The 56575-nt window shown below is 36.3% G+C and carries 70 protein-coding genes, 1 pseudogene and 1 other annotated feature (2 of these 72 cut by a window edge); of the genes and pseudogenes, 57 read left to right on the top strand and 14 right to left on the bottom strand.

Annotated elements, in window-relative coordinates:
- The 10 genes from AC4BC4_RS08700 to AC4BC4_RS08655 form a co-directional block, all read left to right on the top strand.
- Positions 1-7, top strand: partial view of a PD-(D/E)XK nuclease-like domain-containing protein gene (locus tag AC4BC4_RS08700; RefSeq protein ID WP_490475417.1) — the end only. The gene continues 779 nt to the left of window position 1, outside the view; 7 of the gene's 786 nt are visible here — the last part of the coding sequence; the start codon falls outside the window, past its left edge; it ends in the stop codon at positions 5-7.
- Positions 8-20: 13 nt separating this feature from the next.
- Positions 21-1049, top strand: a complete 1029-nt coding sequence (locus tag AC4BC4_RS08695) for an AAA family ATPase (RefSeq protein ID WP_490475416.1) — start codon at positions 21-23, stop codon at positions 1047-1049.
- 5 nt (positions 1050-1054) lie between these two features.
- Complete coding sequence (locus tag AC4BC4_RS08690) at positions 1055-1741, top strand: putative HNHc nuclease (RefSeq protein WP_490475415.1); 687 nt, start codon at positions 1055-1057, stop codon at positions 1739-1741.
- Positions 1742-1743: 2 nt separating this feature from the next.
- Complete coding sequence (locus AC4BC4_RS08685) at positions 1744-2604, top strand: helix-turn-helix domain-containing protein (protein ID WP_490475414.1); 861 nt, start codon at positions 1744-1746, stop codon at positions 2602-2604.
- Positions 2605-3021, top strand: a complete 417-nt coding sequence (locus AC4BC4_RS08680) for a DUF1064 domain-containing protein (RefSeq protein WP_490475413.1) — start codon at positions 2605-2607, stop codon at positions 3019-3021.
- Positions 3022-3033: 12 nt separating this feature from the next.
- Positions 3034-3378, top strand: coding sequence for a DUF7694 domain-containing protein (locus AC4BC4_RS08675; protein WP_490475412.1), 345 nt, complete (start codon positions 3034-3036; stop codon positions 3376-3378).
- A 15-nt stretch (positions 3379-3393) separates the two neighbouring features.
- Complete coding sequence (locus tag AC4BC4_RS08670) at positions 3394-3573, top strand: hypothetical protein (RefSeq protein WP_490475411.1); 180 nt, start codon at positions 3394-3396, stop codon at positions 3571-3573.
- On the top strand, positions 3570-4103 hold the full coding sequence (gene ssb / locus AC4BC4_RS08665) for a single-stranded DNA-binding protein (RefSeq protein ID WP_490475410.1): 534 nt from the start codon (positions 3570-3572) through the stop codon (positions 4101-4103). The genes AC4BC4_RS08670 and ssb overlap by 4 nt, the downstream gene beginning before the upstream one ends.
- 10 nt (positions 4104-4113) lie before the next feature.
- On the top strand, positions 4114-4443 hold the full coding sequence (locus tag AC4BC4_RS08660; protein ID WP_490475409.1) for a hypothetical protein: 330 nt from the start codon (positions 4114-4116) through the stop codon (positions 4441-4443).
- A 73-nt stretch (positions 4444-4516) separates the two neighbouring features.
- Positions 4517-4648 (top strand): hypothetical protein, encoded by a 132-nt coding sequence (locus AC4BC4_RS08655; protein ID WP_490475408.1) that lies wholly within the window; start codon positions 4517-4519, stop codon positions 4646-4648.
- On the opposite strand, the gene AC4BC4_RS08650 is transcribed toward AC4BC4_RS08655, so the two are convergent.
- On the bottom strand, positions 4628-5170 hold the full coding sequence (locus AC4BC4_RS08650; protein WP_490475407.1) for a hypothetical protein: 543 nt from the start codon (positions 5168-5170) through the stop codon (positions 4628-4630). The genes AC4BC4_RS08655 and AC4BC4_RS08650 overlap by 21 nt on opposite strands.
- A gap of 80 nt (positions 5171-5250) precedes the next feature.
- On the opposite strand from AC4BC4_RS08650, the gene AC4BC4_RS08645 reads away from it, so the two are divergent.
- From AC4BC4_RS08645 to AC4BC4_RS08595, 11 genes are all read left to right on the top strand, one after another.
- Positions 5251-5817, top strand: a complete 567-nt coding sequence (locus tag AC4BC4_RS08645; RefSeq protein ID WP_490475406.1) for a DUF1642 domain-containing protein — start codon at positions 5251-5253, stop codon at positions 5815-5817.
- A complete protein-coding gene (locus AC4BC4_RS08640) occupies positions 5818-6069 on the top strand; it encodes a DUF3850 domain-containing protein (RefSeq protein ID WP_490475405.1) in 252 nt (83 codons plus the stop codon).
- Positions 6066-6251, top strand: coding sequence for a hypothetical protein (locus AC4BC4_RS08635; protein ID WP_490475404.1), 186 nt, complete (start codon positions 6066-6068; stop codon positions 6249-6251). Before AC4BC4_RS08640 ends, AC4BC4_RS08635 begins: the two co-directional genes overlap by 4 nt.
- A complete protein-coding gene (locus AC4BC4_RS08630; RefSeq protein WP_490475403.1) occupies positions 6248-6859 on the top strand; it encodes a hypothetical protein in 612 nt (203 codons plus the stop codon). The genes AC4BC4_RS08635 and AC4BC4_RS08630 overlap by 4 nt, the downstream gene beginning before the upstream one ends.
- Before the next feature lie 140 nt (positions 6860-6999).
- On the top strand, positions 7000-8235 hold the full coding sequence (dcm, locus tag AC4BC4_RS08625; RefSeq protein WP_490475402.1) for a DNA (cytosine-5-)-methyltransferase: 1236 nt from the start codon (positions 7000-7002) through the stop codon (positions 8233-8235).
- Positions 8235-8975, top strand: coding sequence for a DNA-methyltransferase (locus tag AC4BC4_RS08620; RefSeq protein ID WP_490475401.1), 741 nt, complete (start codon positions 8235-8237; stop codon positions 8973-8975). Before dcm ends, AC4BC4_RS08620 begins: the two co-directional genes overlap by 1 nt.
- A complete protein-coding gene (locus AC4BC4_RS08615) occupies positions 8975-9178 on the top strand; it encodes a hypothetical protein (protein ID WP_490475400.1) in 204 nt (67 codons plus the stop codon). The genes AC4BC4_RS08620 and AC4BC4_RS08615 overlap by 1 nt, the downstream gene beginning before the upstream one ends.
- Positions 9171-9653: a hypothetical protein gene (locus tag AC4BC4_RS08610; RefSeq protein ID WP_490475399.1), complete on the top strand. Its 483-nt coding sequence runs from the start codon at positions 9171-9173 to the stop codon at positions 9651-9653. The genes AC4BC4_RS08615 and AC4BC4_RS08610 overlap by 8 nt, the downstream gene beginning before the upstream one ends.
- A 49-nt stretch (positions 9654-9702) precedes the next feature.
- Complete coding sequence (locus tag AC4BC4_RS08605; protein ID WP_490475398.1) at positions 9703-9969, top strand: hypothetical protein; 267 nt, start codon at positions 9703-9705, stop codon at positions 9967-9969.
- The gene (locus AC4BC4_RS08600; protein ID WP_490475397.1) at positions 9966-10388 is read left to right on the top strand and encodes a DUF722 domain-containing protein; all 423 of its coding nucleotides are present in this window, start codon (positions 9966-9968) and stop codon (positions 10386-10388) included. Before AC4BC4_RS08605 ends, AC4BC4_RS08600 begins: the two co-directional genes overlap by 4 nt.
- 335 nt (positions 10389-10723) lie before the next feature.
- A complete protein-coding gene (locus AC4BC4_RS08595; protein WP_490475396.1) occupies positions 10724-11308 on the top strand; it encodes a sce7726 family protein in 585 nt (194 codons plus the stop codon).
- A 37-nt stretch (positions 11309-11345) separates the two neighbouring features.
- Here the strand turns inward: AC4BC4_RS08595 and AC4BC4_RS08590 are convergent, their stop codons facing one another.
- Complete coding sequence (locus tag AC4BC4_RS08590; RefSeq protein ID WP_490475395.1) at positions 11346-12263, bottom strand: beta family protein; 918 nt, start codon at positions 12261-12263, stop codon at positions 11346-11348.
- 231 nt (positions 12264-12494) lie between these two features.
- Here AC4BC4_RS08590 and AC4BC4_RS08585 point away from each other — a divergent pair, with 231 nt between their 5' ends.
- The 26 genes from AC4BC4_RS08585 (at position 12495) to AC4BC4_RS08460 (ending at position 32037) form a co-directional block, all read left to right on the top strand.
- Positions 12495-12758 carry a hypothetical protein gene (locus AC4BC4_RS08585; RefSeq protein WP_490475394.1) on the top strand — a complete coding sequence of 88 codons (264 nt, stop codon included), beginning with the start codon at positions 12495-12497 and terminating at the stop codon, positions 12756-12758.
- Positions 12759-12789: 31 nt separating this feature from the next.
- On the top strand, positions 12790-13590 hold the full coding sequence (locus AC4BC4_RS08580) for a terminase small subunit (RefSeq protein ID WP_490475393.1): 801 nt from the start codon (positions 12790-12792) through the stop codon (positions 13588-13590).
- A complete protein-coding gene (locus AC4BC4_RS08575; protein WP_490475392.1) occupies positions 13577-14830 on the top strand; it encodes a PBSX family phage terminase large subunit in 1254 nt (417 codons plus the stop codon). The genes AC4BC4_RS08580 and AC4BC4_RS08575 overlap by 14 nt, the downstream gene beginning before the upstream one ends.
- Before the next feature lie 4 nt (positions 14831-14834).
- A complete protein-coding gene (locus tag AC4BC4_RS08570; protein ID WP_490475391.1) occupies positions 14835-16514 on the top strand; it encodes a phage portal protein in 1680 nt (559 codons plus the stop codon).
- Positions 16495-17307 (top strand): minor capsid protein, encoded by an 813-nt coding sequence (locus AC4BC4_RS08565; RefSeq protein ID WP_490475390.1) that lies wholly within the window; start codon positions 16495-16497, stop codon positions 17305-17307. The genes AC4BC4_RS08570 and AC4BC4_RS08565 overlap by 20 nt, the downstream gene beginning before the upstream one ends.
- A 2-nt stretch (positions 17308-17309) precedes the next feature.
- Complete coding sequence (locus AC4BC4_RS08560) at positions 17310-17582, top strand: hypothetical protein (protein WP_490475389.1); 273 nt, start codon at positions 17310-17312, stop codon at positions 17580-17582.
- Between the two features lie 17 nt (positions 17583-17599).
- Entirely contained in the window at positions 17600-17860 is a 261-nt protein-coding gene (locus AC4BC4_RS08555; protein WP_490475388.1) for a hypothetical protein, read from the top strand.
- Between the two features lie 35 nt (positions 17861-17895).
- Positions 17896-18594 carry a DUF4355 domain-containing protein gene (locus AC4BC4_RS08550; RefSeq protein WP_490475387.1) on the top strand — a complete coding sequence of 233 codons (699 nt, stop codon included), beginning with the start codon at positions 17896-17898 and terminating at the stop codon, positions 18592-18594.
- 11 nt (positions 18595-18605) lie between these two features.
- Positions 18606-18962: a hypothetical protein gene (locus AC4BC4_RS08545; RefSeq protein WP_490475386.1), complete on the top strand. Its 357-nt coding sequence runs from the start codon at positions 18606-18608 to the stop codon at positions 18960-18962.
- A 24-nt stretch (positions 18963-18986) separates the two neighbouring features.
- The gene (locus tag AC4BC4_RS08540) at positions 18987-19997 is read left to right on the top strand and encodes a major capsid protein (RefSeq protein WP_490475385.1); all 1011 of its coding nucleotides are present in this window, start codon (positions 18987-18989) and stop codon (positions 19995-19997) included.
- A 51-nt stretch (positions 19998-20048) separates the two neighbouring features.
- Complete coding sequence (locus AC4BC4_RS08535) at positions 20049-20399, top strand: phage head-tail connector protein (RefSeq protein WP_438756488.1); 351 nt, start codon at positions 20049-20051, stop codon at positions 20397-20399.
- Positions 20396-20665, top strand: a complete 270-nt coding sequence (locus AC4BC4_RS08530; protein WP_490475384.1) for a hypothetical protein — start codon at positions 20396-20398, stop codon at positions 20663-20665. The genes AC4BC4_RS08535 and AC4BC4_RS08530 overlap by 4 nt, the downstream gene beginning before the upstream one ends.
- Complete coding sequence (locus tag AC4BC4_RS08525; RefSeq protein WP_490475383.1) at positions 20652-20993, top strand: HK97-gp10 family putative phage morphogenesis protein; 342 nt, start codon at positions 20652-20654, stop codon at positions 20991-20993. The genes AC4BC4_RS08530 and AC4BC4_RS08525 overlap by 14 nt, the downstream gene beginning before the upstream one ends.
- The gene (locus tag AC4BC4_RS08520) at positions 20990-21376 is read left to right on the top strand and encodes a tail completion protein gp17 (protein ID WP_490475382.1); all 387 of its coding nucleotides are present in this window, start codon (positions 20990-20992) and stop codon (positions 21374-21376) included. The genes AC4BC4_RS08525 and AC4BC4_RS08520 overlap by 4 nt, the downstream gene beginning before the upstream one ends.
- A 17-nt stretch (positions 21377-21393) precedes the next feature.
- Positions 21394-21939 (top strand): phage major tail protein, TP901-1 family, encoded by a 546-nt coding sequence (locus AC4BC4_RS08515; RefSeq protein WP_438756484.1) that lies wholly within the window; start codon positions 21394-21396, stop codon positions 21937-21939.
- Positions 21940-21959: 20 nt separating this feature from the next.
- The gene (locus AC4BC4_RS08510) at positions 21960-22193 is read left to right on the top strand and encodes an Ig-like domain-containing protein (RefSeq protein ID WP_490475381.1); all 234 of its coding nucleotides are present in this window, start codon (positions 21960-21962) and stop codon (positions 22191-22193) included.
- 47 nt (positions 22194-22240) lie between these two features.
- Positions 22241-22648: a tail assembly chaperone gene (locus AC4BC4_RS08505; protein ID WP_490475380.1), complete on the top strand. Its 408-nt coding sequence runs from the start codon at positions 22241-22243 to the stop codon at positions 22646-22648.
- An 80-nt stretch (positions 22649-22728) separates the two neighbouring features.
- Positions 22729-23001 (top strand): hypothetical protein, encoded by a 273-nt coding sequence (locus tag AC4BC4_RS08500; protein WP_490475379.1) that lies wholly within the window; start codon positions 22729-22731, stop codon positions 22999-23001.
- The gene (locus AC4BC4_RS08495; RefSeq protein ID WP_490475378.1) at positions 23002-27087 is read left to right on the top strand and encodes a tape measure protein; all 4086 of its coding nucleotides are present in this window, start codon (positions 23002-23004) and stop codon (positions 27085-27087) included. It begins immediately after the preceding gene.
- Complete coding sequence (locus AC4BC4_RS08490) at positions 27084-27800, top strand: hypothetical protein (RefSeq protein ID WP_490475377.1); 717 nt, start codon at positions 27084-27086, stop codon at positions 27798-27800. The genes AC4BC4_RS08495 and AC4BC4_RS08490 overlap by 4 nt, the downstream gene beginning before the upstream one ends.
- Positions 27800-29236 carry a phage tail spike protein gene (locus tag AC4BC4_RS08485; RefSeq protein ID WP_490475376.1) on the top strand — a complete coding sequence of 479 codons (1437 nt, stop codon included), beginning with the start codon at positions 27800-27802 and terminating at the stop codon, positions 29234-29236. The genes AC4BC4_RS08490 and AC4BC4_RS08485 overlap by 1 nt, the downstream gene beginning before the upstream one ends.
- Positions 29237-29245: 9 nt before the next feature.
- The gene (locus tag AC4BC4_RS08480) at positions 29246-29977 is read left to right on the top strand and encodes a hypothetical protein (protein WP_490475375.1); all 732 of its coding nucleotides are present in this window, start codon (positions 29246-29248) and stop codon (positions 29975-29977) included.
- Between the two features lie 14 nt (positions 29978-29991).
- Entirely contained in the window at positions 29992-30477 is a 486-nt protein-coding gene (locus AC4BC4_RS08475; protein ID WP_490475374.1) for a phage baseplate protein, read from the top strand.
- 29 nt (positions 30478-30506) lie between these two features.
- Entirely contained in the window at positions 30507-30800 is a 294-nt protein-coding gene (locus AC4BC4_RS08470; RefSeq protein ID WP_438756475.1) for a hypothetical protein, read from the top strand.
- A complete protein-coding gene (locus AC4BC4_RS08465; RefSeq protein ID WP_490475373.1) occupies positions 30800-31066 on the top strand; it encodes a phage holin family protein in 267 nt (88 codons plus the stop codon). Before AC4BC4_RS08470 ends, AC4BC4_RS08465 begins: the two co-directional genes overlap by 1 nt.
- A complete protein-coding gene (locus tag AC4BC4_RS08460; RefSeq protein ID WP_490475372.1) occupies positions 31066-32037 on the top strand; it encodes an N-acetylmuramoyl-L-alanine amidase in 972 nt (323 codons plus the stop codon). Before AC4BC4_RS08465 ends, AC4BC4_RS08460 begins: the two co-directional genes overlap by 1 nt.
- A gap of 272 nt (positions 32038-32309) precedes the next feature.
- Here AC4BC4_RS08460 and AC4BC4_RS08455 read toward each other — a convergent pair whose 3' ends face one another.
- From AC4BC4_RS08455 to AC4BC4_RS08425, 7 genes are all read right to left on the bottom strand, one after another.
- Entirely contained in the window at positions 32310-33794 is a 1485-nt protein-coding gene (locus AC4BC4_RS08455; protein WP_490475371.1) for a P-loop ATPase, Sll1717 family, read from the bottom strand.
- A 140-nt stretch (positions 33795-33934) separates the two neighbouring features.
- Positions 33935-34969: a hypothetical protein gene (locus tag AC4BC4_RS08450; protein ID WP_490475370.1), complete on the bottom strand. Its 1035-nt coding sequence runs from the start codon at positions 34967-34969 to the stop codon at positions 33935-33937.
- Between the two features lie 418 nt (positions 34970-35387).
- A complete protein-coding gene (locus tag AC4BC4_RS08445; RefSeq protein ID WP_490475369.1) occupies positions 35388-35639 on the bottom strand; it encodes a helix-turn-helix transcriptional regulator in 252 nt (83 codons plus the stop codon).
- 30 nt (positions 35640-35669) lie between these two features.
- Positions 35670-36017, bottom strand: a complete 348-nt coding sequence (locus AC4BC4_RS08440) for a helix-turn-helix domain-containing protein (RefSeq protein ID WP_490475368.1) — start codon at positions 36015-36017, stop codon at positions 35670-35672.
- A 50-nt stretch (positions 36018-36067) separates the two neighbouring features.
- Positions 36068-36223: a hypothetical protein gene (locus AC4BC4_RS08435; RefSeq protein ID WP_490475367.1), complete on the bottom strand. Its 156-nt coding sequence runs from the start codon at positions 36221-36223 to the stop codon at positions 36068-36070.
- A 20-nt stretch (positions 36224-36243) separates the two neighbouring features.
- On the bottom strand, positions 36244-36573 hold the full coding sequence (locus AC4BC4_RS08430; RefSeq protein ID WP_490475366.1) for a hypothetical protein: 330 nt from the start codon (positions 36571-36573) through the stop codon (positions 36244-36246).
- A 171-nt stretch (positions 36574-36744) separates the two neighbouring features.
- Positions 36745-37080 carry a hypothetical protein gene (locus AC4BC4_RS08425; protein ID WP_490475365.1) on the bottom strand — a complete coding sequence of 112 codons (336 nt, stop codon included), beginning with the start codon at positions 37078-37080 and terminating at the stop codon, positions 36745-36747.
- 226 nt (positions 37081-37306) lie between these two features.
- Here AC4BC4_RS08425 and AC4BC4_RS08420 point away from each other — a divergent pair.
- Positions 37307-37393: pseudogene (locus AC4BC4_RS08420) on the top strand (glucose-6-phosphate isomerase); the annotation flags it as partial.
- Between the two features lie 208 nt (positions 37394-37601).
- Here the strand turns inward: AC4BC4_RS08420 and AC4BC4_RS08415 are convergent.
- Entirely contained in the window at positions 37602-37943 is a 342-nt protein-coding gene (locus tag AC4BC4_RS08415) for a hypothetical protein (protein ID WP_490475364.1), read from the bottom strand.
- A 320-nt stretch (positions 37944-38263) separates the two neighbouring features.
- On the opposite strand from AC4BC4_RS08415, the gene lepB reads away from it, so the two are divergent.
- The 6 genes from lepB to pheT all read left to right on the top strand — a co-directional run bounded on the left by lepB (position 38264) and on the right by pheT (position 50566).
- Positions 38264-38809 (top strand): signal peptidase I, encoded by a 546-nt coding sequence (gene lepB / locus AC4BC4_RS08410; protein ID WP_490475363.1) that lies wholly within the window; start codon positions 38264-38266, stop codon positions 38807-38809.
- Between the two features lie 137 nt (positions 38810-38946).
- Positions 38947-42525, top strand: coding sequence for a PD-(D/E)XK nuclease family protein (locus AC4BC4_RS08405; protein ID WP_490475362.1), 3579 nt, complete (start codon positions 38947-38949; stop codon positions 42523-42525).
- The gene (gene addA, locus AC4BC4_RS08400; protein WP_490475361.1) at positions 42518-46315 is read left to right on the top strand and encodes a helicase-exonuclease AddAB subunit AddA; all 3798 of its coding nucleotides are present in this window, start codon (positions 42518-42520) and stop codon (positions 46313-46315) included. Before AC4BC4_RS08405 ends, addA begins: the two co-directional genes overlap by 8 nt.
- A 65-nt stretch (positions 46316-46380) precedes the next feature.
- Entirely contained in the window at positions 46381-46725 is a 345-nt protein-coding gene (locus AC4BC4_RS08395; protein WP_490475360.1) for a winged helix-turn-helix transcriptional regulator, read from the top strand.
- Positions 46726-46766: 41 nt separating this feature from the next.
- Positions 46767-46976, top strand: a binding site (T-box leader).
- 113 nt (positions 46977-47089) lie between these two features.
- Positions 47090-48136, top strand: a complete 1047-nt coding sequence (gene pheS / locus AC4BC4_RS08390) for a phenylalanine--tRNA ligase subunit alpha (protein ID WP_490475359.1) — start codon at positions 47090-47092, stop codon at positions 48134-48136.
- Positions 48137-48142: 6 nt separating this feature from the next.
- Positions 48143-50566 carry a phenylalanine--tRNA ligase subunit beta gene (gene pheT / locus AC4BC4_RS08385; RefSeq protein ID WP_490475358.1) on the top strand — a complete coding sequence of 808 codons (2424 nt, stop codon included), beginning with the start codon at positions 48143-48145 and terminating at the stop codon, positions 50564-50566.
- Positions 50567-50617: 51 nt separating this feature from the next.
- Here the strand turns inward: pheT and AC4BC4_RS08380 are convergent, their stop codons facing one another.
- From AC4BC4_RS08380 to AC4BC4_RS08365, 4 genes are read right to left on the bottom strand one after another with little or no spacing between them, the layout of a single operon-like run.
- Positions 50618-51274, bottom strand: a complete 657-nt coding sequence (locus AC4BC4_RS08380) for an amino acid ABC transporter permease (protein ID WP_490475357.1) — start codon at positions 51272-51274, stop codon at positions 50618-50620.
- A 12-nt stretch (positions 51275-51286) separates the two neighbouring features.
- Positions 51287-51985: an amino acid ABC transporter permease gene (locus AC4BC4_RS08375; protein WP_490475356.1), complete on the bottom strand. Its 699-nt coding sequence runs from the start codon at positions 51983-51985 to the stop codon at positions 51287-51289.
- A 47-nt stretch (positions 51986-52032) separates the two neighbouring features.
- Complete coding sequence (locus AC4BC4_RS08370) at positions 52033-52857, bottom strand: transporter substrate-binding domain-containing protein (protein ID WP_490475355.1); 825 nt, start codon at positions 52855-52857, stop codon at positions 52033-52035.
- A gap of 28 nt (positions 52858-52885) precedes the next feature.
- Complete coding sequence (locus AC4BC4_RS08365; RefSeq protein WP_490475354.1) at positions 52886-53614, bottom strand: amino acid ABC transporter ATP-binding protein; 729 nt, start codon at positions 53612-53614, stop codon at positions 52886-52888.
- 464 nt (positions 53615-54078) lie between these two features.
- Here AC4BC4_RS08365 and racE point away from each other — a divergent pair, with 464 nt between their 5' ends.
- The 3 genes in view from racE to AC4BC4_RS08350 are tightly spaced (at most 10 nt apart) and all read left to right on the top strand, a layout consistent with a single transcriptional unit that may run on beyond the window.
- Positions 54079-54921: a glutamate racemase gene (gene racE / locus AC4BC4_RS08360; RefSeq protein WP_490477365.1), complete on the top strand. Its 843-nt coding sequence runs from the start codon at positions 54079-54081 to the stop codon at positions 54919-54921.
- On the top strand, positions 54908-56257 hold the full coding sequence (gene rph / locus AC4BC4_RS08355) for a ribonuclease PH (protein WP_490475353.1): 1350 nt from the start codon (positions 54908-54910) through the stop codon (positions 56255-56257). The genes racE and rph overlap by 14 nt, the downstream gene beginning before the upstream one ends.
- A 10-nt stretch (positions 56258-56267) precedes the next feature.
- A protein-coding gene (locus AC4BC4_RS08350; RefSeq protein ID WP_490475352.1) for a metallophosphoesterase crosses the window boundary here: on the top strand, positions 56268-56575 show its 5' portion. 208 nt of this gene lie beyond the right edge of the window; only the first 308 of its 516 coding nucleotides appear in the window; the start codon lies at positions 56268-56270; its stop codon lies off the right edge, out of view.

Here is a 56575-nt window from a genome sequence, read left to right as displayed (position 1 = left end):
TAGTTAGGGAGTGGAAAATAATGGAAGTAAAAAAAGCAAAGCGTGAAAAACTAAAAGTTCCAATTATGCTAACTGGGGCTAGCGGAAGCGGCAAAACAGTTTCGGCATTACTCATAGCAAAAGGAATTATCGAAAAAATGTTCCCTGATCTTTCAGATGATGAACAATGGGAAAAAATAGGAGTTATTGATACAGAGCATAAACGGTCACTGCTTTATGCTGAGGCTACTGTGGCAGATGTTTACATTGGGGAATTCCTTCATTTAGATTTTGAGCCACCGTTTACAGTGGATAATTACATTAAAGCATTCAATCTTATGAAAAACTCTGGCGTTGAAGTGGTGATTATTGATTCCATTTCTCACGCATGGAGCGGTGAAGGTGGAATTTTAGAGCAAGTTGAAGCCTTATCAAAAGGTAAACCCAATATGAAAATGGTTGCTTGGGCTAAGGTGGCACCATTAGAAAAACAATTTATGAAATTAGTTACTGGTAATTCTGTTTATGTGATAGCAACAGCAAGAAGTAAACAAGCATATTCTATGGAAAAAGACGAGAAAGGCAAAACTACCGTTGAAAAGGTCGGGTTAAAACCTGATCAGAAAGACGTTTTAGAATATGAATTTGCGATAGCGTTAAGAATGGATCAGGATCACAACGCAGAAGCAACCAAAGATAATTCCAATATGTTTAACTTGCCATTTTCTGTTACTACTGAGATTGGTCATAAAATATTCGATTGGTCAGATACAGGCGTCGACTTGGAAAAACAACAAGAAGAATTAATTACACTTGTTACAGAACTTGCCAACAAATCAGAAGAACATGAAAAGAAGTTTAATGAGATGCATGCTCAATTAAATTATTTACCTCTTAAAAAATTTAAAGCGAATGTTCTTGAGAGAATGGCAAAAGTATTGGAATCTGTTGTTATTCCTGAACCCGAAAATGTAGAAGCATTATCTGACCAGGAGAATGAGAAACAAACACAGTTATTCGATGATAAAAAACCGCCGATTGATACAACAAAAGAAGTCGAAAAGAAGTGATTTAAATGCTAAAACCATTGCTAGACACGTACTCTGCAGTACTTCAGTTATTGAAAAATAATCAGATGAAAGCAGAGATCAACGAGCAAGTAAATATCGATCGGTTACGGACTATGTACGAGGGTTACGAAGGCGACAGGATCATCGAAGTACGCTTTATTGACCCTCGGCGGTTCACAGTCCAACAGCGTAATTTTATCTATGCGCTGATAGGGGACATATTCCTTTATTATGGACAATCTACCGAAGACTTAAAGGAATACTTTTACTTTTTGTTCGAGGGCATTAGCGGACGAAATATAAGCCTTGCTGATGATTCAAAATCTACAGTAAGTGATGCTAATTTGTTAGCGGATATTATCCTAGATTTCATCTTTGAAAATAACATCCCGTTTAAAAAAGGCTATGAGATTCTACCCGCTAACCAAGAGTATTATTTTTATAAATGTATAACTAAAAGAGTGTGCTGTATTTGCGGTAAAACAGGAGCCGAGATTGACCATTTCGACAAAGCATTAGGTCGTAGGAGTCGTAAAAAAGTAGATCATACAGAATATACTTTTGCAGCGCTTTGTCATGAACATCATATGGAGAAACACACAGTAGGGTTGAACAAATTTAAAACTGACTATCACGTAAAAGGGATAAAATTAAATAACGACACAATCAAGAAGTTAAGGATAGGAGGGTAATCTTGGAAAATCAAAAAAGTTACTACGCTATCATCCCTGCAATAGTAAGGTATGACAATGATTTAAACGGTAACGCAAAGCTATTGTATGGAGAGCTAACAGCACTATCCAATGAAAAAGGATACTGCTGGGCTACAAATCTCTATTTTGCGAATTTATACGGAGTAAGCAAGCGAACAATCATCTCATGGATGAAGCAACTTGAAAAAAAGAAATACATTAATATCCGTGTTTTCTATAAGCCGAATAGCAAGCAAGTAGAACGCAGGCATATCTATATATTGCCGTTTCCAACTGAAACAGATTTCTATGAACCTAGTGAAGAAAATTTCATCACCTATGGAAAAAATGATCACGAGGGTAGTGAAGAAAATTTCACCACCCCTAGTGAAGAAAACTTCACAGATAATAATACAGTTATTAATAATACAGTTAATAATACATTAGATAAAAAGAACAGTGTTGAACAGAGTTCAACCGTGTCTGAATCGTTTGATGAAATTTGGAAAAAGTTTCCAAAGAAAACAAACAAGAAAAAAGCGCAAGAACAGTTCGTCAAAAAAATTAAGACTAAAGAAGCTTTAGAACAGTTTAATAAAGGATATACGGATTACCTGAAATACATCGAACTTAACGAGTGGTATCATCCGCAAGAATTGTTTAGATGGATTCGTGATGATCGATTCAATGATGAGTATGACTTGACACCACCAAAACCGACAGGCACCTACCAACGCCAACCAGTCAGACAAGAAACTATGCCAGAGCTGGTAACTAATCCAACTCCAGAAGCTAAATTGTCACCAGAAGAACAAGCAAAGTTAGATGCTGAGATACAAGCGTTTTTAACTAAAGGTAAGTAGATGAATTATCCAAAAGGAACAAGACGGCCGATTAAGAAAATTAAATCTAAACTACCAAAGCAAAATAAGTATAAAAATCAAAAGACAATCATTGACGGTATAACGTTTGATTCTAAGGCAGAAGTCGCTTATTACTATCATCTAAAACAACAAAGGATTACTAACTTTAAGATGCAAGAATCGTTCGTGATCCATGATGCTTTTAGCTTAAACGGTAAGAGGTATCAGGCCATCAAATACAAACCAGACTTTACATTTTACGATAGTGACAAGTTGGTCAAGGTGGTAGATGTCAAAGGCAAGCGTACAGCGGACTTTAACATCAAAGCCAAGATGTTTGCTTGTAGATATGGTATAGCGATTACACTTGCAATCTATGACTACAAACACAAAATTTTCGTCGAGAAAACGGCGTAGGAGGAAATATAGATGGCTAAAAATTGGCAACGAGTGCCAGCGCCTAACACAGTAGGTTCTAAAGTTCATGGGTGGGTAAGAGAAATGAATGAAGCGTACAAGGATATTAACAGCCAGTACGCCGTTTTGGTCAGGACCATAGATACAGAGCTTGGGAAAGTTAAGCATGCTGCAATTAGAAATATCGATTCAACTGATATTCCTTGGAGTGAAAAGCAGAGAATTAAAAATGAACTGTTTGGCGAAGAAAAACAAGCAATCGAATTTTTTCCGAAACAGTCAGAGCTAATTGACGAAGAGAATATGTATCACATTTGGATTCTTGAAGAAGTAGAACTATCTTTTGGAATTGATTAGAAAGTAGGAGGACGGATGCTAGGGATTGAAAAGCGATTGATACTACGAGAAATAAAGAAACTACTCAAAAATGATGAAAATTTAGTGTTAATTAGCGACAGGCAAATAAAAACAACAGGAAATACTCAAAAAAACATTAGGAATCTGGAAGGCGCAACACGTTTATTGCAAAAGATGGAGGAGGTAATTAAATGATCAACAATGTTGTACTAGTTGGAAGATTAACAAAAGATCCAGATTTACGTTTTACTGCAAGTGGTTCAGCTGTCACAACATTTACCCTAGCTGTTAACCGCAACTTTACAAATGCGAATGGTAACCGAGAAGCAGACTTCATTAACTGTGTGATATGGCGCAAACCTGCTGAAACAATGGCTAACTATGCGCGTAAGGGTACATTGTTAGGCGTAACAGGTCGTATTCAAACTAGAAACTATGAGAATCAACAAGGTCAGCGTGTTTATGTAACTGAAGTAGTCTGCGAGAATTTCCAATTATTGGAATCAAGACAAGCGAATGAAGATAGGAATAACGCTCAGGGGTCGCATAATCAAAATACAGGCGTTTCAAACCATTCTGAGGGTAATTCTTCATCGAATCAAAACGACACGTTTAAAACGCAAGATAATAGCCAAAATGAAATGCCGGACTTGAATTATAAGAATGATCCATTTGGCGGTACAAGCTCAACTATAGACATTTCAGATGATGATTTGCCGTTCTAGGGGGATAAACATGAATAAGAAAATGACCGAAAGGAAAATGAGAAGCAAACTACTAAGCTATTATCTGGTACGTGCTGAGCTAGGTGATAAAGAAGCTCAGAAAAAAGCGGAAGAGATCGGCAGGCAGATAGAAATGCCTAGAAAGTCTAAAAGCGGAAAACGTACCAAAGTTGAAGTTTATTACCCTGACGGAACTGTTGAACTTTTCCAGTCGATTAAAGATACAGCGCATGCTATGGGACTATCACGAGATAGAATCACCCATTATGCCAAGCGAAACAAATATGACAAGCAGGGGAGAAAATACAAATACTTGAAGGACGGTGAACCGAATGAATAAACCGAAGTTTAGAGCGTGGGATGAAGAAGCAGAATTGGTGAATGAGATAGTTATTTAAAGGAGTTAGTTGTTTATGAAATATATTTTATGGGTAATGATCACCGTTTTGATATCGAAGTATTATACAAATGAAAAAGGAAGCTTTAGCTTCCTTGGAGTAATCCTTGCCACTGTATTAGGGACATTAATTTTGATTTATGGATAAGAATACCCCAAATATAAATAGGATTATCAATAGCACGAAATCTGGCCAATTATTCATAAGAGAAATTTTGAAAAGATCAAAGTTATTTTTATATTGCCTTCGATTTATTCTATATGCATTATTCCTAAGAGGCATGCCAATTTCTTTACAAGTGCTGTCATATCTCAACGAGAATCGTTCTGAAAAATACTGCCAATGTCTCATATATGATGAAGAGTCAGCGTTAGCCATTCTTTCTGCATAGATTTTGATTGATGGGAAAAAATAATTTCCAGATGAGTCGCAAATATTAATTATTTGAGTTCCAATTTGGTTAACCTCAGCCTTGGAAATGTTTTTAGAGAAAAGCTTGTATTCTACTAAAGAGTATATCTGAGAATAACATTTATCAAATATAAGTCGTGCGGTTTGTTGTTTTTCTGGTTTTGAAATGTGCCTAGATGTAAGGACACTTGTAAAAATAGCTATAAGAGCAGTTAAAACAATATTTATAATGCTTATTTGATTGTCGTTTAATTCCATTTTATCACCTCGATAAAATTATAACTTATCTTGAAATAAATATACATGAAAATCTAAAAAATGTAAGGAGGACGCAACACATGGGGATTGATACCGATAATTTAGTAGAAACAGTTGACGAACTACGTTTTCGAGAATCTGATGAATTCGATTATTATGAACTGAATGATGAAGCAATAAGCGAAAAATACAAAGATGGTTTCAATAAAGCCTGTAGCGAAGTTGTGGAAATTCTATACTCACTACCAACCCAACAGGACAAGGTTGTGGTGCCACAAGTAGCTGATGATCATATAAAGGAAGGGCTAACTATGGGAGCTAGCAAAGTAGAAATTATATGTTGTGCGGAATCTTATTCAACAGCGATACCTAATGATGAATTTTCAAAATGGTTTAGAAAAAACGAAGATTTATTTTTTCTGGCAGTCGCTAACGGCTACACCGTGGAAAAAGAGCCGTTGTATGAGGTTGTATTCTACGAAGACGAAAGTGATCGTTGGTTGTTAATGCAACTTTGGGAAAGTTCTTATGAAATTGTACCTGAGAGCGAAAACGATGGATATAGAACACAATGGTTCAGTGAAAAAGAAATTAAGGCAATTAATGAAAAATATTGGGTATTTAGACATCCAGTGGAGGAAGAATAAATGAAAGATCACAATCTAAAAATAGAGCATCAATATTTTGTACAAGTAATTTCTGGCTTAAAAACATTTGAGATTCGTAAAAATGATAGGAATTTTGAAGTTAATGACATACTTGTTTTAAATGAAATCGACAGTGATGCACGATTGACAGGAGAAATTTATCATGTCCAAGTCACCTACATTACAGACTACGCACAAAAAGAGGGCTATGTAGTGATGGGGATTGTGCCAATCAAGGAGGAAGCAAAATGATTTATTGTAACGGAAAATTTAGGGTGATTGAAACACCAATCGGAAAATATATGATCGAGAAAAATACCATAGGCGGTTGGAGTCCATTTGTAAAAGATGGCAAAATGCTAGAGTTTGAAACAAAGGCAAAAGCTGATCAAGAATTAGGTAAGATTCGTAAGGAATGGGAGGAATCACAATGACAGAGAAAATTACAATCGAAAAAACTATTATAGACAAGCTGATTGAAAAATCGAATGTTGAGCCTACTGGGAATACTGATGATTTGAATATAACCAATCCTGCATGGGTAGATGGGTACAAAGAAGGGATTCTTCAAGCGGTCAACGCTGTAATGGGACCAATTTATTTGACTGACCACCAACCAGCATTTGCGGTCGGGGAGTATGTGGCGGCGCAACATCCTACAAATGGGCTTACTATTATCAAAATAGAGACAAAAGAATCTAATGCTATAAGAGGTAAAATGTATGACTTAATAAACGGTATTTTTAATGAGGATCTAAAATCTTTTGTGCATGTTGTTTCATGTTCGCCAGCCACCACCGAACAGATAGCAACGTTCAGACGTGCGGAACAGTTTGCCAGTAAAGGGCGTGAGATGGATGAGTTTCGTGATCGAGACATAGTTAAGTATGAAGGAGAGCTATTTTTCGCAAAGACAACTAGCGAATCAAACTTAATTAGCGTGAGTGGATTTGACGGTTACGGTTGGGACGATATGAACGCTGATGAATTTGACCTCATCCAAACAGCCGAAGAACTACAGGAGGTAGGGGAATCGCAATGAGTAAAATGTGGGTGTTTAGGGATTACGAAATATGTGGGACATTTTATAGTATCACCTATACTGGTTAGAAAATTAATTAAACGAAAGGAGTGGAGGTTTGTCGGCCGACACTAAAAAGCTTTTTACTCCTTTGTGATTATATGAAATTTTTAGATTTATTCGCTGGCATTGGTGGTTTTCGATTAGGTATGGAATCGGCAGGGCATAAATGTGTCGGATTCTGCGAGATCGATAAATTTGTTCGTACTAGTTACAAAGTAATACACGATACAACAGGAGAGGTGGAAATGCATGACATTACAACAGTTTCAGACGAGTTTGTTCGAGGAATCGGACGTGTCGACGTTATCTGTGGAGGATTTCCGTGCCAAGCTTTCAGCATTGCAGGAAAAAGACAAGGTTTCAACGATACTCGAGGAACTCTATTCTTTGAGATTGCAAGGTTCGCATCTATTCTCAGACCACGCTATTTATTCCTTGAGAACGTCAAAGGACTGCTCAACCACGAAGGAGGGGCTACGTTCGAGACAATCCTCAGAGCCTTGGATGAACTCGGGTATGATGTGGAATGGCATTTGTTTAACTCAAAAGATTACGTCCCACAGAACAGGGAGCGAATATTCATTATCGGACATCTTAGAGGAGCGGGTACCAGAAAAGTATTTCCTTTCGAAAGAGATGGTGCAACGACTAATAACGAATATAGAATCAAAAAAATAGGGAATATTAGAAAAATGGGTAAATCTCAAAGTGGTGATGTTGTTTCAATTAACGGAATTGCTCCGACAATGTGCAGCACTACCACACAAAAAGACCCGACTAAAATTGCAATCCCTGTCCTAACGCCTGATCGATTAGAAAAACGGCAAAACGGCAGACGGTTTAAAGATGATGGAGAAGAAATGTTTACTCTGACTGCTCAAGATAGGCATGGAGTAGTACTAGGCGGAATATACGTGAATGATTCAGAAAGATTCAACAGAGGTGTTTTACCTGAACTTAGCAGAACACTAAAATCGAGTAAATCAGATGCAGGTATATTAATTAAAGAAGCCACAACAAAAGGATATTCAGAAGCTACACCCGGCGACAGCGTTAATATTTCTCATCCGAACTCTGAAACAAGAAGAGGTAGGGTAGGTAAAGGAATTGCTAATACTCTATTAACTGGTGAAGAGCAAGCTGTAGTAACTGAGAGTTTCCAGATTCGTAAATTAACACCTCGTGAATGTTGGAGATTACAAGGCTTTCCAGATTGGGCGTTTGATAAGGCAAAAGAAGTAAACAGTGATAGTCAACTATACAAACAGGCTGGTAACTCTGTGACAGTTCCTGTGATTGCGGATATTGCTGTTAGATTGGATGGTGATAGCTGATGCTTGAGCTAAACAAAATTTACAACATGGACTGCCTTGTAGGTATGCAGCAGATACAAGATAAAAGCATCGATATGATTCTATGTGATTTACCTTACGGGACTACTCAAAACAAATGGGATAGTATTATTCCGCTGGATCAACTATGGGAACAATATAAGCGGATCATCAAAGATAATGGAGCTATTGTTTTAACTGCGACTCAGCCGTTTGCAAGCAAATTAATATTCAGTAATTTAAAAATGTTTAGATATGATTGGATTTGGGACAAACCGACCCCGACGGGATTTTTAAATGCTAAAAAGATGCCAATGCGAGCTCACGAAATAATTTTAGTATTTTATAAAAAGTTACCGACCTATAATCCACAAAAGACGACCGGCCATAAAAGAAAAGTCAGTACTCTGGAGCACAAAAGAAATGATAAATTAACAACAAATTACAACAAGTACAACCATGCAGCATACGACAGCACAGAAAGATATCCTAAGAGCATATTGACCTTTTCCAACGGTGCGCAAAAAGGAAAGATACACCCAACTCAAAAGCCAGTAGCTCTCTTTGAGTATCTGATAAAAACATACACTGATGAGGGTGACGTGGTATTTGATGGATGTAGCGGATCAGGAACAACTGCAGTAGCTGCAATCAATACAGGGCGTGAATTTATATGTATGGAAAAGGAAAAAGAATACTTTGATAAATCTGTTGACCGGATTATGAAAGCAGGTGAAAGCTGATGTGTGAGTATTGTTCTAAAGGCATTAAGGCAGACAAACAAAAGGAAGGCGTGACGTGGTTAAAATTCCACTATAGCGGCTATAAAAATAACGGTATGACAGCAGGTCAAGCATTACGAGCTACGATTATTGATCATACAAACGCCGAGGGATTTGATCCAGTTATTCTGATTAAATTTCTGGAGGAGGTAACAAATGTTTAATTTGTTTAAAAAGCAACCAGAGGAAGAAGCACAACTGACAGACCAAATATCAGTGGATAATTTAAAGGCTTATGTAGTTCAAGGTTACGAAAAAGAAAAAGAACTACAAGGGAAGCTAGATCGTAAAGAGCAAGAAATTAATGAACTGAAAGCGAAAATTGAAGAATTGGATGCATTGAAAGTAGTTCTTGAGAATAAAGAGCGGATCATCAGAGGGTTAGAACATAAAAATAAACGTGTCGAAAATTTAGAAAACCAACTAGTTGATAGGGAAAACAAGAACAGCGATTTAGTTATTAAGAATAGGCAGCTTAAAAATCAAATCGCCGAAATGCAGAACGAACGAAAAACAATAGAGCTTGACAACAAGAGAGTTGCTAAAGCAGAAACAATCGCTCGGATTACAAACCGCGTTGAGCAACACAAAGGCAATTTAAGCAAGGCTAAAGCTATTGAGATAATTAATGCACCATGAGCAGGCAACAGGCGTTTGGTGGGTTGTTTAATAGAGGAGGGTGATGTGAGTGGAATCAGCAACATATGTTCTGAAATTACTAATCAGAAACATGCAAGTTCAACAAAAAAATATGGATTGGTTAAAAAATAATGTTGATAAAAAAATAATTGAGGCTGTAAATGATCCTTCAGCCAAAGGGAAATTTAACAAGAGAGAATTAATCACCAGACAACTCGATCACGAAAGATATACTGATGCTCAAAAAGCAGTATTCATAGATATTGAGGAATGGGCTAAGGCATATCTAGAGAAGTTGGGAGGGGTAGCGGATTGAGCTTAACTTATATAAGTGATACAAAACTAAGTAGTTGGGAAGAGGACTTTAGACAATATAAAAAAATACCTAGTATCATCGCAACGATAGTGATAGCTGATCAATTCCATGAACCAGATATCAACGATTGGATAAGAGGGAGTCGAGAGCATACCCAAAAAGCTTTAACTGACATGATTAAATTAGAAGATAATCCGAAATGTTATCTATGGGCGATGAAACAAAAGGCGATTAAAGAAACATATGAAGGTTTGTCAGATGAACTTAAACACATATGTGATGTCTACCTATGGGGTGAGTATTCTTATTTAAAATGGCGAGAAATTGGCGTACGTGAAAATGTTTCGAAATCAGGAATCTATACTTGGCGTAGAAAAATATTAGAGACTTACGCAAAAAAAGTAGGAGAGATTTACTAATTGTGGACAAAAACACCATGTAGTCCACTAATTTTAAGAATATAATAGTATTATCAACAAATTAGATAAATCGCCTACAGCAAACAATTACACAACTATTAAAGCTAAATTCAACTGGAATTAATGATTGCTGTAGATGGTTTAACACTCGCTCACAGGTAAATACCTAGTTTACAGCCTGTGGGTGGGTTATTGAGGTATAGCGCTGTTGGTAACGTATTTTTTTAAATTTATAAATAATCTTGTATCCAATATACATTGAGTGGATGCAGGATTTTTGTCTTGATTTTTTATTGTTTAGTAGGTAAAATGAATTAGTGTTTGGAGGCGATAGAATGCGATTAGATGATAAGGATATTCGAAAGGTACTTATTGAAAGAATAAAATCGTATAAAAATTGTCAGATTTATGAAGAGATTACTGTTCCTTCTGGCAAGGCAAGAGCAGATTTAGTCGCAATTAATGGTCATGTAACTGCCTATGAGATAAAAAGTGATTTCGATTCACTTACCAGATTAAAGTCTCAAGTGATTGAATATGATTTGAATTTCGAAAGAAATTATGTAGTTACTGGTGACAAATTTTCTAAAGTTATTTCGGAGGTGGTTCCAAGTCATTGGGGAATTATAGAAGTAACTGGCGAAGATATTAATTCTTTAAATATTCGATTTGTTAGACAAGCTAAACTAAATCCTAATATTTCATTCAGTAATTTTGTGTCTCTTCTATCTTCTGACCAAATCAAGTTTTTGGCAAAGCAACTTTCCATTTTTACTAGAAAGTATAGTAAAACTGAAATACAGAAAATGTTTAAACAAGATGTAGTGAATAAATTAGAATCAGAGACATCTATAACAGGTAAAAAAAATCTAAAAAAGTATATCAGAGAAACCCTTAAAAAAGAAACTGTATATAAGTAAAAAGAAACACACAGAACAGGCCTGAGTGTTTCTTTTTTTATTTAAATTCATCAATACAAACTTGGATATGACGATTGACACAAACAGAAACCCATACAGAAGGATTTCCTAAATTACGATTTTCTTTTACAACATTATCTATATATTTGTCTCCCCAACAATAATCTGGGCTAAATTCAGGGGCTCCATTTTTGATTTCTTTGCAGACTGCTACAAAATCATAATTCCCTCGTCGTTGTCCATTGCGAACAAACCAGTAGTAATCATTTAAAGTGTATTTAAGTTGAACTGTTGGGATAATTGGACCCGTAGAAGTTAATGGTATTGGACTGATTGTTGAATAGTCTCCATAAAATACATTGTTCTGTGTAGCTTGATTTATTCTATTAAATAATATTTTTTCGTATCTTTCTAGTTTATAATTTTCTGTAGACTTTACAGGAACGGTTTGAGGCATCGCGCCACTAGAAACTATTATGTTTGTTGAAGGTAGATTATTTATTAAGTTAATCACATCAATTATAAGATCATTAGGCAATTTATCATCAATATACTCGAAATCAATAAAAATATTTTGAGGTACTGATTCTTTGTTTGATTCAAGCCATTGGATAAGGAACTTACTAATATTATTCTTTGGAATTCTTACGTATTCGTATGCAGCACTAGCATCATTAGGCTCTAGCAAGATATCTACAGGATAGACAATTTTGTGATGGGAATATTTATTATCCTGAAGCAACTCTTCTAGTGTTTCAATACTATCTGCATCTAAATCTCTTACGTCCAGTAAAGATTGAAGTGGATATTTTTGATTTATTATATCTAAAACATCAGCAGACGCATCAGTAATGATAATATTGGGGATAAATTTGTGTAAATCAGTCCCACTTTCTTTTAAATTATTAAGTGCACGAAGTTCCCCTTCTTTAGATCTTAGTGTGGCAAAATACATGTAAATCATCCTTTCTCTTTTAATAAATATATTATATACATTACTATTAGTTAATTCAATAGCGTTTTCAATTGTTTTTTTTAAACAAATAGTTTTTTTCTGTTAGTGGCAAGATACTAATTTTATATGCCGGATGTATTGCGCCTACGGTCATCGGTTATGCGGTGGCTTTTTATATTACATAAACCGTCATTCGTGGCGGTTATTTTTGATTAGGGAGGAGCGGAAGCTATGAGCAATAAAACATTAGTAACTTGTGGTGAGTGCGGAGAGTACACGCCAATCATTTATAAGACTGATTACTTAGGTAGCGGCGTACAACGTGTATATGCCGTGTGCAAGTCATGTGGCACGGAAATAACTGTTTACTACACTGACAAAGAGATACGACAGTTGCTTAAGAAGCAGGAGAAAACACCAATAGGAACTAAGAAAGGTGAACTCGCTGAATCGATTAACAATAAAATGCAAAAATTGAGAAAACGATTTGAATAATCATATTTAACGGAAAGGTGGTGACGCTGATGTGGAGAAAAGAGTAATAGCATTTAATCTATATAAAGATAGTAAGGGTGCAAAACCTTTAAAAGAAATTGCAATCCAAGTTGAAGCGTCATCTGGAACTGTCAGAGGGTGGAAATCTCGATATAAATGGGATGAGCTTATAGGCAAGGCACCTCCTGAAACGCAACGCAACGTTACAAAAGAAAAGTGTAGCGCTACAAATAGCGTTACGCCTCAACCCGTAATAGAGAATGACAATTTAACGGAACAACAAAAGATGTTCTGTTTATTCTATTTACAGCATTTCAACGCAACAAAGGCGTACCAACAAGCTTACCAATGTGATTATCAGTCAGCTAATGCTAATAGTAGGAGATTGATAGTAAATGATAGTATAAAAAAAGAGTTACACAGGCTTAAAGCAGAGTTGCAACAAGAAACCTTTGTTGATGTGAAAGACTTAATACAAGGATACGTTAAACAAGCATTTTCCGACATATCAGACTATACAGAATTTGGTCAGGAACTAGTTGAGTTTGAGGATGGTGAAGAACGCCCAGTATCGTTTGTAAGGCTTAAAAATTCCGAAGAAGTGGACGGGTCACTTATCCAAGAGGTTAAAAAGGGTAAAGATGGCGTTTCCGTTAAACTCTACGATAAGCAGAAGGCTATGAGCGAGCTTATGAAGTACTTGGGCGGCGATGCTTTGAGGCAGGCACAAATTACAAAAATGCAGTCAGCAAACGAAACAACTGAAACGACTGAAGATAAACTTGATGAGTTACTTAACAAGATTAGCGGTGAATTAAATGGCACTAACTGATGTATATAACGCAAAACAGATTGAGGTACTGACAGAAACAATAAAACAAGATTGGTTTATAACGTTGTTGCATGGAGCGAAGCGCTCAGGTAAAACGAAAATAAATAATGACTTATTTCTATTCGAGTTAAGACGTGTTAGGAAAATAGCCGATGACGAAGGCGTAAAAGAGCCGATGTACATATTAGCTGGTGTTTCCAGTTCAACGATTCAAAAGAACATATTACAAGAGCTTTATAATATGTACAACATCGAACCTAAGTATGACAAACACGGAAATTTTAAGTTGTTTGGAGTGAAGGTGGTACAAGCATATACGGGAAATATTGGAGGCGTTGGAGCTATTAGAGGTATGACAGCTTTCGGCGCTTATGTAAACGAAGCATCGCTAGCCAAGCGAGAAGTATTTGCTGAAATTGTTTCGCGTTGTTCTGGAACTGGCGCAAGGATATTAGGCGATACAAACCCGGATAACCCAGAACATTGGTTAAAAAAGGAATATATTGATAATCCGAGTAAGAATATTAAATCGTTTCATTTTGAATTGGATGATAACACATTTTTGGCTGAACGTTATCGAGAAAACATAAAAGAAGCTACCCCAAGCGGGATGTTTTACGATCGAGACATAAAAGGCCTGTGGGTATCTGCCGAAGGTGTGGTTTATCGAGATTTTGATGCAAGTGTACATTATGTACAATCCGAATCATTGCCGAAATTATCAACATATTATTGTGGTGTTGACTGGGGATATGAACACTGGGGGTCTATAATCGTTATCGGCGAAACAGATGACGGGGTATCATATTTAATAGAAGAACATGCCTCACAGTATGAAGAAATAGATTATTGGGTGGATGTAGCGAAAGGGATCCAATCCCGTTACGGGGCTAGGGTGCCTTTTTGGTGTGATAGCGCAAGACCCGAACATGTCGCCAGATTCCAACGAGAAGGCATAAAGGCTCATAATGCAGATAAGGCAAGATTATCTGGAGTTGAATCCGTAGCAAAACATTTCAAAACAAACAAACTTTTTATCTGTAGAGACAAAGTAGAAAAGTTTAAAGACGAAATATACCAGTACGTATGGGACAAAAAGAAAGGCGAACCTATCAAAGAATTTGATGATGTACTCGATTCACTTAGATACGCAATTTATAATCAACACAAACCAAAACCAGAACCAATAAACGTCAAGAAAACGATAAATACATTCAAGAAATTAGGATTAGGTAGGTGATTAAATGACAATCAAATTATTAAACGGATCGAGATTTGACGCAGAGGCAAACAAAGTATATCGAGTTCCCGTTAAGAAACTTCCAAAAAGGACAATGGAGTATGCGGATGATTCTGTAGAGGAAGTGATTGATTTTGAACACGAGGATGTTTTCAAGATGATTGTCACATTCGTTAAACATCATCAAGAAAAACAAGTTCCTCGATTGCAAGAGTTAAAGAGGTACTCAATCGCTCAAAACAATATTAAATTCACAGAAGATAAGAGCAGTGATCGAGCAGATAATAAAATTGCTAATGATTGGGGTAGGTTTATTGTTAATTTTAAGAAAGGTGTACTTTTAGGTAATCCTTTAAAGTATAGTGGCGATAAAACTATAGCTGATAAGATTAATGAATTTTCTAGCCAATCAAACGAAGATTACCACAATCAATTGGTAATAGATGATGTGCTTGCATTGGGAAGAGCATTTGAATATATAGGGCGTGACGAATTCGGAAAAGAAATGATGGTTAAGTTCAATGCGGAAGAAACGTTTATTATCTATGACACATCTACAAACAAGAATTCGGTGTGTGGTGTACATTATTATAAAGTTGAATTTAATGATGAAGTAACTAGCTATATAGATGTTTATGCCAATGACGGCTATTTTTATCAGTATGAGTCAAAAGAACAAGACTATGATAATTCTACTCTAGAAGATAAACACCAAACGTATTTTAATACAGTTCAAATCAACGAATGGATTAACAACGATGAACGTCTAGGTGATTTCGAAACAGTTTTAGATAATATTGACGCTTACGACCTGTCTCAATCTTCTATGGCAAACTTTCAACAGGATTCTTCAGAGGCATATTTGCTTATTAAAGGAAATCCGGAAACGGCAGCGGATGAAGATGGAGAAAACTCTAAAAGCGAAGTTTTGAAAGAGATGTTACAAGCCAGACTATTAGTATTAGGTGATAAAAAATATTACGGTGAAGGTCAAACGGGGAGCGAACCAGATGCGCGCTATCTAAAAAAAGAATATGATACCCAAGGGACTGAAGCTTACAACGACCGATTAGTTTCAGATATGTTACGTTTCACATCATTAATTGATTTCACCGATGAAAATATAGGAAGTAATCAATCTGGAATCGGATTCCGCTTTAAAGGCTGGGGAAGTGACAACGATAGAAAAAACAAAGAACGCATGGTGAAGAAAGCTATCATGCGCCGATTGAGATTACTCACGCACTCATGGTCATTGAAAGACAATCTGAATAAACCACAAGGCTTCGTCGATAAGGTGAAGTCTATTTTTATGGATCCAGACGAAGAACAAGAGTTATTGTACGAAAAGGTAAATGCTATAGAAATCCTCTTTACTCCGAACGTTCCGCAATCTGATGAGGAAATCATGAAAGTTATTGCTGGTATGGTTGGGATTGTATCCGATGAAACGTTATTTGAGATGGCTGAAAAATTAACTGGTGTTCCGGTAAAAGAGGAGCAGTTGAGGGTCGCTAGCGAAAGAACAGAAGATTCTGAAGGCAAAAAGACTGTTGAAAATTTAATTAGCGGAGTAGGTGATAACGATAGCGAAGAATCACTGGATGAATCGAGAGAGGCTGAACGCTCAAGAAGTCGAAAGACGTATGCAGAAACGGAACCAATTGATAAAAAATCAACTTGAGTTAGCTAGATTCGAAATATCAAAAGATATTGAGGCGTTTTGGAATCAGTATGCTGAAGAAGAACGAATCACCTATGCTGAAGCAAGGAAACGAGCTAGCAAGATGAATGTAGAAGCCTTTTCCAGCAAAGCTAAAGAGTATGTTAAACGAAGAGACTTTACCAGTAAAGCTAACAAAGACTTAAAACTGTACAACTTAAAAATGCGAATTAGTCGTCTGCAGTTACTACAAAATGAGATCGGATTGGAAATAGCTAAAATGGGTGATCTAGCAGCGGAAGAGATGTACAAATGGTTTAAAGAAAACATACAAACAGAATACAAACGACAAAGCGGTATACTTGGCGAGTCTATCAAACTGACCAACTCCCAAATAGAGGCGCTTATTTATCGTTCTCATGAGTATGCTGATTTCATGGATGTTTGGGATAATCACCGAGAAATACTTAATACGGAGCTTAATAGGATCTTACGGCAGGCTCTAATATCGGGTAAAAATCCCAAAGTATTTATAAGAGATATTCGCAGAGCTTTTGATGCCACTTATTCGCAAGCTAAGCGACTGCTGGTGACAGAGACGACAAACTTGCAGACGTTTGTACAAGCTGACTGTATAAAACAAGCTGGCTATGATCGATTTGAGTTCGTGCCTGAAAGTAGTGCTTGTCCTGTTTGTTTATCTAAACAGGGTAAATCATATTTATTAAAAGAACTGCAAAGAGGGGATAATGCGCCGCCTATCCATCCTAATTGCCGCTGTAGTATCGTTCCGTTTGTAGAAAGTGAGGTGTAATGATGGAGAATGCGAATGGCAGATTTATTTGCCCGAATTGTGGAGAATTAACACCGTTAATCTCTAAAAAAGATAAGATGGAAAACAAAATAGAGCATATTTACTACGTATGCCAAGCTTGCAAAGGCAAGACTACAATTTGCTTTACAGATAAAAAAATAAGAAAACTTATTAAGAAGCAACAGGATAATGTTTGCGAATCGAAAATAACAGAATTAGCAGAAAAGATTAATTTGTTGATGGATGAATTGAGAACTCAAATAGAGGCTTCTTAAGAAAGAGAGGTGTGACGATGAATATCGAGAAAATAGTAGAAGACTTTAATGCAGAGTTAAAAGTTATCACCGGATTAGAAGAGGAATTAGAAAAATTACAAACTGTAATGCATATCGATTTCGCATCTGTTTCTGATGAAGATGGAACAAAAACATATCTACAAGGAAAAGAGTGCATGTTTATCAATGAATCATGGTGCGAAAGAATCAATTATCTGCTTGATAAAATCAAAAAAATGAAAGAAGACTTCGCAAAAAAATGGGAAGCTCAAGTCTAGCAGATCACTAGGCTTTTTATTATGTCCAAGCATTGATGACTTTAAAAGCTATGGATGTGCAAGCATTTATCCACGTTAAAAGATATGGGAAAGGAACGATTATCATGAAAAGAACGAAATTGAAAATGAACTTGCAGTTTTTTGCGGAAGATACAGGATCAAATGGCGGTGGTGATAATCCGGATAACACTACTACCGAAGAAACTGTAGAAGCAACAGAAAAAGAGCAAGAGGCGAACGAACCCGATAAAAAATATTCGGACGAAGATGTCAATAAAATCATTGATACTAAATTTGCTAAGTGGAAGGCAGAACAGCAAAAAGAACAAGACGAGGCAAAGAAGCTAGCCGAAATGGATGATAAAGAAAAAACTGACTACGAGCGACAAAAGCTACAAGAAGAAATTGACAACCTAAAAAGAGAGAAAACTTTAGTTCAAATGGCAAATACAGCTACATCAATGCTCGCTGACAAAGGAATTCAAGCAAGCGAAGGCATTCTTTCGTTTGTCGTCAAAGACAGCGCAGAAGCTACGTCAGAGAGAGTAAAAACGTTTGTCGAACTAATTGAGGGCGAAAGAGAAGTCATCAAAGCAGACTTTGAAAAACGTTTAGGGTCTAAGATACCTCTTGATGGCACAACGTCAGCTACTCTTTCTCGTGGAGCGCAAATGGCGAAAGAAGCCAACAATCAAACTAAACAGCCTGAGAATGATCTTTGGGCAACTAAATAGGAGGAATTTAAATGGTCTATGTAAAGAAAAATCAAACGTACAAAGATATTAATATTTTAAAAAGTGCCGACTTCTTGTCTTTCACAAAACAAGTTGATGGGACACATGCTGGTGTAGTTGATGGCATATTGCCGGCCGGTTCAGTGTATCCGAAAAACGATGCAACAGCAGAAGGCATCACGATTAACGATGTAGATGTTTCAAATGGCCCGCAACCTGTTGGTGTGATTGTAGAAGGACATATCTTAATTGATCGCTTACCAGTTAAACCGACTGATGAAGCACAAACTGCAATGAGAGAAATTAAGTTATACGACGCTGCAGGTAAAATGTTATCACTACCAACTGCGCCAAGTGGCGGACAATAAGGATAAAATAGGAGGAATAAACAAATGGCAAATATTGCAGAGTTATTTTCACAAAAAAATGTATTAGATTATGTAAATGATCGTCAAGCACCAATTCTATTAGGAGAGTCACTGTTTCCGTCTCGAAAAGTACAAGGATTAGAATTTGATGTGTTAAAAGCGGGTTCTAAGATTCCTACAATTGCTAGCGTACACGCATTTGATACAGAGGCAGAGATCGCTTCTCGTGTTGCTTCGAAAAGCGCTCAAGAACTAGCATTTATCAAACGTAAAATCCAATTGAAAGAAAAGGATCTAATTGCATTACGAAACCCACGCACTGCGGAAGAACAACGTTATTTAGAGCAAGAAGTATACAACGATGTATATTCAATGGTTGGTTCTGTAAACGCTCGTGTAGAAAAAATGCGTATGGAAGTTTTAGCAAACGGTACTGTAACACTTGATGAGAATGGATTAGACTTGGTTGTTGACTACAACGTTCCAGAAGAACATCAAGCGAATGCTGACTTTACTAAAGCAAATACAGATATTATCGGATTATTAACAGAATGGGCATCAACTTTAGATACTATGCCTACAAGAATGCTGACATCAACTAAAGTTCGTAATGCTATTTTACAAAATACAGGCGTAAAGGCATACTTCAAAGATGCTGGACTATTACCTACTCCTGGATCGTTAAATCAAATGTTACAACAGTTTGGGTTGCCAACTATTGCGACATACGATGCGAAATACAATAAAGAAAATGCATCAGGAATTTTAGTTAAGGAAAGGTATTTCCCAGAGGATAAATTAGTTATGTTTGGATCAGAAAACCCCGGTGAATCTATTTTCGGAGTGACGCCAGAAGAATCTCGTTTAGTGTCTGGTGGTTCAAATGATTATAAAGTCGGCAATATTATTGCTATGGTTTACGAAGAAAAACTTGACCCAGTCGGAACATGGACTAAAGCTGCTGGAACTGCATTACCAAGTTTCCCAGAAGCAGACAACGTATTTCAAGCTACAGTATTGCCGTCATTGAAATAAATGAGAGGTTAGTCATTGACTAGCCTTTTTATTATTCAGAAGGAGGCTTTTATGGACGAATCAACTATTTTATCTGAAGTTAAGCGGACGCTGGAAATAGAAGAAGATGATTTAGACAAACAATTGACAGATTTTATCAAGCGTATTACTCAGCAATTGAACGTTCGCCTAGGTTTCTTAGATGCTGTTCCTGAGGTTTTAAACTATATAGTGGTGGAATGTACCATTAAACGATTTAACCGAAAAGGGAACGAAGGAATGAACTCCTATGGTCAAGAAGGGGAAACAATCAACTATGGAAAGCTTTTAGATGAGTTTCAAGATGATATCGAAGCTTGGAAAACCAAAGAAGAAGCAGAAAAGAATGTTACTCCTAGGAGAGGGGTTGCTAATTTTCTATGAGGTACGACAAACGGATTGTTTACTTTGACAGTAAAAAAGCAGAACAAGACAGCTATTTTGCCAATGTTACTGAGGTAAGTGCAGATAAAATTTCCAACATGTTTCCTGATATAAAAGAGCAGATAGTTATTTTTAGAATTGGCAGACCTTTAGAATATCGTAGCGGGTGGATCAAAATTGATGAAAAATACTACAAAATTGTAAAAAGCCAACGTTTGAGAAACGCATCAACTTTTTACGGAGCTGAGCATCGTGGGGAACTATAACATAGGATTTGAAGGCATAGAAGCCCTCTTGAATGGAGTTGTAGAAGCAGGGAAGCTGGAAGATGTCAAAAAGATAGTCAAACAAGATACAGCGTTTATGGCAAAAGAAGCAGCTAAAAATACTCCTGTAGAAACTGGTTATTTAAAGAGGTCAGAAACACCATCAATTAAAGATGGTGGAATGACCGGAGAAGTTACAGCTTCCGCCGATTATGCCGCATATCAAGAATACGGTACACGATATATTTATGGGAAATTTTATATGAAGAAAGCTCAGAATGTAGCTGGGCCACAGTTCTTAAAAAATATAGAGAGGTTGATGAAATGAATAATCCTTATATCGAGATTTATGATGGTATTTTCAAAGCCTCTGAAAAATTAGGTTTTGAAACGTATGATTATTTACCGGATGATGAGGCCTCCTACCCATATGTGTTTATAGGCGAGCAATTTAGTAATGACCAACAAACGAAAACAAGGACACTTGGGAAAACAAACTTGATTATTCATGTTTTCGGCTACGATCACAAACGCCGTGAAGCAGATCGGATGCTTGGAGAACTCAAAAAAGCGATATACGAAACTAGGAACACTGAACATTTCAGTTGGCAAGCGATTGCTAGCGACACACAAACATTTTATGAAAATACTAGTGGAGGTGGAACTAACCTTGTCCATTGTGTTTTAGATATAACATTACAATTCCAATAATAAGGAGAGATAATAATATGGAAAAAGCAATTCATGGTAAAAATGTCAAATTAATGTTCCGCTTACAAAAAGAGCGGGCATTTAAAAAAGCAGGAATATTGGCTTTAGAAATGAGTCATACCTATAACCGAGAAACTAATGTGGATACTCAAGCTACAAAAGATGGAAGCGTGGCTTCAGGTGGTAGCATTGAGTCAAATATCGAAATGGAATTCCTGAAAACGAACACAGATGTCTTTAATATGCTTGAATACGCATACGAAAAAGGTGAAGAGATTGAAGTGTGGCGAATCTTTTTTGATAATCCTGTAGAAGGTGAAGAACGTAAGTACAAAGCGCAATATGGTACTGGTATTTTAGGCAATTTTCCTGATGCTGCGGAGGCAGAAAGTAACTCCACGGTATCGACCACGCTTAATTTAAATGGCTTACTAGTAAATGGTGAAGCGACAGTCGATGCAGAGAATGATGAACTGGCAAAAGCCTTCTTCTACGATACTATCGTTGATGCGAAACCACAAGAACCAAAAGCAATCTATGAGCCACAAACAGCGCCAAAGTAGTAAGCCCCGATAGTATCACATTGGATAAAACAGATGTAACTATCGCAATAGGGGCAACAGATACGCTACTGGCTACCATACTACCTGAAGAGGCACAGAGTAAAACGGTGCAGTTTATATCGTCTAATCTTCAGGTGGCTACAGTTACCCCAGTACAAGGGAAAGTGACTGGTATTGCAGAAGGTGTTACCACGATTACAGCAACAACAATTAATGGAAAAACAGCAACAAGTACGATAACCGTAACTGAGTAAAGGAGTGGGAAATTATCCCTCTCCTTTTTATATTAGGAGGAAAACATATGTCTAAGAAAGCAACAAAAGCAGTAGTTACAATTGATGGCAAGAAATACCCTTTAGTATTTGGATTTAAATTTTTGAATGAAATTAATGCGCTACCGAACGACACGAAAGAAGTTGATCGATTGACCTTATTGATTGGTGGTTTAATCGATGGGGATCCTGAATCTTTAAAGCAAGTTTTATCAGCTAGTCTAGTTACTTATGATGAATTGTCAGAACAAGATATTATAAATTACCTCGAAACATCTGATGAGGTGGAGAATTTATTTGAAAATTTTATCGGGTTCTTAACATCAGCGCCATTGTTGAAGAAACGAGTGACGAAAATCAAAGAATCAATCGAGAAAATGATGCAAATGGCAGAAGATCAAGTGGAGACAGCAATGGAGCAAGCTATGACGAACTAGTATTAGCTTGTTTTCGTTCTTTCCAAGGAATCACTTTAAAAGAAATTGAGTGTATGACTCCTTGGGAGTTCGGTTTAAGAATGAAAGCACGCCAACTTAACGAGAATGATAAGGCACGAGATATATTTCTTGCGGGATTGGCAAATCGCATGTTCAAAACCATGAATAAAAAAGGTGATAAATTTTTATACAAAGAAGTTGAAGATGTTTATCCACATTCAAAAAACGAGAAAACTATTTTAGGTTCATTAGGACAAGAAGATAAAAAAGAAATCAAAGAAGATTTGTATGAAATGCAGGCACGATTACAGCAAGCCAAGGCGCTTTTAGCACAGAGGAAAGGAGGAAACTAGATGGTAGAATCCAAAAGCGTCACAGCCGTACTACGAGCAAAAGATAATGGGTTTACTTCCACTTTTCAAAAAGCTAGTGGTTTGCTCGGAAAGTTTAGCTCTGGCGCAAAAGGAGTTACAGGTAGCGCGGGTGGAGTTGTTTCTAGCATGAAATCTATTGCGGGTGCTATGGGTCTTGTAAAGGTTGCTGGTATGGCAGTATCTACAGTGACAGGTAAAATATCGGCCGCGATGGGTCGTGCGGATACGATGGACTCATTTAATAAAACATTGAAATTAATGGGATATTCTGCACAAGAAACGGCTGCTGGTCTAGATAGCCTAAAAGGCATCACGAAAGGTACAGCATATGGTTTGGATGTCGCAGCAAAAGCCACACAAAACTTTGTTTCCCGCGGAATGGAAATCGGTGCAGCTACTAAATCCGTTGGCATATGGGCGGATGCAGTCAGCGCATACGGAAAAGGTACGAACGATGAGTTGTCAGGCGTTACCGATGCATTAGCTAAAATGCGAACTAAAGGGAAAGTCGAAATGGATCAGCTCAACCGATTGTTTGATGTCGGTATTGATGCGGTAGGTATGTATGCTAAAGCGATGGGTCGTAGTTCTAACGATGTTCAGGAATCTTTATCAAAAGGTGAGATAAGCGCTGCAGACTTCCTGGATACTGTTGAAACAGCCATGACAGAAGGGACTAATGGTGTTGTAAAAGTAGTTGGTGCTGCTAAAAATGCTGGTACGACATGGCGTGGGGTAATTGACAACATGGGTGCAGCGGTTACTCGTGGTGTATTGGCCATGATCACTCAGTTTGATGAACTAGCTAAGAAACTAACCGGATTGACGATCAAAGAATGGATTGCAGCTACTGGCAAATTTGCAGAAGAAAACTTGACCAAAATTGCTACTGCCGTAGGAGGAATGGCTGAAAAGGTTAAGGATTATCTTACTTTACTCACTCCATATATCGATATTTTGAAACAAGCGTTTAAACAAATAGCGCCAGCTGTTTCTACTGCTTTCACGGACGTGTTGTCATCTGCGGCTGGATTTAGTAAAGCATTTATAACTAGCAAAGGAACTATTGAGAGTTTTAGAGATGTTGTTCAAATGGTCTCTGCTAAAATTGTCCAGTTTTCAGGATATATTTCTGCTAATGCGGATAAGATTGGGTTGTTGATAACTCAAATACCTAAGCTTGTTTTTGCTTTTAAAGGGCTACAAATCGTTAATGGCGTTGGAGGATATTTTGCTTCATTTGGTTCGTCAGCTTTAGCTTTAGTTGGAGATATTTCTAAATTAAACACTGAACTTGGTACTAAGTTAATGAATGGGGCTACTATTGCCAAAGGCGCATTCAGCGGTTTGTTCAATTCATTCCAAAGTGGACTATCAACTTTCACTAATGGAGTGGGGACATTCGTGTTAAAAAATAGAGAGATTTTTAACGCTACAAAGCTACTGCACTCCACTGGGAAAACTAATATTTTTGAATCCTTTACGAAATCAATTATAGCGTTTGTTCCAGAATCTAGAAATTTTCTTTCAGGTATAAATATGATGCAAAGAAGCTTATCTTCTTTTGGGCAAAAACTTTTTACTCCAATCACTTCAATGAAAACATTTTTTGCACAAATGCAAGCGGGCGGTAGTGTCACAGCTTATTTCAGTCATCTGATGAAAAATGCTACAGCTGTTGTAGGGAGCAGTTTTAAAGGCATGGCATCTGCAGGGGTATCAGCCATAAGAGTTTTAACCACCGCAATGTTATCTAATCCCATCACTGCATTAATCCTATTACTAGGAGTTGCAATTGCTGGTCTAGTTGCAGCATGGAGGTCGAATTTCCAGAACATTCAAGGCTTCACAAAATCTGCATTTAGTGCAATAGGCAATTCGATTAAAAGTTTAGGATCCATGTTCAAAGGTTTTGAACCTGTTCTTAAAGTATTAGGCAACTCATTTAAATGGTTGGGTATAATCTTGGGTGGCGCTTTATTAGTGGCATTAGCCTCAATTGTAGATGGTTTTAGGTCTTTAGTCTTTGCTGGCGTAGCTGTAGTAAAAACAGCCTCGGCAGTCGGAAATGCAATTAAAGGTTTGTGGGCAAAAATGAAAGGCGATAATAAAGGTGCTGATAAGGCATTTAAAGACATGAAAAATGATTTATCAGGAATCAAAGACGATTTCAAAAACCTTATTGATAATTCAGCAATGAAAGGCGTAGCTGAATCAACAAAAGAATTAGGCAAAGAAACGAATGCAGCTGGTGAAACTATAAAGGCATTAAGAGCAAATATAGGTGAGACAAATGATGGTTTAGGTACTTATTCGGCGAAATTAGATGAAGCGAAACAAAAATTGACAGATGCATTTAATGTCGAAAGTGCGAATACTGCAACAGAAAAATATTTTAAGACTACACTTGATTTACTTGACTCGATCAAAGAGAAACAATTGTCTGCAACCGATAATTACAATAAACAAATCGAGGCGGCAGAAGGAAAATCAGAGGAAGCAAAACAAAAAATCTATGCGGATGCAGCAGCTTTGTATACCGAGACAGTTAAAAAAGGTAATGACGACATGCTGACTGTATACAAAGATTACTCTAAACAACTAAAAGAAAATAAAAATGTTGAAGGTCAAGCATTGAACGACCAACAACGACAAGCTTTGCAAGAAGGAACTGAAAGTATTAGAACGGAATTAACCAAGCAGAATCAAGATTTTGTGGATGCAGCAGTTAATAGGATGGCCAACGGGCAAAGGTTGAGCGATGAAGAACGGAAGCAGGCTGTTGATAGTCTTCGAACACTAGGCGAGATACAAGCTGAACAGACTAAGGTAAACAATGACCAGATAAAAGTATTGGAAGAGCAACGAAGCAAAGCTAAAACAGAATCAGAAAAAGCGGCGTTCCAAAGCCAAATAACTAGTTTACAAGAAAACAACGCTCAAATACTTGAAACTGAAATGACTCAAGGTGCTCAACTTATTGATCTTTTATCACGAGGTGGGCAAGAGCAGGCTTTGACTGTCGCTAATGGATTGGCTCAAATGAAAGGCGTAACTGATACGCAATTGGCAGGCATTTATCAATCTTACGTCAAGATGGGTGCAGATACTGATGCTCAAATGATGTTGTTATCAGGTTTGTTACGTCAACGCGGTATCGATTCAAGTAATGGATTAGTGCAGGGGTTAATGACAAACGACCCTTCATTGTGGGCAAATATGAGCAAAGAAGATATTGTGAACACTTTAAATGCTCTACCTCCTGAAATGTTTACGAACGGCCAAACTAGTAAAAATCAACTATTAGACGGTTTGAAGTCGGGAACTACAGACATGGATGCTGTAGGGAAAGCCTTAATGCAATCTTTAAATAAAGGACAAGAATCTCAAAAGCCTAACACAATAAAAGTATCGAAGGATAACGCTAGGTCCGGTTCGGATGCGGCTAAAAAAGAGAAAAGTCAATATGAGGCTGCGGGAAATGCAAACGGTAGTGGTTTTGTTAGCGGGATCAACAAACAGAATCCAAACGCAAAAGCGTCAGGAACGAACCTTGCCAATTCTGCAGAATTAGGGGCTAGATCAGTCGACTTTGTACCTACAGGAAGTAACATGGCAGCTGGTGTGGCGACAGGGATAACGGCTGGAAAAGATGGTGCAGTTAGTGCTATGAAAGATTTGGTTACGGCAGTAAACGAAGAAGCTAAGAAGAAAGCTGAAATAAAATCTCCTTCGCGTTTATTTAGAGATACTGTCGGCAAATTTATTGCTCAAGGAGTTGCGGTTGGTATCGAAGAAGACACAAAGCTTGCTGTAGCTAGTGCTAGAAATATGATTGATGATATACAGGGAGCCGTAACAGACAAAACGAACAAAGTATCTACTGAGTTTAATGTTGAGTATCAGGCTAATAACCAACTTAAAAATACGCTGGATGAAATGGTTGATACAATCAAAAATATGAAAGTTGTATTGGATAATGGTGCATTGGTTGGAGGTATAGGCAATCAAATGGACGGTTTTTTAGGGGGTCAAGCAAGTTATGCTAGGAGGTATCGATCATGACGGAAATTATTGAGTACGTGGAGATGGGACGATTTAATAGCAAAGAATCTGGCTTTTACGTCATAGAACATAGTGCTCCTAGTCCAGATGAACAAGAAATTATTGAATCGATACCTTATATGCAAGGTGTGTATGATTTTTCTCGTTTATTAGGAGAACGTGTTTTTGAAAATAGAAAAGTAGAAATCAAACTTTACCGGCCTCAGGTAATTTATGATCAGCGTAAGCTGTTGGAGCAAGAAGCGAAACAACAGTTAATGTTGAATGAAATTATGCCCATTTATGATACCTGGTTAGACGGATGCCATTGGCTCGGGAAATGCGAGAGCGTGACAGCAGAAGACAGTCATGAATACAATTCATTAACCCTGTCTTTAGTATTTGATTGTTATCCTTTTGCTTTAAAAAATGCGAACGGCTATTCCGATGAATTCGATATCGATTACTTTGTAGATGGAATTGATCAATGGACAGGCTTCTGGGTGCGTGGGCAACGTAAAATATTATTAGCAAATGAGGGAGTAAACGCGACAAGCCCGACTTTAATAGCTACCGCATCGATGTTCATTTTATTAGAGGATGGCTTACGAATTGAAGTGAAGCAAGGAGAGAACACAGATATCTTTTTCAAGTTAAATCGGGGTGAAAACTATTTAACTATCTTTGGTACTGGGCATATAAGCTTTACGATGGAACAGGATGTGATGGTCTGATGTACAGGATTACGCTTTATAGTCATGCTACAGATAAAGAGGGCTTGGTTGTCCATGAGCCCGCTAATTATGGCAATAAAATTGTATCTGGTGAATTGGATTTATCGCTTGAAGGTATTGGGATCAGTACGTTTGATTTTGCTATCAATATCAATAACCCCGCCTATCGGAAAATAGAGCCAATTATAAACATGGTCGTTGTACAAAGTCCTGATAAAAGTGTTTTGTTTCACGGAAGAGTCGCCAAGATAACGAATGCAATGGATGGAGACGGAAATTTTGTGGAAAAGATTCTTTGTGAGGATCAGAAAGCGTATTTGTATGACAGCACACAGAATTATTTAAAACCACAATTGATGACGGTGAGTAATTTTCTAGAACGGGCATTAAACACTCATAACAGCCAAGTAGATGCATACAAGAAAATTTACTTAGGAAAAGTGACTGTAAATGATGACGAACCTGTTTATCGTGGTTTTGCATATGGTAAGACAGCAGAAGTAATTAAAGATAAGTTGCTAGACCGCTTAGGCGGTTATTTTATTTTAAGAACCAGTGCAGGTAGATTATATCTGGATTATTTAGCAGATTATGGCTCAGAATCTACTACACCATTACAAATAACAAAAAATTTAAAAAGTGCTGAACGAGATATTGACGTAGCAGAGTTAGTAACTAGAATCGTGCCGCTTGGTCAAGATATTGAGACGTCAAGCGAAATTGACATAGGAACGGATTTTTCCCGGCCTAAGGTAACAATTGGAAGTTTAAACAATGGAAAGGATTATTTAGTTGATCAAAAATTAGTTGATAAATTTGGAGTTATTCAGGGAGAAGTTGAATTCCCTAATATAACGGATAAATATACTCTGAAACGTAGAGGTGAAAGCTACTTGAGAGCTCAGCGGTTAATGTTGGTGACGTGGACCGTTGAAGCAATAGAACTAGGGTTGTTGGATAGTAGATACGAAATGATCCAAATAGGTAATTCTTATCCCATAGAAAATGAACTTCTTTATGGTAGAGAATCATTACAAGTGATTGAGAAAAAAATTGATATTTTGAATCCTCAACGAATCACTCTGACTATCGGAACTGGAAAGAAAACACTCTCTCAATATCAGCTTGGGTATCAAGGCCTTCAAGAAACTCTTGAAACAGTTAAAGGAAGAATCACCGAAAGTGGTAAAAACGTCGCTGATTTGCAAGCACAAGCCATTGCATTTAATGAAAAAGCAATCGAATTGGATCAAGCTACCGCAGTGATACCAGAGTTACAAACAAATGTGACAGCGCAAGGAGAAACGCTTAGCAATCAAGGCACTACTATCCAAGCGCAACAAGTAGAGCTTGCTGCACAAAATAGTAATTTACAGAAACAGCAAAAAGAAATTGATGATTTGAAAAAAATTATCGAAGAATTGCAGAAAAAGTAGGTGTAAAAAATGCCAGAACAAAAATTTTATGATACACAGCCGACGGGCGAGAACACTGAGGTGGAATATAGGGATCCTACAGATGTAGATGAAGTAGAAGAAGCAATCAAATACGGTGAAATTGATGAACTATCACAAAAATTCGCTCTCTGGATTAGAACTAAGATGTGGAGACGACATGTTCGTGAGGCTTTAGCCAGAATGATGGAATATACAAGCGTTTTGTTTAATAAAATAAAAGATTTATCTGAAGATACGTTGAAACGTCAAGAGCAGGTAGAACAACGCCAGACTAGTATTGAACGCCAGATGGTGGATGTTATAGCTAATGTAACTGTGGATAGCGAAGTGATCAACGCGAGGGATAGCGAAACTTATGGTGCTTTTCCTGTTTTAGATGGCCGTTTAGAAAATATAGAGAAATTACTCATCACTTTTGTTCCGGTTGGATTCGACGTAACGATCAACCATGATTTGAATGCGCCGCCAACAGTAAATGTCAGAACGTGGACATACGGTTTAGGGGTAGTGCCAATAGGAACAGAACCAGCCGGTTTATTCGGCGGATCTGCTAGCCAATCTGTAGCATCGCAAGTTACACATAAAGATGCGACAACATGTGTCGTGTCTGTGCCGTATGCTTACAGAACGGATGGCGAGCTTGTCAAAATTGATAATACACATTACTTAATAATCGACGAGGAAACGAAACAATCGTTGATGTTTGAGCTGTTTATTTAAAGGAGGATATACAAATGGAGCTAAAGAAAATTTATCGCGGTATGGAGAATAGCGCTGAAGCAGTACAAGAAAATTTTGAAGTGGTAAAAAAGGAGATACATGAGGTTGGGGCAGTGATCAGCAATGTATTAAAAGACTTCGATCCGAATACTGTTTACACGGGCACATGGGAGCGTATTAAAGGGAGGATGCTTGTAGGCGTAGACGAAAATAATACAAAATTCAGTACGGCCAAAAAAATAGGAGGAGCAGAAAATCATATTCATGAATTAGGTGATGGATCTGTATATGCACAATTGAGACTCACTTCTAGTTCTTTAGATAGCAAAAATGTTCCCTATGCTGTGGAATGGTCAGTAAATACAACTAACAGCTCTCAAATGGCTTTTAAATCAGGATCAGGGATGCAAAGCGGAGGTGTAAATGTTGTAGGGAAATCCGACTCACAAAGCAATTTACCACCATATTATGCAGTTTATATGTGGGTACGAACAGCTTAATTAAAACATATTTAGAGAGTAGGTGACATATGAAAATTGAAATTATGGTGCTTTTAACCGTTGCATCCATTTGTGCAAGTATCTATTTTGGCTTGGTTAATTATCGCAGAAATCAAAAATCAGAAGATAAAAAAGAAGCTGCCGAAGCTACTGGCATGTTAGTTGATCTTCGCAATATTAATAATGGTGTTACGAGAATTGAAAATGATTTAAAGACAATACGAGAAGAAAACAAGGAAAGCCGAGAAAGACTGATTATTGTTGAGCAATCAACTAAACAAGCTCACCGAAGAATAGACAAAATAGAAGGAGGAGAAAAATAATGGATTTAGAACAATACTATATTGCAATCGTAGTCCTTGCATGTTTAATTGTGGGGTATTGCATCAAACATATCAAATGGCTGGATGAAGTAAGTAATCAATATATTCCGACTGTATTAGCTCTTTTGGGGGCTTTTTTAGGTTGTGTGGCAAATCAAGGCGTAAGCTTGGAAAACATTGTTTATGGCGCTTTGAGCGGTCTTGCTTCAACAGGATTGCATCAATTGTTTAGTCACTTAATCGAACAACGAAAGGATGAGGAGTAATGTTACCAATTCAAAGACAAATTAGTCCGTTTAATTATTTTTCAGGTAACAACGTTGAATACATTGTAGTGCATGATGTAGGTACAAAGTCCACTGCTAAAAACAATATAGATTATTTTTCTGGCGGTAACAGAGGAGCTTCAGCTCATTATTTTGTAGATGACAATTCTATTTGGCAATCGGTAGAAGAATCTAACGGAGCTTGGCATTGTGGAGACGGATATGGACGTTATGGTATCGACAATCAAAATAGTATTGGGATTGAAATGTGCCTACCATCTGGAACTGTGACGGCCAAGACAGAACAAAACACACTGGAGCTTGTACAGTACTTAATGGCCAAATATGGTTTATCTAGTGATCGAGTAGTACGGCACTATGATGCATCAAGGAAAAACTGTCCTGCTCAATTTAATCTAGATGGCAATTGGAGTCGATGGGTAGCTTTTAAAGCTAAGTTGAATCAGCCCGTTAGTCCAACGCCAGAGAAACCAGCATCCAAAATAATTAAACGCAAGCATAATCAGTACAACACAGTACGACCAGAACAAAGTGGTCATGTCAAACCAACAAACGGATTATCCTATATGGTCCATTTAACAAGATATGGGTGGGGACCGCTTATGGAATCGGGGCAACTTGCTGGTTCTGTCGGACAAGGAAACACGATTGAGGCAATCAATGTTTTAATCAACGGATCAAAAGATTGGGTAAACATTGAGGCTCACAAAGCTGGGTCTGGATGGGATAAAGCCAAAAGAGGTGAAGGTGGATCAACTGGAAAAGGGATTCGTATAGAAGCGCTTAAAATGACCCTCAACGGCATATTGAAAGATCAGTACAAAATTGTCTACCGTGTACACCAATCATCAATTGGTTGGTCTGAGTGGGTAAGCGATGGACGACAAGCTGGTATTATTGGACAAGGTAAAGGCATTGAAGCAGTTGAGATTAAGTTGGTAAGGAAGTAGTGAAATGGCCCTCCTTTATTTGGAGGGCTTGTACATAGTATTTCGGGAGAATGATGGGTGTAAACTGAAAGTGTTAAACACAATTAAAAATTTATAATATGTTTACTAAGTATTAATTCTTTTGCTTGACTTTTGATTTATTTGCTTATACTATTAAATTATAGAAAATAGTAAAAAATTATCAAAGATATTCTCTTAAGTGGAGAACTTTTTGGTGATGGACATAGTGTCTTAGGGGAGGAGAAGTTTTTACACTTATCCTTCCCTATTTTTTATCTTAAATTCAAATATTTTAGCAATCCATAGTGAGTAACGAATCTGGAGTTATCATGTGGCTCGGTTATTGCATTACTTCTATAGTAGAATTCTAATGTACCGTTTTTGTTCATTAATCCTATCAAACCGAGTTTATACATGACTTTAAGAACTCCAAGCAAATCATTGATATCTATTTTAGAATTATTATTCATAAATTCCTCAAGTTTTGAATACTTGAATTTTTTATATCCCCGCTCTTTTATCAAGTCTAAGGTACTTTTAATATCTTCAGAAACCTCTTGTATTTTTATTTCGCTCAAAGTTATTTCATATAGCCATTGTGAATATTTCGTTAAACACTCAGTCAGTTGAGATACAAATATTTTTTTGCTATCTGGGAACTCTTCCTTCAATATATTTAGAAATTGTATAATTTCTCTTGGTCTACCAAAACTATACTCTAATAAATAATCCAGTATTGCTCTTTCTTTATCAAAAACGGCTTCATACAATTCTTCGTCGCTCAATTTTTCACACTGTGGGACACTGAATCTGATTTTATGAATTAGCATTTTCATCAGTGGGTGATTTGTGGAACGACCTTTTTTGTTAAAATACCAGTCTATTTCAATGCCGAAGTCAGTAATAATCTTTATCAAATTATGAGAGCTGGATACCATCAATTCTTTTATATCGCTTCTAATTACATGTATCACTCTAGCTTTTTTAGTTTTATTTCGAAAAGAACTATTTATATTATCGGCGGCATATACCATAGTTTGCATTAAGCGAACAAATTCATCTTTCGGCATTTGTTCTTCAAGTTGATCCATATCATCATAAATCAGATAAAATTCTTCATTATCTGATATCAAAGAGAATACTTCTTTTTCTATTTTAGATAAAATTTGATAATAATCAGCTTTTTTTAATTGATTTGATGTAGTGGATTCTGCAGACAATCTGCTACTCAACCCACCCTTGATACTTGCTGGACTTTTTGCAAGTTCACCACCTACCGAAACAGACTCAATTTCGGTTGTTGCAGAAGTATCAACAATTAATTGTATATCATTCAATAAAGACCGTAAAATTTTCGCTCTTTTTTTTCTTGAAAAGTACCAAAAAGGCAGACTTTCAATTTTCGTGCAAATCAGTTCACCCAGTTCACGGAAGTAAACATATTTCCAAAAAACTAATAACTCTTCATTAATTAAATTATTACGACTGAAAGATAAGAGCTTTTCCTCTAAAAAATCAGTTGCGTATAGATTTTTTACAGAGTTGTGTTTGTTTTTCCTTTTATTTTTAGAGAAATAATTAGCTAATAAAGTTTTTCCTGCGCCTTTTTGCCCCGTGATGATAAAGTAATTTTCTTTGTCTAATCGTTCATAGTATTTTTTATCATCATAAAATAGAGAGAAAAAATTATCCTGTTCGGCTTCGTTTTTTCCATCAGTTTTCCCAAAATCTATTTGACTTAGTTTAAAAGTATCCAAATCTTCATCTCCTTCACAAGTAATAATGATACCATAAAGTAACTATTAAGTGTCATATAAGTTCTGGATTATAAAAGCCCTCACGATTATGGGGGCTTTATTTTTTTATACCAATCAGATATAAGAGAATAATTTTCCCTTTAGATAAGGTCTTTCATTTCTTTGGGTGCTTCTTCGGATGGTTCAATTTCGTCTGGAATATCAACTATCCATTTAGCAAATGAATCACTCTTTTTATTTTTTAAATAAATTTGTACAAACGAAGTTATAAACAATAAAATGAATAGTGAAATTAAAAAGATCAGAAGCCTATCTTTTGTTGTATTTGGATTAAAAATATAAATGGAAATTGACCATGCAAAAATAAACTCATAATAAATAAACTTAATTCTGTCGAAACTTGTAAGAATATCTTCGGAAATTTTCATAAGTTCAATATTTTTCTGATTAGAAAAAAGCCGCAAGATTGTTTTAGGAGTACATATAAAAGTAAAAAGCGTGGTGAGAATGGAAATGGAACCAAAATTTTCTTTATTTATTATAGAAAATATAAACGAGAGTAAAATTGCAACAATAATAATAGATATCTTTATTGCTGTTCGTATTATTTTTTGTTTCGCCGTGACATCTTTTTTCTGCAATGACTCAGGTAACATACCGTTCATTAATAGAGAAATAGATATTGGGAAAAAGCAAAGGAACATGATTTGAATAATCGTCGTCACAAAAGAAACAACCGGTCCAGCAGCTCTGTACGGTTCGATATTGGGAAAGTTGAAATTGAATAATAAATTAAAAAAATTATGAAATTCTGCACTGATAACAGTGAGCCAAAACAAAGCTACATAAAGAAGAAGAAGAAATGTAGGGAAAAGTAAAATTGATAGTAGTCTGTCTTTGCTCTTTAGGTAAGAACGCCATTTTTTTATATAAAAAATTATTGCAAAAATATTAAATACAAAGAATATAATTCCCACAGCGAACTCAATAAACATAAGTATCGCAGATTGCGAAGGTGTATGAATAATTTTTATGACAAAAAATTCAAGAACTAGAAACAGCAAAAGTGAGATAGGTGCTAAACATTGAAGGATAGCTCGGTAATGATAACTATCTATGCTCCCATCCGATAGTTTATCTTTCAATTTAAAGTATATTTTTTTTAATATATTCATAAATTTCCTCCTTTTTATTATGATTATAAACTATTTGTTACTAAATTTGCAATTCTAACTTCAACATCTATGTTCAATACTAAATACTTTTATAATTCCAGCTTATATAAGTGAGTGGTGAAAAGCAGGAGTTTATGCCCGCCTTTTGACAATCCCACCCAACCACTATAAACTAAAAAAGAACGTACCTATCTATACGTTCAACACAATCGTGCCGCTCCCTCATCAAGAGCGGTATTTTTTGTTGCACAAACAGAGGGTACGTGCTATTATAATTTTTCCGTTTTCAATTGCATTCGTTTGCGGAAACGAGCGAGTGTGTAGTATTAAGAAAAGCCTATCTCATTTAGTTGAGGTAGGCTTGTTTTGTTTATAAACTAATTTCTGTACAATAAAATTCTCAAAAGAGGAGAGGAAATTATTTTGTTTCGAAAATAAAGACTTGTTCTATTGGTTTGCCGAACACATCAGCTATGTCATGAGCTAATAGTAAACTTGGAGAAAATTCTTCTCGCTCTAACCGGTATATAGTTTGATAAGATACACCTACACGCTCACACAATTCAGTCTTTAGCATACACTTTTCTTCTCGTAATTCTCTTACTTTATTTTTAAACAAGTAAGTAGCCTTTTTTTCACGTCTTGGCTTAGGGCATAATTCTCTTTTCAAAAAATCACATCCACTTGCAATTGTAATAATTTATTCATTATTTCTACCACTTTCTACGTAATCGCTAATAAAAAATGTATAAGCAATCAGCATTTTATCATAGCTAGTCATTTTTCTTGTCTCAGCGTCCCAATGTTCTAGAGTTCTGATTGGGATATTATAAATTCTAGAAAATTGCGCCCGACTGATTTTTTTATTTTCGCGCATCTGTTTTATAGACATATGGGCTAAGTCATAAATAGATGCAAGGATAACCCCTAACTGCTCACTGCCGAAACTATCCATCCAATCTTGCCAACCTCGTTCCGCAGTATACAGTTCTAAGTCAGTGTATTCTAAAGCTTCTTGATACAGCGTTGCAAATAATTCAAATTTCATATTATTACCTCTTTCAGATTTAAGTAAGAGAGGGGAGGAGACCCCTCTAATTAGTAATCAATTCCTTTGTTCAAACGTTTTTTCTCGCCATCAATTTGAATATCGATAAAGTTTGTCGAAGTACCGATTTCTTCTAACAATTGTTCAATGCTGTAAAATTCCTCCGAGATAATCACGTCTTGATCTAATACATAAATTTTTGTCATTTTAGTTTCCTTCTTTCTTATTACGCAATTTTGTTTTTAAAGTGATCAGCCATTTTTTTGATATAATCCATACTAGCATATTCTTTATTACTTCTAGCTCGACTTACAAAGTAATGAATTTTCGCCATGTCGATGTTTGCGCCTTTTTCCAAAGCTTTGCTAGCGTTTGTATGGATGCTATTTAATAAAGCCGCTCTTTCTTGACCTTCTTCTACAGATGCCATTTCAGCGTTGTCAGCTAGAACAATTCTAAGGCTTTCTGCAAAATATTCTTTTTTAGAACCTCCGAAATCAATTGCTCCTCTTTCTGCTAATTCCCATGCTGCTGTAAATATTTCTGATTTAGTCATTTTAATGATCTCCTTTTTTTCTCTTACTTGATTACATACTTAGCATACCACCCATTGGTCGGTATGTAAAGTGTTTTGCGTAAAATATTTAAACTTTTTTTCAAAATAAAAATCCCTACTATAAAAGTAGGGACTAAGCTATTCTAGATAAGGGTTTAACCAAAAAGATATTCATGTATCAGCACGCTTTATATCGTCGAATAAATATTCAACTTGTCTTGTTTTCATTTTAAAGTCAGTCCTTTTATATACTTTATTGGTTGGTAAAGTTAGATATTGCTGTTGATCTGTATATTCAAAAACTATAAAATGATCAATCTTTTCAAGAGGGAATGCAAGTAAGTAATCTCGCTTTTTTATCTTAGGAAATGACCATAGATTATAAATGGTTCCCTCAATATTCAATCTTTTGGAAGATACTTTTCTAAATGGCACAAGGTTTAAAGAGTAAAAATATTGAGCTGGTCGTATATGTTCTTTTAGATGCACGGTTTTTACGTATCTCATTTCAATCACCTTGATGACATTATACGAACTATTGTTCGTGTTGTCCAGAACGAGATACTTTATCGTTAGTAAAGTGAGATAATTAAATTACAATCAAGCGTTTTTGGTGGCATTTTGGTGGCATATTTTAGATAAAAGTGGCAAAAAAAGATTTTTATGATAAACAAAGACAACGAAAATACTGATGTATCGCCAATTATGGCTACTAATATAGGTATAATAAAGAAAAACTTATAAGAAAAATATGTTCGCTTTACTTGGTAAACCTGGTTTTGAAGAATTAGCAAAAGAATTGAATGCACGTTTGAAATAAGTTAATTGAACAGAAAATACCGTTAATTGGAAATTGATCCTTTTAACGGTATTTTTATATCAATTAAATAGAAATTACTGTTTCCTTTACAAAAAAAGTTCAACTCATTTATAAGATCATTTGTCCGTGTAAAATAGTTTGACAGTTTTTAAGCAAGTTGATCGAATGATCTGATTATTGGCCCAATCATGGTGGATCTTTAGTCTAATTATTTAAAGTCTTCGTCTTTTGGGTAAGGCAGAACATGCAATGAATAATCCTCTTCAACCGTTTCTTCAGATTGTGTTTCCTGAGTATAACGATTATCATTGTAAGTATCTTGATTAAAATTGGACTGTTGGTTCGATTCATTCAGATCAACGTCATTTGTCTGAGATGATGTGGTGATATCATTTTGAGCTAATCGTTCTTTAGCAGCTTGTTCTACTTGACGGGTTTTATCGTAACGTGATTTTTTTTCGCCACCTGTAAAAGTTAAATAGATAATCAATGCGATCATAATAATCGTTACTATAATTAAACCAATAAACATGCCAAATGAGATAAACATGATAGTAATCCTCCTTTATCAATGCTGTGCTTCTTCAGTTTATCAAATGTTTCGTGTACAGTCATCTATTTTTCTCGAAAATGAGTAATTAAGTTTGATTAAGTTTAAAAACGAAATAGCCTAGTATCTATTCCAATAGAGAATGTTAAAACGGTAACTAAATTACTAAAATGCGCGTCAATTTTTTTATTTCATTTAATAATTTAAGATCCTACTCTTTAAATTATTAAAAGATGCCTTAAAATTTGCATAAAAAGAAAAGAATTCTGTAGAAAATCCGTTGTCTGTGGTAAAATATAGAAAGTAAGTTTTTTGGAGGAATGAATTTGAAGTCTAAAGAGTTATTACATACAGTTTTATTTTTTGTTGGTTTAGCTGCACTACTGTTCTTGTTAAGGCAATTCGTTTTTACGCCCGTTGTGGTCAAAGGACATTCAATGGATCCGACATTAGCTGATGGTGAACGAGTGATTGCTTTAAAAAACACGGAAATCAAACGTTTTGATATTGTGACATTTCCTGCACCAGATGAACCGGATAAGAATTATATCAAGCGAGTGATTGGTATGCCTGGAGACACGATCGAGTCTAAAAATGATATTTTGTATATCAATGGTAAAGAGGTAAAAGAACCTTATTTGGATGAATTCAAAAAGGACTTAACAGATGGCTCACCTTTAACCTTTGATTTCACATTGAGTGAAGTTACAGGTGATAAGAAGGTTCCAGAAGGTGAATATTTTGTGATGGGTGACAATCGCAGAAATTCAAAGGATGGACGAATGATCGGCTTCATTGATAAAGATAAAATATCAGGTGATGTTAAATTTGTTCTATGGCCGTTAAATCGTTTTGGGACGATTTAAATAGTTACGCAATGAATGCAATATAAGAAAGTTCTCTTTTGATTAAGAGGCTTTTTTTTGTTAATGAATCAGAAGTATATTTAAGTTTGTTTTATGATAAACTAAGAACATGGAACATTTATAAAGGATGTGAAAAAATGAGTCTGCAATTTATCCGTGGCACTGCTGAAATGGATTTAGAGGAAGCCCTTTTGCAAGCTTCAGTGGAGTGGTTATCTGAAAATGATTCACACGAAGTTTTTTATTTAGTACCGAATCACATGAAATTTGAACAAGAGATCAATGCACTTAAACGAATTAAACGGATCCATTCGAATCATAGTGATTCAATTGCGACCATGCGCTTTCAAGTCTTTAGTTTTTATCGGTTAGCATGGTACTTTTTACAACATACACAGTATTATAGTTCAGAGATTCTTTCCGAAGCAGGAGCTGCAATGGTTTTTAGAAAGATTTTGTCGGAAAATGAAGAATCATTGAATGTCTTTCGTGGAGAAGTGAATAAATCAGGATTTATTCAACAGTTATTTGACTTGTATCAGGAAATAAAAGATGGAAATATTGATTTAGTTGAGTTGTTTGGCCAATTATCAGGACCAAATTCAGATAGTAAAGAACAGGATTTACAATTAAAGATTCAAGATATCAAATTAATTTTTTCGAAATTTGAAGAAACAATGATGCAATATGGCATTAAATCAGCAGAAATTATCAATTATTTGACTGATTATCTAGAAACAAAAGATCTGAGTAATGTGTTATTTGTGATCAATGGTTATCATCATTTTTCAGCTAGAGAGTTGAAGTTGATCGATACGTTGATGCGGCGAGGTGGTGAAGTTAAAATATCTTTGGTATTGGATAAAAAATATCCGAATGAGCTACCTTCGTTGATGAATTTATTTTATGAAACAGGCACGACCTATCACCAACTGTATCAACTTGCTAGAAATGCTAATGTACCGATAATGCCTGACCATATTGAGAAAAATAATGTGTTGATAACTGACAAGAGTCTTAAATCCCTTGGAAACTATTGGGTTAAGGCGCAAGAAAATCATCCTAAAAAAGAAAAACAAGAGATCAAATATGATCATTTACAATTTTGGTGTGCAGAAAATCTTAAGGAAGAAATCAATCATATCGCAAAAGAAATCAGAAGATTAGTCGTTGAGGAAAAGTATCGGTATAAAGATATTCAATTGTTGACGCGTGAGTTGGACAGTTATGAATCGTTGATTGAACCACTATTTTCCATGCATAAAATTCCTATTTACTTAGATCGAGATATGGCAATGGAACAGCATCCTTTAGTTGAATTTATTCAGTCTTTGTTTGCGATCCATGCGTATCATTATCGTTATCGAGATGTGTTACGTTTTTTAAGAACTGAATTATTTTTTCCAATCGAAGATCAAGTCTCCAGTGAAGAATGGCGAACACAGCGAGATGAATGGCGTCGAAAAGTTGATTTGGCCGAAAATGTGGTTTTAGCTTACGGGTATGAAGGATACCATTGGGAAAAAGATAAGGATTGGCATTTTATCCGTTACGATTTTGAAGCAGAACAGCAAGATGATACTGAATTGATCGAACAAGAATCAAATGCTGTACGAAAAATGATTCAACAAACAGTACCCTCCTTTTTTGTAAAACTTAAAAAAGCAAAAACCGGAATCGAAGCTGCGGATTATTTTTATCGTTTTTTAGTGAACAATGGTGTTGAAAAGCAGTTAATGATGTGGCGCAACCAAGCAATTGAAAAGGGACAATTAGAAGAGGCCCGCAACCATGAACAGACGTGGGAAGCGTTGATGACCTTATTTGATGAGTATGTGACGATTTATGGTAATGACTCCTTTGACTTAGTTTTATTTGAAGAAATTTTCTCTAGTGGATTAGAAGGGCTACGTTATAATAAAGTACCAACGGCTATTGATCAGGTACAAGTTCGCTCAATCGATCTTGCTAGACCTGGGCAGGCAAAAGTCGTATTTGCAATTGGCTTGACAGATCAGGTTTTACCACAAAAATTCGATAATAAAACGTTGCTGTCTGATGAAGAACGGCAATTTGTTAATGGTCACTTAGAAGATGGGCAGTTTTTAATGAATGATACGAGAAAAAGTATTGCCAAGGAACCATTTAATGCCTATATCATGTTTAATTCGGCAACAGAACGTTTGTATTTTTCGTATCCTAGTGTGAAAGATACTGCCAAAGACGTTAAAGCCTCTGCCTATTTAACCAATATTCAAAATGACTTAGGTTTGCACAAACAACAAAGAAATGGGCTTATGATTTCAGATGATGAACAGGTTAGTTTAGAACATATCGGAACTTACAGAACGTTGATTAGTGACTTAACCAATTTAAAGCGGCAGAAAAAAGAAACGCACGAAGGAATACCGTCTTTTTGGGATGCTTTGGAACGAGAATTAATGACACGCTCACAAGCAAAACTAGCAAGACATGTCTTTGAAAGTCTGGGTCATAAAAATTTGCCAGAAAATTTACAAGAGCATCTAGCGGATGAATTATATACAAAACATATTTATACATCTGTTTCTAGAATGGAAAGTTTCTATCGATGCCAGTATCAATATTTTTCACGTTTTGGTTTAGGATTAAAAGAAAGAGATGTTTTTGGTTTATCGCCAGCGGCAACGGGTGATTTTTTCCATGAGGCATTGGACCAGTTCTTTAAATTATTGATCATGCAAAAGAAACAATTATCTGAGCTGACCGATCGAGAAGTCAACGAGTTTACGGAACAAATCCTGAATGCTGTGTTCGGCGAGATAAAATTTTCGATTCTTGATTCATCGAGTCGAATGAACTATATTCGCTATCAGCTTGGGCAAACGATAAAAAAAGTTAGCTGGGCACTGAAGCGGCAAAGTGAACGCAGTGGAATGACAGCTGTTCAGACGGAAGTTTTATTCGGGCAGATCGCTAGTCAAAAAGGGATCAAGGGGTTAGAACTACCTCTCGAAAATGGGGGGAATATAAGTGTTAGAGGTAAGATTGATCGCTTGGATCAACTGGTGACACCTGATTCTGTCTATTTAGGAGTCGTAGATTATAAATCGAGTCACAAAAAATTTAATATTACAGAAGCGTATTATGGACTAGCAATGCAGATGCTCACATACTTGGATGTCGCGTTGATGGATGCTGTGAATTTAGTAGGTCAATCGGCCAAACCGGCAGGTTCGTTTTATCTTCATGTGCACAATCCTATTCTTCCATATGAAACGGAAGATAAAAAAGAACAGCAACTTTTAAAGAAATTTCAATTTGATGGATTGTTATTGAATGACCCAGTCTTACTTGAAAATCTGGATAAAAGTTTGCAAGCCAAACAAAGTTCTTTGATTTACCCGATAGAAGAATCAGCTAAAGAAATAATTAAACCAGGTCGTCGTCAAGAAGATAAATTTGTAACAGAACCAGAGTTAGATGCGTTATTGATCCATAACCGCAGCAAGTTTATTGAAGCCGGGAATAAGATTATTAGCGGTGAGATCGGTTTGAATCCAGCTTATCAAGGAAAAGAACGAATTGCTTGTCGTTTTTGTCCATTTCGAAGTGTCTGTAACTTTGATGTGATGCTAAAAGAAAATAATTACAATCGAATTGAGACGTTATCTAAAAAAGAAGTGATGGATCGTTTGATTGACAATGATCAAAAGGGAGGACGGATAGATGAGTAAGATAATTCCTTTACGTCCAGAAAATGAACAATTTACCGACAATCAATGGCAAGCTGTTTTTGACGGAAATGAAAATATTTTAGTGTCGGCCTCCGCAGGTTCTGGGAAAACAACTGTTCTTGTCCGCAGAGTCATCGAAAAGCTAAAAAGTGGTGTAGATATTGATCGTTTATTGATCGTAACCTATACAGAGGCTGCAGCCAAAGAAATGAAAGAACGAATTCAGCTTGCTTTGCAAAAAGCGATCACAAATGAGAGTGATCAAGAGAAAAAACAGCACTTTATTAGACAATTGACCTTGCTGCCTACAGCTAATATCAGTACCTTGCATGCATTTTGTCTAACAGTGATTCGTCGTTTTTATTATTTGATCGAAATGGATCCAGTTTTTCGATTGTTGACAGATGAGACCGAGATGTTGCTTTTAAAAGAGGATGTTTGGGATGAGCTTAGAGAGCAATTCTACGCGGAAAACCAAGAATCTTTTTACCAGTTGACTAGTAATTTTTCAAATGATCGTAGTGATGACGGATTGACTCGTTTGATTTTTTCATTATATGAATTTGCCCGTGCCAATCCCGATCCTGATGATTGGTTGATGCATCTAGCTGATAGTTATCGTGTCGCTGGACAATTAGGTGATTCAGTTTTATTTCAAGAGTATTTAAAACCTCAGCTGATGGAAAGTCTGTTTCGGTGTGTAAATCGTTATGAAGAGATGATCCGTTTAACTGAAGGAGAAGAAAAATTAGGGAAAATCGAGATTCTTGCCAGAAATGAAAAAGATTTTGTTGAGACCTTTATCAGCCAGTTAGCAGATAATGATTTAGAAGCAGGTTTTGAAATTTCTAAAACTGTTACTTTTGAACGTTATCCTACCGTACGTGTGGAAGAGTTGAAAGAAATAGCTGCACAAGCGAAAAATTTACGAGAGCAAAATAAAAAAGCTATAAATGATAATTTGAACAACTTGTTTACGTTATCACCAGAACAAATGAAAGAAATTTTAAATCAATCACAGCCACTTGTTGAAGAAATGGCTAAAGTCGGAAAAGCGTTCATAGAGAGTTATAGTAAACAAAAACTGAAAAAAGGGTTAGTCGATTTCAATGATTTAGAGCATTTCACCTTAGCGATTTTAGCAAAAAAAGAAACAGGTGAATGGTCGGCTACAGAAGCTTCAACATATTATCGCGATAAATTTGATGAAGTTTTAGTCGATGAGTATCAAGATATCAATCGATTACAAGAGACGATCCTTTATTGGTTAAGAAGACCAATAGCAGAAGATGGAAACTTATTTATGGTGGGAGATGTGAAGCAGTCTATCTATTCCTTCCGTTTAGCTGATCCAATGCTTTTTATTGAAAAATACAATCAATATGGTCAAAATAAAGAAGGAAAACGAATCGTTTTAGCTGAAAATTTTCGTTCCAGAAAAAATGTATTAGATTTTACCAATTTAGTTTTTGAGCAATTAATGGACGAACGCGTCGGTCAAATCGAATATGACGAAGCGGCTCAACTTGTTCATGGATTCGATCAGTTTTCAGAAGCTGAAAATTATGATACTGAGTTATTGATTTATGAAAAAAAATCAGAGCAGGAAGAGAGCTTGCAAGTGACGGATGATTCTCAATTAATTCTGGAAGATAAAACTGAAGGCGAGTTGCACATGACCGCGCTGAAAATAAGAGAGTTGATCGATAATAAATTTTTGATCTATGATAAATCGGTCAAAGAAAATCGACCACTTACGTATAAAGATATTGTGCTGTTGACACCGACGAAGAAAAATAATTTGACCATTTTAGAAATTTTTAAGCTAGCTGGAATTCCAATTCAGGTAAATGATGCTCAAAATTATTTTCAAGCAACAGAAGTTCAAACAATGGTGTCTCTGTTACAGATCATCGACAATCCCTATCAAGATATTCCGTTAGCAGCTATTTTGCGTTCACCAATTGTAGGATTGAAAGAAAATGAATTAGTGACGATCCGATTGGCAGCTAAAAAAAGTTCATTTTACGAAGCTTTTTTATCGTTTAACCTAAATGATACTAACGAAAAAGGGCATCAAACGTTAAAAGAAAAGACTATGCAATTTGCTGAATGGTTAGAGAAATGGCGAGAAATGGCAAGACGAAATCAATTAGCGACATTGATTTGGCAAATTTATCAAGATACTGCGTATTTAGATTATGTAGGAGGAATGCCTGCTGGTAAACAAAGGCAAGCCAATTTATTTGCATTAGTTGACCGAGCAGCGAGTTATGAGCAGACCAGTTTCCGTGGATTATTTCAGTTTGTTCGTTTTATTGAAAAAATGCAGGAAAAAGATAAGGATTTAGCAGAACCCGTGATTTTGAGCGATGAAAATGCGGTGCGGGTGATGACGATCCATGCGAGTAAAGGGTTAGAATTTCCTGTCGTTTTTATTCTAGACATGACCAAAGAGTTCAATCTTGGTGATTTAAATGAACGTTATATATTTGATGATCGTTTAGGTGTAGGGATTCGTTATCTTGATCAAGCAGAACGTATGTTGTATGAAACATTGCCGTTTTTAGCAATCAAACAAGCAAAATTAAAAAAATTACTTTCAGAAGAAATGCGTAAATTATATGTTGCATTGACACGAGCAGAGCAAAAACTTTATTTGGTCGGTTCTTACAACAATCAAGAGGCTGCTTTCAAAGAATGGCTGAAAGTTGGAGATGTTCAGACAAAAGTCTTGCCCAGTGAAAATCGTCTGCAAGGGAAAAGTAGTTTGATGAACTGGGTTGGGATGAGTTTGATTCGTCATCAAAAAATGTCGGAATTTCAAACAACCTTTGTTACTGAAACAGTCGCTGGAATCACGCAACACGCTGCAGGGTTCAATGTTTCTTTTGTAACGGAAAAAGAAATACAAGATCAATTTGCGACCCTTCAATTTATTGAAACAGATTCCTTAAAAAAAGTGAGCTCTCAGACAAGTGATCCAAAAAAGATAAAAAAAGCTCTTCAACGTTTGAACTATGATTATCCTTATCAGCTTTCAACAAAAACAACGAATTATCAATCAGTATCAGAAATAAAACGTGTATTTGAAGATCCAGATAATAAAGAAATAGCTAAAATCGAAGTAGATGAAAAAAATACAATTCAGGAAACTCCGATGATTATTCATCGGATTAGTGAAGGAGAATTAGGGAAACCCAGATTTATTGAAACGATCCGAAAACCATCGGCTGTTGAAATCGGCACAGCAACTCATTATTTATTACAGCTTTTGGATTTAAACGAAGCACCGACAAAGGCTACCATTGGTGCATTGCTTGAGGAATTAGTTCAAACAAAAATCATCCAAGAAAATGTAGCCAAACGAATCAATATCGAACAAGTGCTATCATTTTACCGCACTAGTTTAGGACAAAAATTACTTGAAAATCCAGCACTAATTGTTCGTGAACAGCCGTTTTCAATGTTGTTGAAAGCAGAAGAACTGATCAAAGATTACCCAAAAGAAACACAAGACGATTTATTGATCCATGGTATGATTGATGGATACATTTTGCACGATGAGGACTGCATTCTCTATGATTACAAGACTGATTTTGTCCAAGATATTGACAATCCACAAGAAATCAAAAAAGTTATTCAGCGCTATAGAGGTCAGCTGAACTTATATCGAAAAGCGTTGGCGCAAGCAACGAACAAACAAGTAAATCAAGTATTACTAGTATTATTGTCCGCAGGGATCATTATTGATTTGGACAAAGAGCAAATTATTGAAAAAATGAATTAAATTAAAAGCAGATATACTTACAAATTGTAAGTTGTGTGCTATACTCAGTTTACGAGGTGAGGAAAATGGAGCAAGTAAAAACAACCGAATTTTCACTATGTCCCAAATTCGAAAAGGCATTTACGATTTTAGGAAAGAAATGGAATGGTTTGATTATTGATGTCTTTTTGGAAAATGGTCCTCAACGATTTGGCGAGTTAAAACAAAAAATCCCTGAACTAAGCGATCGTGTATTAGTGGAACGCTTGAAAGAATTAGAAGGGGAAGGGATCATCTCAAAAGCAGTTCGCTGTGATGAGAGCAGTCGTCTAGAGTATTTTCTCACAAATAAAGGTAAGGACCTACAACATGCAATGGAACAAATCCAGCATTGGGCAGAAAAATGGGTCACTGCGGAAGAATGCAGTTGACCTCAGATGTAAATTCTTGTACACTATAATCAATTGAATAACAAAAAATGTAGATGGAAAAGAGTAATTTGGCTGATACGAAAAGGGAAAACCTGTCTTAGACTGAAAACAGGTTACGTAATCGAAAAATGAAGTTCACTTCCGGAGTTTGTTTGTTCCAAAGAGATCAGACCGGTGAAAGCCGTTATATGAATTGAGTGCATGATTTTTTATCATGAAGTAGGATGGTAACACGATAGCTCGTTCCTTAATATAGGAGCGGGCTATCGTTTTTTATTTTAATTAGTTTGTTGTAAAAAATGACTTGTTTTCATCAATACTTTATACTCAATTTTGTTACCAAACAAAAGAAAGGAATAAAAAAATGACATTAAAAGCTCAATTAGAAGCATTAAGAGATGAAACGTTGAATAATATTCAAACTGTATCTGATCTTAAAGCACTAAACCAAATCAGAGTAGAGACACTGGGGAAAAAAGGCCCGATCACAGAAGTGTTGAGAGGCATGAAGGATTTATCAGCTGAGGAACGTCCGATAGTAGGAAGTTTTGCTAATGAAATTCGCGATATGTTGAGTGACGCTGTTGAAGCACGCAAAGAAGTTTTAGAAACTATTGCGTTAAATGCGGCGTTAGAACAAGAGACGACCGATGTTACCTTACCTGGAAAACAGATGACCCACGGTACACGTCATGTATTATCTCAAGTAATGGAAGAAATCGAAGATATCTTTGTCGGTATGGGATACCAAGTTGTTGAAGGATATGAAGTAGAGTCGGATCAGTATAATTTTGAGCGCATGAATTTACCTAAAGATCATCCAGCTCGCGACATGCAAGATACATTTTATATTTCTGATGATATTTTGATTCGTACTCATACGTCACCTGTTCAAGCCAGAACCATGGAAAAACATGATTTTTCAAAAAGTGCATTACGCATGATTTCTCCAGGAAAAGTATTCCGTAGAGATACAGATGATGCGACGCATAGTCATCAATTCCATCAAATTGAAGGCTTAGTTATCGATAAAAATATTACGATGGGGGATCTAAAAGGAACCTTAGAAGTTGTAATGAAAAAAATGTTTGGTGAAGACCGTAAGATTCGCCTGCGTCCAAGTTATTTCCCGTTTACAGAACCATCTGTTGAAGTTGATGTTAGTTGCTTTAAATGTGGAGGGGCTGGATGTAATGTTTGTAAGCATACTGGCTGGATTGAAATTTTAGGTGCCGGTATGGTTCATCCAGATGTTCTATCTATGTCAGGGATCGATCCAAATGAATATACAGGTTTTGCTTTTGGCTTAGGACCAGATCGTGTAGCAATGCTGCGTTATGGTGTGAACGACATACGTAATTTCTATCAAAATGATTTACGTTTCTTAAATCAGTTCAAGGTAAAGGAGTAATCGATGATGTTAGTTTCTTATAAATGGTTAAGTGAATATTTAGATCTTTCGAAAATTTCAGCAAAAGAATTATCTGATCAAATGTCTTTGACTGGGATTGAAGTTGAAGGCGTGGAAGTACCAGAAGAAGGCTTGAAAAAAATAGTCGTAGGTGAGGTTAAAGAATGTATTCCTCATCCAAATTCGGATCATTTATCAATTTGCCAAGTGGATATAGGCGAAGAAGAATTATCCCAAATCGTATGTGGTGCGTCAAATGTCAAAGTCGGCATTAAAGTAATTGTTGCGTTACCAGGATCTCGAATTACTGGAAATCAAAAAATCAAAAAAGGTAAAATGCGCGGTGAAGTCTCAAATGGGATGATCTGTTCGTTACAAGAATTGGGTTATTCTGATAATGTGATTCCTAAAGCTTATTCTGACGGGATTTATTATATGCCAGCGGATGCTATCAATGGGGATGATGTGTTTTCTTATTTAGATATGGATGATCATATTATCGAATTATCGATCACGCCAAATCGTGCTGATGCTTTAAGCATGCGCGGTGTAGCGTATGAAGTAGGCGCTATTTATCGTCAGACACCTCAATTCAATGATGAAATTTTAAAAGAGGATGCCACCCAAACTGCTGCTGATTATATCTCTGTTGAAGTAGAAGATAAAAAAGATACACCAGCCTATCAAATTAGAATCATCAAAGATGTAAAAATTGCTGAAAGTCCGTTGTGGTTGCAAACTCGTTTAATGAATGAGGGCATTCGTCCAATCAATAATGTCGTTGACGTAACAAACTATATTCTTTTATTATTTGGACAACCTTTGCATGCGTTTGATTATGATAAGTTGGATAGTAAAACTATTTTAGTCAGACGTGGCAAATCTGGCGAAGAAATCGTTACTTTAGATAGCGAAACAAGAAAAGTATCAGATGAAAATATCGTCATTACAAATGGAAATGTTCCTGTGGCTTTAGCTGGTGTAATGGGTGGTGCGGACTCTGAAATCACTGAGGGAACAACTACAGTTGCTTTAGAATCAGCATTATTTGATTCTTTGTCGGTTCGTAGAACGTCAAAAGAATTCAATCTACGTAGTGAATCTTCTAGTCGTTTTGAAAAAGGCATCAACCATGCAACGATTGGTGAAGCAGGCGATGTGGCAGCAGCCATGATCGCTAAATTAGCTGGCGGAACTGTTGTCGCAGGTAAAGCGATTGGTTCTGAATTAGCTCTTGAAGAGATTATTGTCAGTGTAACGATTTCACGAATCAATGAGTACTTAGGTACTGATATGGATCAGGATACAGTTAGTGAAATTTTTGATACGCTAGGCTTTACTTACAAACTTGATCAAGGAAAATATACTGTAACTGTTCCGTCTAGACGTTGGGATATAACGATTGAAGCTGATTTGATTGAAGAAGTTGCACGTATTTACGGCTATGACAACCTACCATCAACACTACCAAAAGGTGAAACAGTAGCTGGTAGTTTAACGAGTGGGCAAATATTGGTTCGTAAAATCAAAAGTTTATTAGAAGGTTGCGGTGCAAGCGAAGCAATTAGTTACGCTTTGACAACCGAAGAAAAATCTCGTCAATTTATGATGAGAGAAAGCTTAACAACAAGCTTACAATGGCCGATGAGTGAAGAGCGCTCTGTTTTAAGAATGAACTTGATTTCGGGCTTATTAGATGATGTAGCCTATAATGTTGCTCGTAAAAATAATAATGTTGCTCTCTATGAAATTGGACGAGTGTTTTATCAAGATCGTGATCCTAAAAAAGAATTGCCGTATGAAGAAAATCATTTAGGCATTGTATTATCAGGAAATAAAGTAGTAAAAGACTGGCAGACTAAAGAAATACCTGTCGATTTCTATACACTCAAAGGCATGCTTGAAACGCTATTTGATTCTGTAGGTATTGCTGATAAGATAACTTATGAGGCGACAAAAGAAAACCAAGAGTTGCATCCAGGAAGAACAGCCTTAATAAAATTGAATGATACTGTCATTGGTTTTGTCGGTCAAGTTCATCCGAGTGTGGCAAAAGAATACGAAATTCCTGAAACTTATGTAGCTGAATTGAATCTTCAAGCAATTATTGAAGAAGAAAGTGACCCTTTGATTTATCAACAAATTTCGAAATTCCCGGCTATTTCAAGAGATATTGCCTTATTGGTTGATGAATCAGTAACTAGTCAAGCATTAGTTGAAACGATTTCTAAACAAGCTGGAAAATTCTTGCAATCTGTTCATTTATTTGATGTTTACCAAGGGGATAATATTGCTGAAGGTAAAAAATCAATGGCGTATAGCTTAACGTTTGTAAATGCAGAAGCCACATTGGTAGATGAAGAAATCAACCAATCAATGGAAAAAGTAGAAAAAGCGTTAGTCGAACATTTTAATGTAACGATTCGATAAAAAAATAAGGGTGTAGCAAAAACTAAAATAGTTTGGGCTACATCCTTATTTTTATACCCAATTTCTAGATAACCATCTTGAAAATTGGGAGATAGAGAAGTTGATTACAAAATACATCAAAGCCACAAGTCCATATATAGTAAAAACTTGTCCTGTTTGTGCATAGCGACCCATTAAGATATAAGACTTTCCAAACAATTCTTGTAATGCAATGACAGAATATAAGAAACTAGTATCTTTGATTACCGTGACAAACTGAGAAACGATTGCGGGTAATACATTGCGAATCGCTTGAGGTAATACGATATGCACAAGAATTTGAACATTACTAAAACCTTGTGATTGAGCGGCTTCTTTTTGACCTTTATCTACACCGTTTAATCCACCTCGGATAATTTCAGCTAAAGCTGCTGTTGTAAAAACAGTAAAACTAACAATACCAGCGGGGGTAGATTTGATTTTGAAAATCAGAAAAATCACATAGATCCATAATAAATTAGGAATATTACGCACAATTTCGATATATACACTAGACAAAAATTTTAAAGGTCCAGTTTTTTGATTTCTTAAAACAGCTAAAATTGTCCCAAAAATCGTACTTAAGACGATCGAAACAAAAGAAATATAAAGTGTAAGCTTCAAACCATCGAATAAAAAGCGCAAATTATTGCCGGTCAGAAGTTGACTCATTTGTTCTGAAAAAGACATGTTTGCATCCTCCTATCGGGTATAAGCTTTCTTATTATTTTCTTCCAATTTCCGTGCTAAGTTGGCTAATGGGAAGCACAGGATGAAGTAAAGAAATCCTGCGACTGTGAAAGCTGGAATATAATTTAAATTGATTGAAGACCAACTGTTAGCTGTAAACATTACATCAGCACCAGAGATGATGGCTACAGTCGATGTATTTTTGATTAAATTGACGATTTGATTCGTAAGTGGTGGCAGCATGATACGCCAAGCTTGTGGTAGTACAACATAGCGCATTGTTTTCCCATAGGAGAAACCTTGTGAATAAGCTGCTTCAAATTGCCCTTTAGGAACAGCGCCGATTCCAGAACGGACAACTTCTGAGATATAAGCGCCATGATAAAGACCTACACAGAGAATGGCGATGGTCGTTGTAGAAAAAGTCAGCATTGGACTGATCAATGGAAAACCGTAGTAAACCACAATAAACTGAATCAATAATGGTGTGTTCTGAAAAAACTCAACATAGATTCGACTGATTACGTTCAATAATTTATGTTGCATGGCAGATAGGCTGCCAAAAAAAATACCTAGCAACAATGCTACAATCAGTGAACCCACAGCTAATAAAATAGTATAGAGGAAAGCATCCCCAAAAAGTCTCCAGTCTTTAAACAATGCTTCCCATCGATAGAGTGCAAAAGGTCCTGCATTCGCTATAATGAACATCTAATTTCCTCCCAAATCCTAACAAAATTGCACGAAACTGGGAACGTTTAATCCAGATTCCACGTTTTGTAAATTTTTTCTAAAGTACCATCTTTTTCCCATTTTTCAATTGATTTATTCAACTGATCATTTAGTTCAGTATTTGCTTTCTTCGTAGCAATGCCATATTCTTGGGGTGAGAAACCGTCCTTAAGGATTTCTGTACTATCATCTACATAACCTGTCAAAATTGATTTATCAACTGAGAAAGCATCAATTCTTTTTGACGTTAAAGCAGTTTTTAGTTCAGGATATGAACCAAGTTCTTGATAGTTGAATGATACACCCAATTCTTTTGCTTGCTTTTCAATCGCTTCTTTGGTCGTTGCAGATTGAACGACACCAATCGTTTTTCCGTCTAAACTAGCTGTATCTGTAAAGTTATCCGCTTTTCTTACCAAAAAACCAACTTCGTCTTTATAGTAAGGTGTTGTAAAGTTATAGGTTTCTTTTCTTTCATCCGTAATCGTGAAAGTAGCAATTACCATGTCTAATTCACCGTTATCTAATAAAGGGCCGCGCGTTTTAGCAGTTACACCGACAAATTCTACGTTATCTTCATTACCAGTCAATTCTTTTGCAATTAAACGTGCGATATCTGGCTCCATTCCTTCATTTTTATTTGTATCTGGATTCATATAGCCAAAATTTGGGACATCTTCTTTAACTCCGACTTTGATAACACCAGCATCTTTGATTTTTTGAAGATCAGTTGTTGCGTTGTTACCAGAATTAGAGGCGTTTTTGTCGTCTCCACCGCTTCCACAGCCTACAACCAGACCAAGTAATAACGCAAGGGACAGTGCACCTAAAAATTTCTTTGTTTTTTTCATCTAAAATTCCTCCTTGGTATGTGTGTTATCAATTATGAATGATTTTACTTAAAAATTCTCTTGCGCGTTCATTTTGAGTATTAGTGAAGAAATGTTCTGGACTTCCCGTTTCAATAATTTGACCGTCATCCATAAAAATGACTTTATCAGCTACTTGACGAGCAAAACCCATTTCATGTGTCACACAAATCATTGTAATATTTTGTTTCGATAAATCTACCATAACATCGAGTACCTCTTGAATCATTTCTGGATCAAGAGCTGAGGTAGGTTCGTCAAAAAGGATAATCTCTGGATGCATATTTAAAGCACGTGCAATGGCGACTCGTTGTTGTTGTCCACCGGATAGTTGAGCAGGATATGCATTCGCCTTATCAGCCAAACCAACTCTCTCCAAGTATTCCATCCCAGTCTTAGTTGCTTCTTCTTTGCTGACGCCTTTGACTTTGATGGGGGCCAAGGTAAGATTTTGAATAATTGTTTTGTGGGCGTATAAATTAAAACTTTGAAAAACCATTGCAACTTTTTGACGAACCTTTTGAACAGGTGCTTTTGGCTCTGTTATGTCGATCCCGTCAACAAATATATGGCCATCAGTAACTTTTTCTAAACGATTAATACAGCGGATCAAAGTACTTTTACCAGAACCAGAAGGCCCGATGATGACGATCTTTTCTCCTTCGTTAACGTTTAACGATACATCCTTCAAGACATGATGCTCCCCAAAAAACTTATTTACATGTTCCAACGAAATCATGGTCATTCTCCTTTATGTATAAAATTATCACATCACGGTTAATCTATATAGATCAGTGAGCGAGTGGATGAACAGGTGAAAAATAAATAAAAAACGAATATTTATAGAAATCTGTGAATATGGAAAGTGCGATAGACAATCTTTTGATCCTGACAGATCAGTGCTGAAGTGTTGAAATGGCACTCTATCTATTTTCTTTTCATAAAAATAGTTTTCTTTTATATTTAATCTAATAGCCATAAATCTATCCATCCGTTAATGTTAGAAATTATAACATACAGAAAATAAGATTACCAGTTTTTTTTAAAGGCTAATAAAGAAAAACAATTAAAAAGCGCAAGCTAAATGAAAACTTGCTATATAAAGAGTGATATAATAGAAGCTAGTGATAATAAAACTTGAAAAAAAGCAGCAAAAAGTAGAGAATAAGAGTGTTGAAAAAATACTGTAAAGGTTTGATTGACTTGAATAATCATGAAGCAATAGGATTTATAGATTCCGGGGTTGGCGGACTTACGGTAGTAAAAGAAGCATTAAGGCAACTACCCAATGAGCGCTTAATTTATCTTGGAGATACAGCACGTTGTCCATATGGTCCAAGGCCTGCTGAACAAGTAGTCCAATTTACTTGGGAAATGACAAATTTTCTTTTAGAAAAAAAAATTAAAATGTTAGTAATTGCATGCAATACCGCTACTGCTGTAGCATTAGAAGAAATAAAAGAGCAATTGGCTATTCCAGTCGTAGGCGTGATCCTACCAGGAACTAGAGCTGCGTTGAAAGCAACTAAAAATAATCGCATTGGTGTCATCGGCACAGCTGGAACAATCAAAAGTAAAGCCTATGAAGAAGCGTTATTAAGTAAATCCCCCAATACGTTTGTCACAAGCTTAGCGTGCCCTAAATTTGTTCCCATTGTCGAAAGTAACGAATTTCATTCTTCTGTAGCAAAAAAAGTCGTATCAGAAACGTTAAATCCATTACAATTGAAAAAACTGGATACGTTGATTTTAGGCTGTACCCACTATCCATTATTGCGTTCTTTGATCCAAAATGTAATGGGAAACCAAGTGACCTTGATCGATTCGGGTGCTGAAACAGTGAGTGAAGTGAGTATGTTGTTAGATTATTTTGACATAGCAAATACTCCGCAGTATAAAAATAAGCCAAATGAATTTTATACCACAGGTTCTGCAAAAATGTTTAAAGCAATTGCCGATGATTGGCTAAATTTAGAAACGATCATCGTTGAACAGGCGCGATTGTCGAATTTCATAGAGGGAGTAGTGAAACATGATCAGACATGATGGAAGACAAGCGAAAGAATTAAGAAAAATCATCATTGAGACGGGCGTTTATAAGCATCCAGAAGGTTCCGTAGTGATTTCTTTTGGCGATACAAAAGTAATCTGTTCTGCAACCGTGGAAGAAAAGGTTCCACCATTTTTAAGAGGCGAAGGGACCGGTTGGGTGACGGCTGAATATAGTATGCTTCCAAGAGCCACGAATACAAGAAACATCCGTGAAAGCGCAAAAGGAAAATTGACTGGCAGAACGATGGAAATCCAACGTTTGATTGGTCGCTCGCTGAGAGCGGTTGTCGATTTGAAAAAATTAGGCGAACGAAGTATTATTGTGGACTGTGACGTGATCCAAGCAGATGGAGGAACCCGCACAGCCAGCATAACTGGTGCATTTGTTGCAATGAAAATTGCTGTTGATAAACTGCTTAAAAAAGGGGATTTACAGGAAAATCCGATCAAAGAATATCTTGCTGCGGTCAGCGCTGGTATATTAAGTGACGGAACCTGCGTTCTTGATCTAGATTATAAGGAAGACTCTGCAGCTGCTGTGGATATGAATTTGGTGATGACGGAATCAGGTAATTTTGTCGAACTTCAAGGTACAGGTGAAGAAGCAACTTTTTCAGGTGATGAATTGAATTCGTTACTATTTTACGGTAAAACGGGCATCGAGCACTTGATTGCTTATCAAAAAGAAGCCTTGATGAATCCATTAGCTGAGAAATCATTTCCTAACGAAACTAAAACGATTGTGATCGCTACAAGAAATCCAGGAAAAGCTAAAGAGTTTACGAAAATTTTTTCCGAAAAAGGATACCATGTAAAAACGTTACTGGATTATCCAGATTTGCCTGATGTTGAGGAGACAGGCAAAAGCTTTGAAGAAAATGCTCGTTTAAAAGCTGAAACAATTGCAGATATTTTAAAACAACCAGTTTTAGCAGATGATTCAGGACTGATTGTTGATGCTTTAAATGGCAGACCAGGAATCTATTCTGCGCGCTTTGCTGGTGAACCGACGAATAATGCTGCTAATAATGCTAAATTACTGCATGAATTAACTGGAGTGCCACAAGAAAAACGAACAGCGACATTCCATTGCACACTTGTTTTTGCTGCTCCTGAGAAAGAAAGTTTGGTTGTAGAAGGAAATTGGCTTGGAGAAATCGGAACCATTCCACGTGGTGATCACGGGTTTGGCTATGATCCATTATTTTTCGTTCCAGAAGAACAAAAAACAGCTGCCGAACTTTCAGACGAGCGCAAAAATGAGATCAGTCATAGAGGAAGAGCTGTTGCAACATTAAGAAATCAATGGGAAAATTGGCTAAAAAACTAGGAGGTTGTGCATGAAATATCTAGTAGTAAGTGATAATCATGGTGATCGTGATATATTAATTGATTTGGCAGAAACTTATCGAGGAAAAGTTGACAAAATGTTTCATTGCGGAGATTCAGAATTAGAACCCACGGATGAATTGTGGAATGATTTTATAGTAGTAAAAGGAAATTGCGATTATGATCCTGAATTTCCAGATATGATCGTAGAGAAAATTGGAATGGATACTATTTTTATGACACATGGTCATCTGGCGAATGTTCGTTCCGGATTGACTTCTCTTGCTTTACAAGCTGAAAAAGCCAAAGCCAATATCGT

It is taken from the genome of Enterococcus sp. AMC1086, from assembly GCF_058216575.1.
This window is presented reverse-complemented; position numbering and strand designations above follow the sequence as displayed.

Excerpts from the sequence above, each read along its gene's own strand:
- AC4BC4_RS08485 (WP_490475376.1), top strand. The coding sequence starts at position 27,800 with ATGTACAGGATTACGCTTTATAGTCATGCTACAGATAAAGAGGGCTTG.
- AC4BC4_RS08575 (WP_490475392.1), top strand. The coding sequence starts at position 13,577 with ATGGCACTAACTGATGTATATAACGCAAAACAGATTGAGGTACTGACA.
- AC4BC4_RS08570 (WP_490475391.1), top strand. The coding sequence starts at position 14,835 with ATGACAATCAAATTATTAAACGGATCGAGATTTGACGCAGAGGCAAAC.
- AC4BC4_RS08425 (WP_490475365.1), bottom strand. The coding sequence starts at position 37,080 with ATGAGATACGTAAAAACCGTGCATCTAAAAGAACATATACGACCAGCT.
- AC4BC4_RS08470 (WP_438756475.1), top strand. The coding sequence starts at position 30,507 with ATGAAAATTGAAATTATGGTGCTTTTAACCGTTGCATCCATTTGTGCA.
- AC4BC4_RS08660 (WP_490475409.1), top strand. The coding sequence starts at position 4,114 with ATGAATAAGAAAATGACCGAAAGGAAAATGAGAAGCAAACTACTAAGC.
- AC4BC4_RS08640 (WP_490475405.1), top strand. The coding sequence starts at position 5,818 with ATGAAAGATCACAATCTAAAAATAGAGCATCAATATTTTGTACAAGTA.
- AC4BC4_RS08690 (WP_490475415.1), top strand. The coding sequence starts at position 1,055 with ATGCTAAAACCATTGCTAGACACGTACTCTGCAGTACTTCAGTTATTG.
- AC4BC4_RS08540 (WP_490475385.1), top strand. The coding sequence starts at position 18,987 with ATGGCAAATATTGCAGAGTTATTTTCACAAAAAAATGTATTAGATTAT.
- dcm (WP_490475402.1), top strand. The coding sequence starts at position 7,000 with ATGAAATTTTTAGATTTATTCGCTGGCATTGGTGGTTTTCGATTAGGT.
- AC4BC4_RS08530 (WP_490475384.1), top strand. The coding sequence starts at position 20,396 with ATGAGGTACGACAAACGGATTGTTTACTTTGACAGTAAAAAAGCAGAA.
- AC4BC4_RS08620 (WP_490475401.1), top strand. The coding sequence starts at position 8,235 with ATGCTTGAGCTAAACAAAATTTACAACATGGACTGCCTTGTAGGTATG.
- pheS (WP_490475359.1), top strand. The coding sequence starts at position 47,090 with ATGACATTAAAAGCTCAATTAGAAGCATTAAGAGATGAAACGTTGAAT.
- AC4BC4_RS08395 (WP_490475360.1), top strand. The coding sequence starts at position 46,381 with ATGGAGCAAGTAAAAACAACCGAATTTTCACTATGTCCCAAATTCGAA.
- AC4BC4_RS08375 (WP_490475356.1), bottom strand. The coding sequence starts at position 51,985 with ATGTTCATTATAGCGAATGCAGGACCTTTTGCACTCTATCGATGGGAA.
- AC4BC4_RS08630 (WP_490475403.1), top strand. The coding sequence starts at position 6,248 with ATGACAGAGAAAATTACAATCGAAAAAACTATTATAGACAAGCTGATT.
- AC4BC4_RS08655 (WP_490475408.1), top strand. The coding sequence starts at position 4,517 with ATGAAATATATTTTATGGGTAATGATCACCGTTTTGATATCGAAGTAT.
- AC4BC4_RS08415 (WP_490475364.1), bottom strand. The coding sequence starts at position 37,943 with ATGTTTATCTCATTTGGCATGTTTATTGGTTTAATTATAGTAACGATT.
- AC4BC4_RS08560 (WP_490475389.1), top strand. The coding sequence starts at position 17,310 with ATGGAGAATGCGAATGGCAGATTTATTTGCCCGAATTGTGGAGAATTA.
- AC4BC4_RS08555 (WP_490475388.1), top strand. The coding sequence starts at position 17,600 with ATGAATATCGAGAAAATAGTAGAAGACTTTAATGCAGAGTTAAAAGTT.
- rph (WP_490475353.1), top strand. The coding sequence starts at position 54,908 with ATGATCAGACATGATGGAAGACAAGCGAAAGAATTAAGAAAAATCATC.
- AC4BC4_RS08495 (WP_490475378.1), top strand. The coding sequence starts at position 23,002 with ATGGTAGAATCCAAAAGCGTCACAGCCGTACTACGAGCAAAAGATAAT.
- AC4BC4_RS08610 (WP_490475399.1), top strand. The coding sequence starts at position 9,171 with ATGTTTAATTTGTTTAAAAAGCAACCAGAGGAAGAAGCACAACTGACA.
- AC4BC4_RS08435 (WP_490475367.1), bottom strand. The coding sequence starts at position 36,223 with ATGACAAAAATTTATGTATTAGATCAAGACGTGATTATCTCGGAGGAA.
- AC4BC4_RS08545 (WP_490475386.1), top strand. The coding sequence starts at position 18,606 with ATGGTCTATGTAAAGAAAAATCAAACGTACAAAGATATTAATATTTTA.
- pheT (WP_490475358.1), top strand. The coding sequence starts at position 48,143 with ATGTTAGTTTCTTATAAATGGTTAAGTGAATATTTAGATCTTTCGAAA.
- AC4BC4_RS08650 (WP_490475407.1), bottom strand. The coding sequence starts at position 5,170 with ATGGAATTAAACGACAATCAAATAAGCATTATAAATATTGTTTTAACT.
- lepB (WP_490475363.1), top strand. The coding sequence starts at position 38,264 with ATGAATTTGAAGTCTAAAGAGTTATTACATACAGTTTTATTTTTTGTT.
- AC4BC4_RS08440 (WP_490475368.1), bottom strand. The coding sequence starts at position 36,017 with ATGAAATTTGAATTATTTGCAACGCTGTATCAAGAAGCTTTAGAATAC.
- AC4BC4_RS08515 (WP_438756484.1), top strand. The coding sequence starts at position 21,394 with ATGGAAAAAGCAATTCATGGTAAAAATGTCAAATTAATGTTCCGCTTA.
- addA (WP_490475361.1), top strand. The coding sequence starts at position 42,518 with ATGAGTAAGATAATTCCTTTACGTCCAGAAAATGAACAATTTACCGAC.
- AC4BC4_RS08670 (WP_490475411.1), top strand. The coding sequence starts at position 3,394 with ATGCTAGGGATTGAAAAGCGATTGATACTACGAGAAATAAAGAAACTA.
- AC4BC4_RS08365 (WP_490475354.1), bottom strand. The coding sequence starts at position 53,614 with ATGATTTCGTTGGAACATGTAAATAAGTTTTTTGGGGAGCATCATGTC.
- AC4BC4_RS08465 (WP_490475373.1), top strand. The coding sequence starts at position 30,800 with ATGGATTTAGAACAATACTATATTGCAATCGTAGTCCTTGCATGTTTA.
- AC4BC4_RS08475 (WP_490475374.1), top strand. The coding sequence starts at position 29,992 with ATGGAGCTAAAGAAAATTTATCGCGGTATGGAGAATAGCGCTGAAGCA.
- AC4BC4_RS08695 (WP_490475416.1), top strand. The coding sequence starts at position 21 with ATGGAAGTAAAAAAAGCAAAGCGTGAAAAACTAAAAGTTCCAATTATG.
- AC4BC4_RS08500 (WP_490475379.1), top strand. The coding sequence starts at position 22,729 with ATGAAAGCACGCCAACTTAACGAGAATGATAAGGCACGAGATATATTT.
- AC4BC4_RS08430 (WP_490475366.1), bottom strand. The coding sequence starts at position 36,573 with ATGACTAAATCAGAAATATTTACAGCAGCATGGGAATTAGCAGAAAGA.
- AC4BC4_RS08585 (WP_490475394.1), top strand. The coding sequence starts at position 12,495 with ATGAGCAATAAAACATTAGTAACTTGTGGTGAGTGCGGAGAGTACACG.
- AC4BC4_RS08405 (WP_490475362.1), top strand. The coding sequence starts at position 38,947 with ATGAGTCTGCAATTTATCCGTGGCACTGCTGAAATGGATTTAGAGGAA.
- AC4BC4_RS08520 (WP_490475382.1), top strand. The coding sequence starts at position 20,990 with ATGAATAATCCTTATATCGAGATTTATGATGGTATTTTCAAAGCCTCT.
- AC4BC4_RS08675 (WP_490475412.1), top strand. The coding sequence starts at position 3,034 with ATGGCTAAAAATTGGCAACGAGTGCCAGCGCCTAACACAGTAGGTTCT.
- AC4BC4_RS08680 (WP_490475413.1), top strand. The coding sequence starts at position 2,605 with ATGAATTATCCAAAAGGAACAAGACGGCCGATTAAGAAAATTAAATCT.
- AC4BC4_RS08635 (WP_490475404.1), top strand. The coding sequence starts at position 6,066 with ATGATTTATTGTAACGGAAAATTTAGGGTGATTGAAACACCAATCGGA.
- AC4BC4_RS08460 (WP_490475372.1), top strand. The coding sequence starts at position 31,066 with ATGTTACCAATTCAAAGACAAATTAGTCCGTTTAATTATTTTTCAGGT.
- AC4BC4_RS08370 (WP_490475355.1), bottom strand. The coding sequence starts at position 52,857 with ATGAAAAAAACAAAGAAATTTTTAGGTGCACTGTCCCTTGCGTTATTA.
- AC4BC4_RS08505 (WP_490475380.1), top strand. The coding sequence starts at position 22,241 with ATGTCTAAGAAAGCAACAAAAGCAGTAGTTACAATTGATGGCAAGAAA.
- AC4BC4_RS08380 (WP_490475357.1), bottom strand. The coding sequence starts at position 51,274 with ATGTCTTTTTCAGAACAAATGAGTCAACTTCTGACCGGCAATAATTTG.
- AC4BC4_RS08645 (WP_490475406.1), top strand. The coding sequence starts at position 5,251 with ATGGGGATTGATACCGATAATTTAGTAGAAACAGTTGACGAACTACGT.
- AC4BC4_RS08450 (WP_490475370.1), bottom strand. The coding sequence starts at position 34,969 with ATGAATATATTAAAAAAAATATACTTTAAATTGAAAGATAAACTATCG.
- AC4BC4_RS08535 (WP_438756488.1), top strand. The coding sequence starts at position 20,049 with ATGGACGAATCAACTATTTTATCTGAAGTTAAGCGGACGCTGGAAATA.
- AC4BC4_RS08480 (WP_490475375.1), top strand. The coding sequence starts at position 29,246 with ATGCCAGAACAAAAATTTTATGATACACAGCCGACGGGCGAGAACACT.
- AC4BC4_RS08595 (WP_490475396.1), top strand. The coding sequence starts at position 10,724 with ATGCGATTAGATGATAAGGATATTCGAAAGGTACTTATTGAAAGAATA.
- ssb (WP_490475410.1), top strand. The coding sequence starts at position 3,570 with ATGATCAACAATGTTGTACTAGTTGGAAGATTAACAAAAGATCCAGAT.
- AC4BC4_RS08615 (WP_490475400.1), top strand. The coding sequence starts at position 8,975 with ATGTGTGAGTATTGTTCTAAAGGCATTAAGGCAGACAAACAAAAGGAA.
- AC4BC4_RS08550 (WP_490475387.1), top strand. The coding sequence starts at position 17,896 with ATGACTTTAAAAGCTATGGATGTGCAAGCATTTATCCACGTTAAAAGA.
- AC4BC4_RS08590 (WP_490475395.1), bottom strand. The coding sequence starts at position 12,263 with ATGTATTTTGCCACACTAAGATCTAAAGAAGGGGAACTTCGTGCACTT.
- AC4BC4_RS08490 (WP_490475377.1), top strand. The coding sequence starts at position 27,084 with ATGACGGAAATTATTGAGTACGTGGAGATGGGACGATTTAATAGCAAA.